This window comes from Planotetraspora sp. A-T 1434, from assembly GCF_025420585.1.
Taxonomy (GTDB): Bacteria; Actinomycetota; Actinomycetes; order Streptosporangiales; family Streptosporangiaceae; genus JAOEGB01.
Map to the genome: position 1 here is coordinate 115,343 of NZ_JAOEGB010000016.1, position 57,671 is coordinate 173,013.

Genomic DNA, 57,671 nt, shown 5'->3' on the forward strand with positions numbered 1-57,671 from the left:
CGAGGTGCGCGCCATGCTCCGCAACGGCGAACAGCTGCTGCTCACGATGATCATCCCGATCCTGCTGCTGGTCGGGTTCTCCCAGGCGCCGCTGATCGACGTCGGCGGGTCCCGGATCGGCTTCGTCACCCCCGGCATCCTGTCGCTCGCCGTCATGTCGACCGCGTTCACCGGGCAGGCCATCGCCACCGGCTTCGAGCGGCGGTACGGCGTGCTCAAACGGCTGGGCGCCACTCCCCTGTCGCGGGCGGGGCTGCTGCTGGCCAAGACGGCCGCCGTCATCGCGGTCGAGCTGGTGCAGGTCGTGGTGATCGGTGCGGTGGCCCTGGTGCTCGGCTGGTCGCCCCACGGCAATCCCGTCTGGGTCGTGCTGCTGATCCTGCTCGGCACGGCGGCCTTCAGCGGGATCGGGCTGCTCATGGCGGGGACGCTCCGGGCGGAGGCCACCCTCGCGGGGGCCAACCTCGTCTACCTGGTGCTGCTCGGGCTGGGCGGCGTGGTCTTCCCGCTGACCAAGTTCCCCGCGGCCGTGCAGCCGGTCCTCGGGCTGCTGCCGATCACGGCACTCACCGACGGCATGCGATCGGTGCTCGCGGCGGGGGCCGGGTTCCCGGGCGGCCCGCTGCTCGTGCTGGCCTGCTGGGCGGCCGTCTCCCTGGGCGTCGCCTCCCGCACCTTCCGCTGGGAATGACTCCCCCCACCTAGCCGTGATCATGCACGCCTTCCCGTGCATGGGCACCGACCGGCCCCGACGCCCGCCGTGATCATGCACGGGTTCCGGCGCGCGGCAGATGACCTCGTCCGACGCCGATCGTGATCATGCAACGGCGTGCGTCGTGCCCGTACGGCTCTGGCATAGTGCTTTTGCCCGGTAATGGAATGATTGACCCCTTCGCAATTGGAGCCGTGCGCATGACCGCTGAAATCCTGTCCGGGGCCGCCGAGCCGTACAGGATCAGGCCGGGGAAGGCGCTGCGCGCGGCGTCGGACGCGGTGCCCCCGTCCGGGCTGGTGCTGCTGGCCATCCTGTCGGTGCAGGTCGGGGCCGGTCTGGCCAAGCACCTGTTCGCGCAGCTCCCGCCGAGCGCGGTGGTCTTCCTGCGGATCGCCACCGGGGCGGTCATCCTCGTGGCCGTCGCCCGGCCCAAGGTGCGCGGCCTGACCCGGCGGGACCTCGCCGTCGGCATCGGCTTCGGGCTCAGTCTGGGTCTGATGAACTGGTCGTTCTACGAGGCGCTCGCGCGGCTGCCCATCGGGATCGCGGTGGCCATCGAGTTCATCGGGCCGCTCACCGTGGCGGTGGCCGCCTCCCATCGCCGGCTCGACCTGGTCTGGGTCGTCCTGGCTGCGACGGGTGTGACCCTGCTCGCGCCCTGGGGACAGGGGGGCGCGGCCGTCTGGGCCGGCATCGGGTTCGCGGCGTTCGCCGGCGTCTGCTGGGCGGCCTACATCCTCCTGGCGTCCGCCACCGGGGCGCGCTTCCCCGGCGCCAGCGGGCTCTCCTTCGCGATGATCGTGGCCACGATCCTCATCACGCCCGTCGGGATCGTCTCCGGCGGAGCCGCCCTGCTCCAGCCCGAGATCCTGCTGCTGGGCGCGGGTGTGGGGCTGCTGTCGTCGGTCATTCCGTACTCGCTGGAGCTGGAGGCCCTGCGCCGGATGCCCAAGCGCGTCTTCGGCGTCCTCATGAGCCTGGAGCCGGGCGTCGCCGCGCTCGTCGGTTTCTTCGTCCTCGGCGAGGTGCTGCGGGTGCGCGAATGGGCGGCGATCGGCTGCGTCGTCATCGCCTCGATCGGGGCCACCCGCTCGGAAGGGTGAGGCGGGAGGCCTAACCGGGGCCCTATCCGGGGCCGCTGGACCAGATGCCCCGCATGTGCTCGATGTGGTGTGTCATGATGCGTTCGGCGGCCTGGCGGTCGCCGCGGACCAGGGCGTCGAGGACCTCGACGTGCTCGCGGGCCGCGTCCGCCAGCAGCCCCCGGTCGGCGAGTCCCTTCAGGCCGTAGAGCCGGGCCCGGCCGCGCAGGTTCCGGATCACCTCGACGAGGTGCGCGTTGCCCGAGAGCGCCAGCAGCTCCAGGTGGAACCGCAGGTCGGCGTTGACGTAGCCCAGGAGGTCCGTGCGGCGGGCCGCGGCGACGATCTCCTGCGCCAGGGGCCGTAACTCCTGGAAGTCCGGCGCGCGGCCGCTGTCTGCCAGCCGGGCCACGGTCGGCACCTCGATCAGCCGCCGCAGCTCGGTGATCTCCTCCAGGTCGCGCTCGGACATCACGCTCACCCGGAAGCCCTTGTTGCGCACGGCCTCGACGAGGCCCTCCTTGGCGAGGTCGAGCATCGCCTCACGCACCGGCGTAGCCGAGACCCCGAACTGGGCGGCCAGCACGGGGGCCGAGTAGACCACCCCCGGCCGCATCTCCCCCGCCACGAGAGCGCTGCGCAGCGCCTGTGCCACCTGTTCCCGCAGACTCTGCCGCTCTCCGACGGCGGGCAGGCCGAGGCCCTCCGGTCCCGTCCCCATGGCTCTCCTCCCGATGCCCCCGCCCGGCGATCGTACCGTTCCGGCCCGGAAACGATCACGCCGTCCGCCGGGGACGCGGGCCGGAAACGGGAGCATGGCCCCCGCGGCCTACCATGAATGCCGTGAACCACCTCTCTGACCAGCCTCGCGCGAGCGTGATCGCCCTCTACCGGTCGTTCTGGTTCCCGACCGTCGAGACGATGCGGCGGTGGGCGCTGGCGGCGGTGGTGGTCAACGCGGGCATCACCGTAACCGGCGCGGCCGTCCGGGTCACCGGGTCGGGCCTCGGCTGCCCGACGTGGCCGAGATGCACCCCGGACAGCTTCGTCCCGGTCAGGCACGACGCGCACTCCGCTATCAACATGGCGATCGAGTTCGGCAACCGGCTGCTGACGTTCCTGGTGCTCGCCGTCGCGGCGGCCTGCGTGGTCGCCGCCGTACGGCTCGGCCGCCCCGATTACGGGCAGCGCCGTCCCGCCTTGGTGCGGCTGGCCGCGCTGCAGCCGCTCGGCGTCCTGGCGCAGGCCCTGTGGGGCGGCCTGGTGGTGCGCACGCTGCTCAACCCGGTCACGGTGAGCGTCCACTTCCTCCTGTCCATCGGGATGATCGCCGCGGCGTTCACGCTGTTCGCGCGGTCCGGGGAGGGCGACGCGCCGCCGCAGCGGCTGGTTCACCGTGACATCCGCACTCTCGGGTTCGTCCTCACCGCGGCGGTGTTCGTCCTCCTGATCGCGGGAGTGGTCGTCACCGGCACGGGCCCGCATTCGGGCGACAAGGCCGCGTCGCGGTTCGGCTTCGACATCCAGAGCGTGGCACAACTGCACACCGACATCGTGTGGATCGTGGTGGGGCTCACGTTCGCGCTGCTGTTCTCGCTGCACGTGACCGACTCCCCCGGACGCGCGAGGCGGGCCGCGCTCGTGCTGCTCGGGGTGGAGCTGGCCCAGGGTGTGGTCGGCTACGTGCAGTATTTCCTGGCCGTCCCGGCGTTCCTCGTCGGCGTGCACGTGCTGGGCTCGACCCTCGTGTGGATCGCCACGCTGCGCGTGGTGTTCCTCATGCGGTCACGCGGCCCGGTCGCCACTCCGGTATCCGGCCGCTCGAACCGCGACGAACTCGCAACGAACTACGCCATGCGAGCGTCTAATCCCGCGTGATCACTCTTCTGCCCTGGCGATGGTCGCGCGCCGCGCTGCGAAGGGCGTTCCAGTGCCTCGCCGTCCTCAGCGTCCTGCCGCTGGCCCCGATCACGTGGGTCTGGCTCACGAGCGCGCCGCATCGGGTGGTCGCCGAGCCCGGGACGCCCTGGATGGAATCGGTGCCGGCGATGCCCGCGGCGCTCGTTCTCGGCGCGGGGATCTTCGGCGACCGGCCCAGCCCGATGCTGCGGACCCGGCTCGCCCTCGCGACCCGGCTCTACCAGGAGGGCAAGGTGCGCGCGCTGCTGCTGTCGGGTGACAACAGCCGCGCCGGATACGACGAGCCGACCGTGATGCGCGACTTCCTGATCGCCCATGGCGTGCCCGCCAAGAAGATCGTCCTCGACTACGCGGGCTTCGACACCTGGGACTCCTGTGTCCGGGCCAGGAGGATCTTCGGGGCCTCACGCCTGATCGTGGTGACCCAGGAGTTCCATCTTCCCCGGGCCGTCGCGCTGTGCCGTACGGCCGGCCTGGACGCGTTCGGGGTGGGCGACGACTCCACTCCCGACTGGCCGATGGAGACCGCGGGGTACGCCGCGCGGGAGGTCTTCGCCTCCGCCAAGGGCGTGCTGGACGGCGTGCTCCTCCATTCCGAGCCCCGGTTCCTCGGCCCCCATGAGATCGGGCTCGACCGAGCCCTGGCGTCCGCGCGCCGCGCCCGGCGCTGACGCCAAGGCCGGAATCCCGCGGTCAGGTCATCCCGGAGCCGCCCGGGGGGAAGCCGGGGCCGGCCGCGCCGTACCCGGGCCCCTGACCCGGCCGGCGGCCGGGGGGCGGGGCTCCGGGGGCGTACCCCGGCGGCGGCACTCCCCGGGCGGCGCGGGCCTGGTGGCGCTCCGGGAGCGGGAAGGACATCCGGGCGTAGGCCATGAGGTCGGCCAGCGACCGCTGGGTGGTCCTGAACGTGGCCTCGTCCACGCCTCCTCTGGCCGCACGGGCGTGGAGCAACCCGAGCTCCGTCGAGGCGAGCTGGTAGTCGCTCATGGCCCGCGCGCCCGCCTTGCCGCCGTGGGCCTTGGCCCAGGCCCGGGCGTGGCTGCGCCGCCGCAACGACGTGAGCATGAAGATGTCCGCCTGGTTGACCAGCCCGTTCGGCTCGTACGACGGCAGGTAGTGCTGGATGAGGCCGATGATGCGCTTCCTGTCCCTGAAGATCACGGTCAGCTCGACGACCAGCAGGACCATCAGGATGAGGTAGGCGATCGCGAGCCCCCCGAGCCCGCCGAACGACGCGAAGCCGTTCCATATGCCGTGCAGGAGCATCGCGCCGACCCAGCCCGCGATGATCATCACGACGCCGGACGGCCCCCTACGGTGGGCCGCGTAGGCCACCGAGATGCCGATCAGGGACGTGAAGAGCGGGTGGGCGAACGGCGAGAGCACCCCGCGCAGCACCAGCGTGGCGGCGAGCACCTGGGCCCCGTTCTCGTTCAGCGCCGCGATGTAGTAGCTGACGTTCTCCGACATCGCGAAGCCGAGGCCGACCATGCTGGCGTAGATGATGCCGTCGGTGGGCCCGTCCAGCTCCTGGCGGCGGTATCGGAACAGCCCCAGCAGCACGAGCCCCTTCAGCGTCTCCTCCACCGGCGGCGCGCCGAAGGTGGCGACCAGGCTGCGGGCGCTGTTCTCGTCGCCGAGCTGGTGGGCCACGTAGACGAGGTTGAGCGAGTTCAGGAGGCCCGCGACCAGGACGGCGATGCCCGCCCCCCACGCGAACGCGAAGATCAGGTTGGTGCGGGGCTCCGGCTCCAGGCGGTCGAGGGCGAGCACGCCCGCCAGCAGCAGCGGAACGGGGGCCACGGCGAGCCCCAGCGCGATGAAGAAGTGAACGGGGTCGCCGTTCAGTATGTCGAACGAGAAGGACACCAGAGCGCAGATCCCGGCGATCACGAGACCGATGATCAGACCGACTGACGGACGCTCCTTCAGCACCGCACGAGGATCAAGGCTGGCCATTCCGCGAATGTAACCGAACATCCACGTTCTGTCCCCTCCACCCCCACCGCTACGGCCTCGGCCGCTGTCCCCGGGACCGCGGCCGGGGTTGCGGCCGGGGTTGCGGAACCGGTGGTTCGCGATACCTTCACGATCGCGATATCCGTTCTGGACGAGTGGGGACGATGAGCGAGAAACCTCCGGGCGGCCTGGGCCGGCGGGGATTCCTGCGCGTGGCGGGGACCACCGCCGTAAGCGCGGTCGCCGCGGGGGCGGGGGTGGCGGGGGACGCCTCACCGGCCGCCCGGCAGGCCGCCCAGCCGGGCGCAGCCGGTCCGGCCCCCACAGGCGTGGGTGCGGCCAAGAACGCCACCGAGCCCGGCCCGGTGGCGTCGCAGGGGACGAGGGCCGCGGCCCTGCCCGAGCGGCTGCTCCCGGGCGACCCGTCCTGGCGGCTGCGCAGGTACGGCCCGGCCGACGCCATCGACGGCTACTGCGACCAGGTGAGCGTGTTCCCCGGCGAGCCGGTGGGCCTGCACGCCTCCACGACCGCGGACCGCTTCCGGGTCACCGCGTACCGCATGGGCTGGTACGGCGGGGCGCTGGCGCGCCGGGTGTGGCGGTCGGGCTGGATGAAGGGCCGGAGGCAGGCCCCGTCCGAGCTCGCCCAGGCCACCCGCACGGTGCACGCCGGGTGGGACCGGACGCTGTCGGTGCCCACGGACGGCTGGCCGGAAGGGGCCTACCTGCTTCGCCTCGACGCCGACCACGGGCCCCAGCGCTACGTGCCGCTGGTCGTGCGGTCCGCGACCGCCGCCGGGAAGACCGTGCTGGTCCACGCCGCGGCTACGTGGCAGGCCTACAACAGGTGGGGCGGATACAGCCTCTACTACGGCGAGGACGGCCGCTACGACAGCCGCTCGCTCGCCGTGACCTTCGACCGGCCGTACGACAAGGTGGGGGTGCGGAAGTTCCTGATCCACGAGCGGGCGGTGGTGGAGCTGGCCGAACGGCTCGGCATCCCGCTGGCGTACACGACCGGCGTGGATCTGGAGTCCGGCGGCCAGGTGCTGGACGGCGCCACGGCGGTCTTCTTCCTCGGCCACGATGAGTACTGGACGCCGGGGACGCGCCGCCGCGTCACCGAGGCCAGGGACGCGGGCGCCAACCTCGCCTTCCTCGGGGCCAACACCTGTTACCGCCGCATCCGCCTGGAGCGGGACGGCCGCCTGGTGGTCTGCTACAAGACCGCCGCCGCCGAGGACCCCGTGTACGGCAGGCACCCGTCGCTGGTGACGACGGACTTCCGGGCCGACCCGGCGCCGGACCCCGAGTCGTCGCTGACCGGGGTCTACTACGACGGCTTCCCGGCGGACGCCCCCTATGTGGTCACGGCTCCCCGCCACTGGGTCTTCTCCGGCACGGGCGTGCGGCAGGGAGACTCCTTCCCGCACCTGGTGGGCGTGGAGTACGACCGGGTGACCCCGAGCGTGCCGACGCCCCGGCCGCTGGAGATCCTCTCCCACTCGCCCCTGACGTGCGCGGGGCGGCCGAGCTTCGCCGACTCGGCCTACTACACGACGCCTGAGGGGGCCGCGGTCTTCGCGTCGGGGACGATGCGGTGGACCGAGGCGCTGATGGCCGGGACCCGCGACAGCCCGGAGGCGCACGGCATCGACGCCCGCACGAGGAGATTCGTCACAACGGTGACGACCAATCTGCTGACGGCGTTCGCCGAGGGCCCGGCGGGGACGCACCGGCCGCCCCCGGAGGACAACGTCCGCAAGATCTACGGCTGAGAGCCCGTGGGGTCGGGCGCGATCAACCGGGCCGGATCAACCGGGCGGGATCAGACGAGCAGGGAGTCGATCGCGACGGCGAGGAAGAGCAGCGCGAGGTAGATGTTCGACCAGTGGAAGAACCGCATGGGCCGCAGGTCAACGCCGGTCTTGCCCGCGTTGACCCGGCCGAGCAGGCGGTAGACCTCCCACAGGCACGCCGCGCCGAGGGCCAGGGCGACCGCGGGGTAGAGCAGTGAGGTGCCGGCGACCGGCCACAGCAGCAGCGAGCACAGGACGGTGGCCCAGGTGTAGGCGACCACCTGCAGGACGACGCGCCGCTCCGTGGCCACGACGGGCAGCATGGGCACGTGCGCGGCCGCGTAGTCCTCGCGGTAGCGCATGGCGAGCGTCCACGTGTGCGGGGGCGTCCAGAAGAAGACGACGCCGAAGAGCACGACGGGAGCCCACGACAGGCTTCCGGTGATCCCGGCCCAGCCGATCAGCACGGGCATGCAGCCGGCGATGCCGCCCCACACGATGTTCTGCGACGTCCGCCGCTTGAGGATCATCGAGTAGACGAAGACGTAGAACAGGATCGCGGCCAGCGACAGGCCGGCCGCCACCCAGTTGACCGCGAGGCCGAGGCCCAGCGTGGAGGCGACGCCGAGGACCACGCCGAAGACGAGCGCGCCGCGCGGCGAGACCTCCGCCTTCGCGAGCGGCCTGCGGCGCGTGCGCCGCATGGTCGCGTCGATGTCGCGGTCGATGTAGCAGTTCAGCACGTTCGCGCTGCCCGCCGACAGGGTGCCGAAGATCATCGTCGCCGCGGCCGTCCACAGCGGCGGAAGACCGCGCGCCGCCAGGAACATGACCGGCAGGGTCGTGATCAGGAGCAACTCGATGATCCGTGGCTTGGTGAGCGCCACGTACGCCTTCACGAGCGCCCCGAGGGAGCGGGGGGCCGTGGCCGTCGCGGCGGTTCCGAGCGGGGCCATCGTCTGCTTGTTCGTCAGCACCGTCAAGGCGCATCCAACACATGCGGGGTCAACGCGTAACCTCTGAATAGAGCGGATCTCCGGGCCTGGGACCGGCATTGCGAAATCACTGTAGTCGGCGTAACCGGTGGTCCAGGAACTGGGGCTGGAAGCGCCCGATCCCGCCACCCCGGAAGTCTCGCTGCTCACGGGCCCCTGCCCCCGGCAGGGGTGGGCTACCAAACGGTATGGCGGGGGACCCGTTAGGGTCCCCTGTGGGCGGGAAATGCCACAACGGCGCAGATAAATAGAGGGGATCGAGCAGTTGAGCAGCGCAAGCCTTGAGTGGAGTGACCTCGATCGGCAGGCTGTCGACGTGGTGCGCGCACTGGCGATGGACGCGGTCGAGAAGGCGGGTTCGGGCCACCCCGGCACCGCGATGAGCCTCGCACCCGCCGCCTACCTCCTTTTCCAGCGGTTCCTGCGGCACGACCCGTCGGACCCCACGTGGGTGGGGCGTGACAGGTTCGTCCTTTCCGCCGGTCACAGCAGCCTGACGCTCTACATTCAGCTCTACCTGTCGGGTTACGGCCTGACGCTGGACGATCTGAAGTCGCTCCGCCAGTGGGGCAGCCTGACTCCGGGCCACCCGGAGCACGGCCACACCGTGGGCGTGGAGACGACCACCGGTCCGCTGGGCCAGGGGCTCGGCAACGCCGTGGGCATGGCGATGGCGGCCCGCCGCGAGCGCGGCCTGTTCGACCCCGACGCGCCCGAGGGCGAGTCGCCGTTCGACCACATGATCTGGTGCATCGCGTCCGAGGGTGACATCGAGGAGGGCATCAGCCACGAGGTCAGCTCGATCGCCGGCCACCAGAAGCTCGGCAACCTCGCGGTCATCTTCGACTCCAACCACATCTCGATCGAGGATGACACCCAGATCGCGCTGTCCGAGGACATCGCCAAGCGCTACGAGGCGTACGGCTGGCACGTCCTGACGGTCGACTGGACGGCGGGTGAGCACTACCACGAGGACGTCCAGGCCCTTTCCGACGCCCTGGAGGCCGCCAAGGCGGAGACCGGGCGCCCCACCTTCATCAGGCTGCGCACGATCATCGGCTGGCCCGCGCCGAACAAGCAGAACACGGGCAAGGCCCACGGCTCGGCGCTGGGCGCCGACGAGGTCGCGGCCACCAAGCGCGTTCTGGGCATGGACCCGGAGAAGAGCTTCGACGTGCCGGCCGAGGTCCTCGACCACGCCCGCGAGGTCGTCAAGCGCAACCGGGAGCTCCGCGCCGAGTGGGACAAGAGCTTCGAGAGCTGGCGGGCCGCCAACCCCGAGCGGGCCGAGCTGTTCGAGCGGATGTCGGCGCGCAGGCTTCCCGACGGCTGGGACAAGGCCCTGCCGACCTTCGAGCCGGGCTCGTCCGTCGCGACCCGCAAGGCGTCGGGCGAGGTGCTGAGCGCGCTGGCCCCGGTCCTGCCGGAGCTGTGGGGCGGCTCCGCCGACCTCGCCGAGTCCAACCTCACGTCGATGAAGGGCGAGCCGTCCTTCATCCCGGACGAGTACCAGACCCGTGAGTTCCCCGGCAACCGGTACGGCAGGACCCTGCACTTCGGCATCCGCGAGCACGGCATGGGCGCGATCCTCAACGGCATCGCCCTGCACAACGGCACCCGCCCCTACGGCGGCACCTTCCTGGTCTTCAGCGACTACATGCGCCCGGCCGTACGGCTGGCCGCGCTGATGAAGCTGCCGGTGATCTACGTCTGGACGCACGACTCGATCGGCCTCGGCGAGGACGGCCCGACCCACCAGCCGGTCGAGCACCTGTGGGCGCTGCGCGCGATCCCGGGCCTCGACGTGGTCCGCCCGGCCGACGCCAACGAGACCTCGGCGGCCTGGAAGGTCGTGCTGGAGCACAACGACCGCCCCGCGGCGCTCGCCCTCACCCGGCAGAACGTGCCGGTCTACGACGGCACCGGCGACCCGGCCAAGGTCGCCCGCGGTGGTTACATTCTGGAGGACGCGTCGAACGGCCAGCCGGCCGTCGTGCTCATCGGCACGGGCAGCGAGGTCCAGCTCGCCGTCGAGGCGCGCGAGGCCCTGGAGGCCGAGGGCATCCCGGCCAGGGTCGTGTCGATGCCGTGCGTCGAGTGGTTCCGCGCACAGGAGCCGGCGTACCGGCAGACCGTGCTGCCGCCGGCGGTCCGCGCCCGGGTGGCCGTCGAGGCGGGAATCTCGCTCGGCTGGCGCGAGTTCGTGGGTGATGCGGGGGAAGTCCTGAGTCTGGAGCACTTCGGCGCCTCCGCGCCGTACAAGACGATCTTCGAGCAGTTCGGCCTGACCGCCGACCGAGTGGTGGCCGCCGCCAAGGCCAGCCTCGCCAAAACCGGGGCTGACAAGGGCGAGACGACCGGAAACTGAGGAACAACCAATGAGCGAGAATCTGAAGCGTCTCACCGCGGCAGGCGTGTCGATCTGGCTGGACGACATCAGCAGGGAGCGTCTGCGCACCGGCAACCTGGCCGCCCTCATCCGTGAGAAGTACGTGACCGGCGTCACCTCGAACCCGACGATCTTCGCCTCGGCGCTGAGCAAGGGCGACGCGTACGACGCCCAGCTGCGCGACCTCGCCACCCGGGGCGTCTCGGTGGACGAGGCGGTCCGCGCCATCACGACCTTCGACATCCGCTGGGCCGCCGACGTGCTGAAGCCGGTCTACGACGGCACCCACGGCGTGGACGGCCGCGTCTCCATCGAGGTCGACCCGAGGCTGGCCCGCAACACCGAGGCGACCATCGCCGAGGCGCGCGCCCTGTGGTGGCTCGTCGACCGGCCGAACGTCCACATCAAGATCCCGGCGACCGTCGAGGGTCTGCCCGCCATCACTCAGGCGATCTCCGAGGGCATCAGCGTCAACGTCACGCTGATCTTCTCGCTGGAGCGCTACCGCCAGGTCATGGACGCCTGGCTGACCGGCCTGGAGAAGGCCAGGGCGGCAGGCCTCAACCTCTCCGGCATCGAGTCGGTGGCGTCGTTCTTCGTCAGCCGCGTCGACACCGAGATCGACGCCCGCCTCGACAAGATCGGCACCCCGGAGGCGAAGGAGCTGAAGGGCAAGGCCGGCGTCGCCAACGCCCGGCTGGCGTTCGCCGCCTTCGAGGAGGTCGTGAACTCGCCCCGCTGGCAGGAGCTGCGCGCCGCGGGAGCCCACCCGCAGCGGCCGCTGTGGGCCTCGACCGGCGTCAAGAACCCGGACTACCCCGACACGCTCTACGTCGACCAGCTCGTCACCGCGGGAGTCGTCAACACGATGCCCGAGAAGACGCTCGACGCGGCGGCCGACCACGGCAAGATCTCGGGCGACACCATCCGCCCCTTCTACGAGCAGGCCTGGAACGTCATGGCCGCTCTGAAGGAGGCCGGCATCGACTACGACGACGTCGTGCGGGTGCTGGAGGAGGAGGGCGTCGAGAAGTTCGAGAAGTCGTGGACCGAGCTGCTCGAGACCGTCGAGACCGAGCTCAGGAAGGCCTGAGACACATGACCATTGAGGTAACCGCCGGCGACGCCGCGGAAGCCGTACAGGCGGTCAAGGAGAAGCTGGTCGCCGAGGGGGTGCCCGCGGCGCTCGCCGCGGGGGATTCGGCCCTGTGGGGCGCCGACGCCCAGGCCGAGGCGGCCATCCGGCTCGGCTGGCTCAGCCTGCCGCTGACGAGCAGGGAGCTGCTGCCCGAGATCGAGAACCTGGTGGAGAAGGCCCGCGCCGAGGGCCTCGACCACGTGGTGCTCGCCGGGATGGGCGGCTCCTCGCTCGCTCCCGAGGTCATCGCCGCCACCGAGGACGTGCCGCTGACCGTTCTCGACACCACCGACCCGCACCAGGTGCGGCGCGCCCTGGCGGACGGTCTGGAGCGGACGCTGCTGGTCGTCTCCAGCAAGAGCGGCGGCACGATCGAGACCGACAGCCACCGCAGGATCTACGAGAAGGCGTTCAGGGACGCCGGGCTCGATCCGGCCGAGCGGATCGTGGTCGTGACCGACCCGGGCTCCCCGCTGGAGCAGTCGGCCATCGAGGCCGGCTATCAGGTCGTCCTGGCCGACCCGAACGTCGGTGGCCGCTACAGCGCGCTGAGCGCCTTCGGCCTGGTGCCGAGCGCCCTGGCCGGAGCCGACGTGCGGAAGCTGCTCGACGACGCGGCGGCCGTGCGGCCGCTGCTCGCGCAGGACGAGGGCAACCCCGGCCTGGACCTCGGCGCCGTGCTCGGCGCGGAGGCCCTCCAGGGCCGTGACAAGCTGATCCTTCGCGACAGCCTGTCCGACATCAACGGGCTGCCGGACTGGATCGAGCAGCTCATCGCCGAGTCGACCGGCAAGTCGGGGAAGGGCATCCTCCCCGTCGTCGGCGCCGAGGCCGCGGAGGACGACGACCAGTACGTCGTCGCCATCGGCCGTGACGGCGGCACGGTGGTCGACGGCCCGCTGGGCGCGCAGTTCCTCACCTGGGAGTACGCCACGGCGATCGCGGGGCGGGTGCTGGGGATCGACCCCTTCGACCAGCCCAACGTGGCGGAGTCCAAGGAGAACACCACCAAGATCCTGCAGGAGGCCGGCGACGGCCCGCTGCCGACCGGCACGCCCGTCCTGACGGACGGCCCGGTCGAGGTCTACGGCGACGTGCCGGGCGACCCGAAGAACCTGGCCGACGTGCTGACCTGGCTGCTCCAGGCCATCCCCGACCGGGGCTACCTGGCGATCATGGCGTACCTGGACCGGGAGGCGGCGTTCGACGCCGCGACGGTCGGCGACGCCTCGTTCGAGGAGATGACCGAGACGTGGGCGAGCGCGGACGTGGCCACGCTGCGCGCGCTGCTCGACTACCGCACCGACCGCGCGGTCACGTTCGGCTGGGGACCGCGGTTCCTGCACTCGACCGGGCAGTATCACAAGGGCGGCCCGCCGGTCGGCGTGTTCCTGCAGATCACCGGGGCGGTCACGGACGACATCGAGGTGCCCGGCAAGCCGTACACGCTGGGCAGGCTGCAGTTGGCGCAGGCGCTGGGCGACCTGCGGGCGCTGGCCTCGCGCGGCCGGCCCGCCGTCCGCCTGCACCTGACCGACCGGGTCGCCGGCGTCAGGCACCTGCTCTCCGTGGCGGAGGAGCTCTGACCATGCGATGCGTTACTGGCCAAGAGACTGGCCAAGAGACCGGCCAAGAGACCGGCCAAAGGTCCGTCGGGACGGGGGCCGCATGACCAAGCCGACCAAACCGGCCCCGGGGACCGAAGCGGCCAAGGCGGCCGAGGCGGCGGAGGGCGCCGAGGCGCCGGAGAACGTGGTGCCGCCGATCCCCGCGACCAGCCCCGCCGCGCCCGTCGAGCAGTCGACCGCGGTGGCGGCGCAGGTGGCCGCGACCGCGACGACCGAGGAGACGGTCGCCGCGAACCCGCTGCGCGACCCTCGCGACAAGAGGCTTCCCCGTGTGGCCGGGCCGTGCGTGCTCGTGCTGTTCGGCGTGACCGGAGACCTGGCGAAGCGCAAGCTGCTGCCCGCGATCTACGACCTGGGGAACCGGGGCCTGCTGCCGCCCGGCTTCTCGCTGGTCGGCTTCGCCCGCCGCGACTGGGCCCACGAGGACTTCGCTCAGGTCACGTACGAAGCGGTGAAGGAGAACGCGCGGACGCCCTTCCGCGAGGAGGTCTGGAAGCAGATCCGCGAGGGCATCCACTTCTGCCCGGGCGAGTTCAACGACGACGGCGCGTTCGACGTGCTGTCGATGATGCTCAAGGAGATCGACGAGACCCGGGGCACGGGGGGCAACTACGCCTTCTACCTCTCGGTTCCGCCGAAGTTCTTCCCCACGGTGATCGAGCAGCTCAAGCGGACCGGCCTCGCCAAGGCGCCGGAGGGCTCCTGGCGGCGGGTGGTCATCGAGAAGCCGTTCGGCCACGACCTGAAGAGCGCCCGCGAGCTCAACGCGATCACCAACGCGGTCTTCCCCGAGGAGTCGGTCTTCCGGATCGACCACTACCTGGGCAAGGAGACCGTCCAGAACATTTTGGCGCTGCGGTTCGCCAACACGCTCTACGAGCCGATCTGGAACCGCGGCTACGTCGACCACATCCAGATCACCATGGCCGAGGACATCGGCATCGGTGGCCGGGCCGGCTACTACGACGGCATCGGCGCGGCCCGCGACGTGATCCAGAACCACCTGCTCCAACTCCTGGCGCTGGTGGCGATGGAGGACCCGATCTCCTTCGACGCCGACGCGCTGCGGCGGGAGAAGGAGAAGGTGCTCCGGGCGGTCCAGCTTCCCGCCGACCTCTCCACCGGCACCGCGCGCGGCCAGTACACGGCCGGGTGGCAGGGCGGCGAGCCCGTCAAGGGCTACCTGGAGGAGGACGGCATCCCGCCGGACTCGATCACCGAGACCTACGCCGCGATCAAGCTGGAGGTGGCCAACCGCCGCTGGGCGGGCGTGCCCTTCTACCTGCGGACGGGCAAGCGGCTCAGCCGCCGCATGACCGAGGTGGCCGTGGTCTTCCAGCGCGCGCCGCACCTGCCGTTCAGCAAGGACGACACCGAGATCCTCGGGCAGAACGCCCTGGTCATCCGGGTCCAGCCGGACGAGGGCATCACGGTGCGCTTCGGCTCCAAGGTGCCGGGCACCGCCATGGAGGTCAGGGACGTCAACATGGACTTCGCGTACGGCGAGTCGTTCATGGAGTCCTCACCGGAGGCGTACGAGCGGCTGCTCCTCGACGTGCTCATCGGCGACCCGCCGCTGTTCCCGCACCAGCGGGAGGTGGAGCTGTCGTGGATGATCCTCGACCCGATCGAGGAGTTCTGGGCCTCCCACGGCAAGCCCGAGGGCTACCCGGCCGGCACCTGGGGCCCCGCCTCGGCCGACGCCATGCTGGCCAGGGACGGACGCGCCTGGAGGCGGCTGTGACGAGTTTCAACCTGACCGGGACGACGGCGTCCAAGATCTCCTCGACGCTGACCAGGCTGCGGCACCAGATGGGCGCCCCGGCGATCGGCATGGTGCTGACGCTGGTGGCGGTCGTCGACGAGGCCGGCCAGTACGACGCGGTGCGGGCGGCCACCGAGGCGGCGCGGGAGCACCCGTCCCGGATCCTGGTCGTGATCAACCGCGACCCGGCCGAGCCGAACCGGCTCGACGCCGAGATCCGGGTGGGCGAGTCCGCCCCCGGCGAGGTCGTGCTGCTCCGCCTGTACGGCGATCTGACCGAGCACGCCGACTCGGTGATCAGCCCGCTGCTGCTCACCGACACGCCCGTGGTGGTCTGGTGGCCGGGAGAGTGCCCGAAGGTGCCCGCGAAGGACCCCATCGGCCAGCTCGCGGGCCGCCGGATCACCGACGCCCGCTCGGCCGGGGACCCGGTCGCGGCGATCACCGGACGGGCCGAGGGCTACGTGCCCGGGGACACCGACCTGGCCTGGACCCGGCTCACCCCGTGGCGCAGCCTGCTCGCCGCCGCGCTCGACCAGCCCATCGGGAAGGTCGCCGAGGGCGTCGTGGAGGCCGCCAGGGGCAACCCCAGCGGTCCGCTGCTCGCGGCGTGGCTGTCCGACCGGCTGAACGCGCCGATTCAGGTCAGCGAGTCTTCGGGTCCCGGTCTCACCGCCGTACGGCTGACGGTCGCGGGCGGCGAGGAGCTCAAGGTGAACCGGAGCGACGCCCGGCTGGCCACCCTGTCCAAGCCCGGTCAGCCGGACCGGCGGGTCGCCCTGGCCCGCAGGCCGACGTCCGAGCTGCTCGCGGAGGAGCTGCGCCGGTTGGACCCCGACGAGGTCTACGCCTCGACGATCCACCGGCTGGCGAAGAAGCCGCGGTCCTGATCGCGGCCTGATCCATCGCCGGGGGCCCGTGTCGCGGGCCCCCGGCGCACTGACTCGCAATGAAAGAGAACCGGTTGTGAGCGTTCCCACAGTCATCGTCCACCGCGACGCCGGCGTGCTCGCGGAGGCCGTGGCGGCCCGCCTGATCACGCGGCTGGCCGACACGCAGGCCGCCCGCGGTTCGGCCCATCTGGTGCTGACCGGCGGCACGATCGGCATCGCGACGCTCGCGGCGGTCGCCGCGACGGCCGCCCGCGACGCGATCGACTGGCGGACGCTCGACATCTGGTGGGGGGACGAGCGGTTCCTGCCGACCGGCCACCCCGAGCGCAACGAGACCGGGGCCCGCGAGGCCCTTCTCGACCACGTGGACGTCGACCCGTCCCGCGTCCACCCCATGCCCGGCCCCGACTCGGGGCTGACGGCGGAGGACGCGGCCGAGGCCTACTCCGTGGAGCTGGCGAAGGCGGCCAGGCCGGAGGACCACGGTCCCGTGCCGTCGTTCGACGTGCTGCTCCTCGGGATGGGGCCGGACGGCCACGTCGCCTCGCTCTTCCCCGGCCAGCCCGCCCTCTACGAGGAGGAGCGCTCCGTCGTGGCGGTGCACGGCTCGCCCAAGCCGCCGCCGACCCGGTTGTCGCTCACCTTCCCCGCCATCCGGGCCGCCCGCGAGACGTGGATCGTCGCCGCCGGCGAGGAGAAGGCACAGGCCGTCCACCTGGCGCTGTCCTCGGCGGGCCCCATGCAGGTGCCCGCGGCCGGAGCGCGCGGGCGTCAGGGCACGCTGTTCCTGCTCGACCGCGCCGCCGCCCACAAGATCCCGCCCAGCCTCGGCCGCATCGCCTCCCCCTGACCTTCCGTACGGCTGTGGGCGGCTGGCGCGCCGCCGGGGAAGCTCGCGGCCAACGTCGGACCCCGCCTCCTGTCCGGCACGGTGACGGCAGCCCTGCCGACACCGAGATCGAAGCGGTTGGCCGGAAGCCCTAGCCCCCGGACTCGGGCTCTGGCCCGGACGGGGACTCTGGCCCGGACTCTGGCTCTGGCTCTGGCGCTGGCTCGGAGTTGGACTCGGACTTGAGGGCGGCTTCGGCCCGGTCGGCGAGGAAGCGGGCGGATCGGGCCGCGCGGGCGGTGCGGGTCTCCTCGCGCTTGGCGATGTCGAGCCGATGCCCGGCACCGGCCAGCTTCTCCCGGGCCTTGGCCAGCTTCTCCGACAGCTCGGCCACCTTCGCGGCGCGGCGGTCATGTTCCCGTACGGCTTCCGCCAGCTCGGCCTCCCAGGAGGCGTGGGCCTCCTCGGCCTCCGTCGCCGCCCGGCCGGCCTCCGCGTGGGATCTTTCCAGCTCGCGGATGCGGCGTTCCCGTTCGGCCGCCCGGCGCTCGGCGGCTTGAGGTTGCGCGGCTCGCGCCGCCTCGGCGGTCCCCGCCGACCGTGGGCGGGCGGGCCGGATGATCGGCGCGGGGGCGAAGCCGCTGTAGCTGAGGCCCCGCACGAGCCTGCCCTGCCGCACCTGAGCGGCCGCCTCCTCGTCCACGACGGCCGCGTCGAGAGTCTGCTCGATCTCGGTTCCGGCCGAGCCTGACAACGGCTGGCCCGCCTCTTCGGCGTCCTCTCTGATCATGCGGGCGAGGCGGCCGGTGAGCGCCGACCGCTGCCGGGTGAGCTCGGCCAGAGCCTCGGCGTCCTGGTCGTGCCACGCCTCGCGCAGCCGTCGCCCCACGTCCAGGAGCTCGTCCAGCTCGTCCGGATGACGACGGGACGACTGGTTGACCGCCCAGCCGACGACGGTCGGTTTCCTCAAGCCGCCGATCTCCCGCGACAGCGGCACGTCGCCGGCGGCCTTGGCCTCCTTCGCCAGCCCGTCGCGGGCGGCGGTGAACTCACCGGGCGCCATGCCGTACAGCCGGTCGGCTGCCTCATCGAGATTCACAGGTCAACGTGTACCCCTTCGGTATGTCCGCAGTCCACTCCCCCATTCGCTCCGTGTACGACCTGACCGATCACGTGGCAACTTCCGACAACGATCGGTTAATGCCACTTTTTGGACAGTAATGATCCTTCTTGTACAAGCTCGTGGTGGTTCCTACCTTCGGGGCACCTGGCACGAATGCCGGACCGAGGTTCCAGGAGGGACCAATGACGCACCCCCCGATGTCCCGCACGCCGCTCCGCTGGGCCGCGCTGCTCGTCGCCGCCGTGGCGCCCGCGCTCGCGACGGTGCTCGCCACCGGCCCGGCCGCGCACGCCGACGACCCGCCCGCCCCCACTCCGGCGCAGGGAACCGTGCTGGCGGAGGCGTCCGACCCGGCCGACCTGATCCCCGGCAGCTACATCGTCGTCCTGAAGAACGGCGCCGACGTCGACGCGGCGGCCCGGACGCTCACCGGCCGCCACGGCGGCAGGTTCGGCCGCACCTACCACTTCGCGCTGCGCGGCTTCGCCGTACGGGCGAGCGCCGCCGAGGCGAAGAAGCTCGCCGCCGACCCGGCCGTGGCCTACGTCCAGCAGAACTCCGTGGTCCGGGCGTCCGACACCCAGCCCAGCCCGCCCTCGTGGGGCCTCGACCGGATCGACCAGCGGAACCTTCCGCTGAGCTCGTCCTACACGTACGGCCCGACCGGCGCGGGGGTCCACGCCTACATCGTCGACACCGGCATCCGGACCACCCATTCGGACTTCGGGGGCCGCGCCTCGATCGGTTTCGACGCGATCGGCGACGGCCAGAACGGGCAGGACTGCAACGGCCACGGCACCCACGTGGCCGGCACGACGGGCGGCGGCTCGTACGGCGTGGCCAAGGGCGTCCTGCTGGTGGCCGTCCGGGTGCTCGACTGCGACGGGTCCGGGACGACCGATCAGGTGATCGCGGGCATCGACTGGGTCACCGCGCACGCCGTCAAGCCAGCCGTCGCCAACATGAGCCTCGGCGGCAGCGCGAACACGGCCCTCGACGACGCGGTACGGCGTTCGGTCGCCTCAGGTGTCGGGTACGCGATCGCGGCCGGAAACGGCTTCCTCGGCCTGTTCGCGCAGAACGCGTGCAGCACCTCGCCGGCCCGTGTCCCCGAGGCCATCACGGTCTCGATCACCGACATCTCCGACAAGAAGCCGTCGTGGGGCAACATCGGAACCTGCGTGGACCTGTTCGCCCCCGGATACAACATCACCTCGGCGTGGAAGGACTCCGACACCTCGACGAACACGATCAGCGGCACCTCGATGTCCACGCCGCACGTGACCGGCGCGGCGGCCCTCTACCTTCAGGGCCACCCCACGGCGACACCGCAGCAGGTGCGGGACGCCATCGTGAACAACGCCACGACCGGCGTCGTGGTGAGCCCCGGCAGCGGCTCGCCCAACCGCCTGCTCTACACCGCGGGCCTGTGATCACCTGACGGCCGCCCAAGCCCCCGGCCGCGCGATCGGCCGGGGGCGTGACCGGGCGGCCGGCTTCGCGACGGCGGTGACCCTGCCCTCTGCCGCCGTTCCTGACGCATAGTGGAAGCACCCGCCAACGACGGAGGCCTCCCGTGTTCGAGCGATTCACCGACCGTGCCCGCCGTGTCGTGGTTCTCGCCCAGGAGGAGGCGAGGTCGCTCAACCACACCTATATCGGCACGGAGCACATCCTTCTCGGCCTGGTCCACGAAGGCGACGGGGTCGCCGCCACGGTGCTCCGTGACGAGGGGATCGACCACGGGACCGTGCGGCAGGACGTGGAGCAGATGATCGGCATCGGCGCGGAGAGCCCGGGCGGTCACATCCCGTTCACGCCGCGCGCCAAGAAGGTCCTGGAACTGTCCCTCCGCGAGGCCCTGCACCTCAACCACAACTACATCGGCACCGAGCACATCCTGCTCGGGCTGATCCGGGAGGGCGAGGGAGTCGGGGCCCAGGTGCTGGCCGGGCGTGGGGTCCACTTCGACCACATCCGCATGAAGGTCATCCAGGAGGCGCGGCTCGAATCCGAGGCGTCGGGCCCGTCGGCGGGCGTCTTCATCGGCGGACCGTCGATCATCGCCCGGCTGGATCGGCTGCAGGAGTCCCTCGACCGCATCGAGCGCCGCCTCGACGCGATGAACGCCCCGCCCGACCCCGGGCCCGCCGCCCCCACACCGGGGTGATCATGCACGGGTTCCCGGCCGTGGCCCCCGACCTGCCCCCTCTCCGGTCGCGATCATGCACTGAATCAGAAGCGGCGGCACTGACCTGGTCTCTTTTTGTTCGTGATCATGCAGGTACGACAACACACAGATCACTTTGGAGAGGCTGACGCCATTACCCCCACGGCGATCCGCGCCTCCACGACGCCGGGGTCCTCGGTGTGCGTGATCGTCGCGCCGAGCGAGGTCAGCAGCCTGCGCATCCGGACGTTGTCGAACAGCAGGGTCGCCCGCACCTCGGCGAAGCCCAGGTCCCGGGCCTCCTGCAGGAGCATGCGGGCCATGGCGGAGCCGAGCCCGCGGCCCTGCCAGCGGTCCTCGACGAGGAAGGCGATCTCGGCGATGCCGGGGTCGGGGGTGAACATGAGGGAGGCCACCGCCACCACCTGGCCGTCGTTCCCGGCGACGATCGAGTGGCCCCGGCTGCGGTCGCAGAGCCGGTCGAACACCCTGGGCGGGAGCGTCGGCATTGAGGTGAAGTATCGGAACCTGCGCGTCTCGGGTGAGCAGCGCTCGTGCAGGTCGCGCAGGGCCTCCCGATAGAGCGTCGTCAGCGGCCGGATGAGCACCTCGGCGCCGTCGGCCAGCCGTACGGGACCCTCGGGCATGGCGGCCTCGGCGGGCGGCTGCGCGAGCCGTACGAGCGCGGCGGCGCGGGCCGCCTCGGTCAGCGTGAACGGCAGGCCGGAGCGGCGCAGCCGGATGGCGCGACGGGGCGCGACGGGAACGACGAGCAGCGTGGGGTCGGGAAGCTCCGCGCCCTCAGGACCACCCCGGGGACGGGCGGGATCGGCGCCGTAGACCCAGCGGGCGTCGTCGGCCCGCAGCAGGTCGCCGAGGATCTCCGGGAGCCGCCACGGCATCGAGCTCAGCCGGGCGGCGAGCAGCAGCACGCGGGTGGGCTCGTCGGTCAACTCGTGCGCGGTGGCCGGCACGACCTGGACCCGGCGGCCTCCGGCCGCTTCCAGCGCCTCACGCACCGCGTCCGGGGAGGCCGGGATGTCGGTGACGAACTCGTCGACCGTGCCGTCCGTGTCCGGCTGCACCGAGAGGCCGAGGATGTTGCCGCCCTTCTCGGCGAGCGCCGCCGCGAGGGAGGCCAGCCGGCCGGGCCGCTCGTCCACCGTCGTCCGGATCCGCAAGAATGCCATCGCGTACCGCTCCCCTCTGTTGTGCTGGCCTCAGACTGCCTGAGGACTGTTACGCCGCTGCTACACGGGGGTGAGCCGCCCGTTTCACTTGGCCGTCAACGTTACGACTGCGGTATCAGCGTGATCATCGCGATTTCCCAACGACTTCCGTCGCCTGATGCGGATGGTGGAACGGATATAGCAGGATGTGGTCCATGAGTGCTCCGTTGTCCCCCGGCTTCGTCAACGGCGAGGTGTCCTTCTGGTACCGCTCCCTCGGGCTGCCCGTGCCCGGCGATCCGCTGGACGGGGACCGCGAGGCGGATGTGGCCATCGTGGGCGCCGGGTACACCGGACTGTGGACGGCCTACTACCTGAAGAAGGCTCAGCCGTCGCTCCGGGTCGTCGTGCTGGAGAAGGAGTTCGCCGGGTTCGGCGCGTCCGGCCGCAACGGCGGCTGGCTGACGGGGGCCCTGGCCGGCTCGCCGGAACGCTACGCGGAGACCCACGGGCCGGAGGCCGCCAGACGGCTCCAGCGGGCGATGTTCGCGACGATCGACGAGGTCATCCGGGTCGCCGACGAGGAGGGGATCGACGCCGACATCGTCAAGGGCGGCCTGTTCAACGTCGCCAGGGGCCCGGCCCAGGCCGCCCGGCTCCGGGAGGAGCTGGCGGGCCAGCGGGAATGGGGCTGGACCGAGGACGACGTCCGGCTGCTCTCCCCCGGTGAGATGGACTCCCGCCTGCGCGTGGCAGGCGCCGTCAGCGCCACCTGGAGCCCGCACTGCGCCAGGATCCAGCCCGCCAAGCTCGCCCGGGGCCTCGCGGAAGCCGTACGGAACCTCGGGGTCGAGATCTACGAGCGGACGGCGGTGACGGAGATCAGCCGGGGCAGGGCGGTCACGGAGCGCGGCACGGTGACGGCGCCCTACGTGCTGCGCTGCACCGAGGGGTTCACCGCGACCATCCCCGGTCACCACCGCGACTGGCTGCCGATGAACAGCTCGATGATCGTCACCGAACCGCTGCCGGAGAGCGTCTGGGCGTCCATCGGCTGGGAGAACCGCGAGTTGCTCGGCGACATGGCCCATTACTACATGTACGCCCAGCGGACGGCCGACGACCGGATCGCCTTCGGCGGGCGCGGCAAGCCGTACCTCTACGGGTCGAGGATCGACGACCGCGGCCATACGCACGGCTGGACCGTCGACGCGCTGTGGGAGCTGCTGACCTCGTTCTTCCCCGCTGCCGGCTCCTCGCGGGTGGCGCACGCCTGGTCCGGCGTGCTGGGCGTGCCCCGCGACTGGTGCTCGACCGTGCGCGTCGACCACGCGACCGGTCTCGGCTGGGCGGGCGGCTACACCGGCCACGGGGTGACCACGACCAACCTCGCCGGGCGGACCCTGTGCGACCTCGTCCTGGGGCGGGAGACCGAGCTCACCGGCCTGCCGTGGGTGGACCGGCGCGTCCGCGCCTGGGAGCCCGAGCCGCTGCGCTGGCTGGGGGTGCACTCGATGTACCGCCTCTACCGCCTGGCCGACGCCCGCGAGAGCAGGGGCATGGCCAGGACCTCCAGCCTGGCCAGGATCGCCGACCTCATCACCGGCCACTGAGGCGCCCCCTCACCCCGGGTCGTGATCATGCACACCTTCCCCGGCGGGGCATTGACCTGCCCACCTCCCGATCGTGATCATGCACGGATTCCCGGGCGACTAGGCTGAACTGGAGAAACGCAATTCGTGATCATGCAACCCGTCCCATCCAGAAGGGCAGAAGTCCTGTGAGCTCCCATATCCTCTTCCGCGGCGGCCGGGCCTTCACCCCGGACGGCTTCGCCGAGGCGGTCCTGGTCCGCGACGGGATCATCGCGGCCGTCGGCGCCGAGGCCGATCTCGTACGGCTCTCGCCCGGAGCCGAGCCGGTGGACCTCGGCGGCGGGCTGCTCACGCCCGGGTTCATCGACGCGCATGTCCACCCGGTGCAGGCCGGGCTGGAGAGGGCCAAGTGCGACCTGGCCGAGGTCTACGGCCTCGACGCCTACCTGTCCAAGGTCACCGACTATGCCAGGACAAATCCGGATAAGGAGTGGATCGACGGCGGCGGCTGGGACATGTCCGCCTTCCCCGGCGGCCTCCCCCACCGGTCCCAGCTCGACTTCCTCGACCGGCCCGCCTACCTGATCCAGCGCGACCACCACGCCGCCTGGGTCAACACCCGGGCGCTGGAGCTCGCCGGCATCACCCGCGACACCCCCGACCCGGCCGACGGCCGCATCGAGCGCGACCCGGACGGCACGCCGAGCGGCGTGCTGCACGAGGGCGCGATGGACCTCGTCGGCCTGCTCACCCCCCGGCCCACCCCCGCCGATCTCGACGCGGCCCTGCTCGACGCCCAGGCCTACCTCTTCTCTCTCGGCATCACCGGCTGGCAGGACGCGATCGTCGGCTCGTACGCCGGGTCCGACGACCAGTTGCCGGTCTACCTGTCGGCCGCCTCGTCCGGCCGCCTGAAGGCCCGCGTCGTCGGCGCCCTGTGGTGGGACCGCACGCGCGGCGCCGACCAGATCCCCGACCTGGCCGAGCGGCGCGCCAGGGCCGAGGGCCTCGACCGGTTCCGCGCGTCCGCCGTGAAGATCATGCAGGACGGCATCGCGGAGAACTTCACGGCCGCCGTGATCGAGCCGTACTGCCGCTGCGGCGGCACCGGACTGTCCTACGTGGACCCCGGGCTGCTCAAGGACTACGTCAAGGAGCTCGACTCGCTGGGGTTCCAGGTCCACTTCCACGCCATCGGGGAGCGGGCCGTACGGGAGACGCTGGACGCGCTGGCCGGAACCGACCCGGAGAACCGCCACCACATCGCCCATCTGCAGATCATCACCCCGCAGGACGTGCCGCGCTTCGCCGCGCTCGGCGTGACCGCGAACCTCCAGCCGCTGTGGGCCACCCACCACGCCCAGATGGACGAGCTGTGCATCCCGTTCCTGGGCGACGAGCGGTCGTCGTGGCAGTATCCCTTCGCCGATCTGGTACGGCACGGCACCCGGCTGGCGGGGGGCTCGGACTGGCCCGTCTCGTCGGCCGACCCCCTCCAGGGGATGCACGTGGCCGTCAACCGGACGGAGCCGGGCGGCTCGGTCCACGCGTCGTACCCGACCGCGCAGACGCCGTTCCTCCCTGGTCAGAGCATCGACCTGAGGACGGTCATGACGGCCTACACGGCAGGGTCCGCGTGGCTGAACCGCTCCCCCGCGGGCGTGATAGAGGAAGGCCGCCCGGCCGACCTCGTGGTGCTCGACCGCGACCCGTTCACGCTCGACCCCAAGGACATCTGGACGGCCCGCGCCACGATGACCTTCGTCGACGGCGAGTGCGTCCACGGCTGAGGCCCCGCCTCGTCAGAGGCCGCTTAGAGGTACGTGTAGGCGACACCGGGAGAGCTGGAGCCGCCCGCCGAGGCGGCCGTGACGCTGACCGAGCCCGAGCCGGGGGGCGCGGCGGCGACGATCTGGGTGTCGGAGACGATCGAGAAGGAGGCCGGGGCGGCACCGAAGAGCACGTCGGTCGTGTTCGTGAAGTTCGCGCCTTTGATGGTGACGAGGTTGCCGCCCGTGGACGGCCCCTGGGCGGGGGTAAGGGTCATGACGGTTGGCGCGGGGACGTAGGTGTAGGAGGTGTGCGAGCCCGTCGCGCTCGTTCCCCCTGGCGTGGTGACCGTGACCTGGACCTCCTGATGGACGACGACAGGGTCCCGTTCTACACGCACAAGTGATCTCGGCCGGAAGTGTGGCACGCCGGCTTACGTTCTCGTGGCCCGCGACTTGGCCCATCCATCGCTTCACGCCAACTGGATCATCCGGTGCCGAGACGAGGTTGACCTTGACGAGAGATCGGCCCGCGGACAAGCGAAAGTCCCCCGCGGCGGATCGCCGCGAGGGACCTCTGTGCTGCCGTGCCGTACGCCTCTGGCCGTGGCGGCCGGCGGTTGTCTACCGGCCCTCTACTGGGCCTACGCCGGGCTCAGTAGATCGGGCGGGAGGACGAGCGCAGGCGCTCCAGAGCCTCGGCGAGGATCTGCGCGCCGTCCTTGTCGCTCCGGCGCTCCTTCACATAGGCCAGATGCGTCTTGTACGGCTCGTTCCGCGGCGGAGCGGGCGGGTTGGACTCGTCCTGACCGGCCGGCAGTCCGCACCGAGGGCAGTCCCAGTGCTCGGGGACGGCCGCGTCGCTGGCGAAGCTCGGGCGCGTCTCGTGCATGTTGGCGCACCAGAACGAGACCCGTACACGGGGGGCGGCCTCGCCGCGCTCGGCCTCCCCCATGGGGCCCGCGCCGACTCTGCTGCCACGGATCGCGTTGCCACTACCCACGGATGAACTCCTTGCTCGATCGCCCCGCGGACAACGGGGGGAGATGAATCTCTGTCACGCGTAGCCGGGACGGAGCCGCTACGGCCTGAGCAGCAGACCCAGCGCGATGATGCAGACGAACCAGACGACGCCCGTGATGATGGTGAGCCGGTCCAGGTTACGCTCCACCACCGACGATCCGCCGAAGGACGACGAGAAACCACCGCCGAAGAGATCCGAAAGGCCACCGCCCTTGCCCTTGTGGAGCAGGACGAGCAGCACCATCAGAGCGCTCGACAGGATGAGGGCGATGGAGATTCCGATTGTCACCGTAGACCTGTTCCTATGTCCGGGCGTGTGCACGACGCCGACGGCGTGACGATTCAATCTTGCTCTATGAGGGTACGACTTATTGTCAAGTCGCACCCCCCGAACGGCTCAGCTAGCCAGACATCTCACCAAAGCGGCAAATCTTGACGAACTCGCCCTGGTCGAGGCTGGCCCCTCCAACGAGGGCGCCGTCGATGTCGGGCTGCGCCATGATGCCGGCGATGTTGTCCGACTTCACCGAGCCTCCGTAAAGGATACGGACCCCAGCGGCCACATCGTCCCCATAGAGCTCGGCGAGTCTGGTCCTGATGGCCCCGCAGACCTCCTGGGCGTCCTCCTGGGTGGCAACCTCACCGGTGCCGATCGCCCACACCGGCTCGTATGCCACCACGATGGACTTCACCTGCTCGGCCGGGATTCCGTCCAGTGCCCCGTCGAGCTGCGCCAGCGTGTGCTCGACGTGGCGGTCCTCCCTGCGGATCGGGAGCGGCTCCCCGACGCACAGGATCGGCGTGAGCGAGTGCCGGTACGCCGCCTTCACCTTGGCGTTGCACAGGCCGTCGTCCTCGTGGTGGTACTGCCGCCGCTCGGAGTGGCCCACGAGCGTGAACGTGCACCCCAGCTTGGCGAGCATCGCCCCGGAGATCTCCCCGGTGTAGGCCCCGGCGTCGTGCTGCGACAGGTCCTGCGCGCCGTACACGATCCTGAGCTTGTCGGCGTCGACCAGCGTCTGGACGCTGCGCAGGTCGGTGTACGGCGGCAGCACCGCGACCTCGACGGCGTCGAAGTCCTTGTCGGTGAGCGAGAACGCCAGCTTCTGCACCAGGTTGATGGCCTCGAGGTGGTTGAGGTTCATCTTCCAGTTGCCGGCGATGAGAGGCTTGCGGCTCATCTATTCCTCCAGGGCGGCGAGTCCGGGCAGCGTCTTGCCTTCGAGGTACTCGAGGCTGGCGCCGCCGCCGGTGGAGATGTGCGAGAAGCCGTCCTCGGGCAGGCCGAGCCGGCGCACGGCCGCCGCCGAGTCGCCGCCGCCCACCACGGTGAACGCGTCCGACCCGACCAGCGCCTCCGCGACGGCACGGGTGCCGCCGGAGAACGCGTCGAACTCGAACACGCCCATCGGGCCGTTCCAGAACACGGTCCTCGCGTCCGACAGCTTGGACGCGAACAGCTCGCGGGTCCGCGGGCCGATGTCCAGGCCCTCGCGGTCGGCCGGGATCGCGGTGGCGTCGACCACCTCGTGCGGCGCGTCGGCCGCGAAGTGGGTGGCGGCCAGGACGTCCACCGGGAGCACCAGGTCGACCCCGCGGGTGACGGCCTCGTTGAGGAAGCCGCGCACCTGGTCGAGCTGGTCCTCCTGCAGCAGCGACTTGCCGACCTCGTGGCCCTGGGCCTTGAGGAAGGTGTACGCCATGCCGCCACCGATGAGCAGCCGGTCGACCTTGGACAGCAGGTTCGCGATGACGCCGAGCTTGTCGGAGACCTTCGCGCCGCCCAGGACCACGACGTACGGCCGGGCCGGGTCCTCGGTGAGCTTCTTCAGCACCTCGACCTCGGTGAGGACGAGATCGCCCGCGGCGTGCGGAAGCCGCTTCGGCAGGTCGTAGACGCTGGCGTGCTTGCGGTGCACCGCGCCGAAGCCGTCCCCGACGTACAGCTCGGCCAGCGCGGCCAGCTTGTCGGCGAACTCGCCCCTGACCGCGTCGTCCTTGGACTCCTCGCCCGGCTCGAAGCGCAGGTTCTCCAGGAGGGCCACCTGGCCGTCCTGGAGGGCGTCGACCGTGCTCTTCGCCGATTCGCCGACCACGTCGGTCGCGAACGCGACGTCCTCGCCGAGCAGCTCGGACAGCCGCCGCGCCACCGGGGCCAGCGAGTACTTCGGCGTGGGCGAGCCCTTCGGGCGGCCGAGGTGAGCCCCGACGATCACCTTGGCGCCGCGTTCGAGCAGCTTCCTGATCGTCGGCACCGACGCCCGGATCCGCCCGTCGTCGGTGATCGTCTCCCCTTCCAGGGGGACGTTGAGGTCGGCGCGCACGAAGACGCGCCGGCCCTTCACATCGAGGTCGTCGATTCCGATCATCAGAGGGAGGCGCCCACGTACTCGATCAGGTCGGCGAGGCGGTTGGAGTAGCCCCACTCGTTGTCGTACCAGCCGACGACCTTCACCTGGTTGCCGATGACCTTGGTCAGGCCGGCGTCGAAGATGCAGGAGGACGGGTCGGTGACGATGTCGGTGGAGACGATCTCGTCCTCGGTGTAGCTGAGGTAGCCCTTCAGCGGGCCCTCGGCGGCAGCCTTCAGCGCGGCGTTGACCTCCTCGACGGTGACCTCGCGGGACACCTCGACGGTCAGGTCGGTGGCGGAGCCCGTGGGGATCGGCACGCGCAGCGCGAACCCGTCCAGCTTGCCCTTCAGCTCGGGCAGGACCAGGCCGATGGCCTTGGCGGCGCCGGTCGAGGTCGGGACGATGTTCAGCGCGGCGGCGCGGGCCCGGCGCAGGTCCTTGTGCGGGCCGTCCTGCAGGTTCTGGTCCTGCGTGTAGGCGTGGATGGTGGTCATCAGACCCTTCTCGATGCCGAAGGTGTCGTTGATGACCTTGGCCATCGGGGCCAGGCAGTTCGTCGTGCAGGACGCGTTGGAGATGATCGTGTGAGCGGCGGGGTCGTACTTCTCGTGGTTGACGCCCATGACGATCGTCACGTCTTCGTTCTTCGCCGGGGCGGAGATGATGACCTTCTTCGCGCCGTTGTCGGCGTGGACCTTTGCCTGGTTGCCGTCGGTGAAGAAGCCGGTCGACTCCACGACGACGTCGACGCCCAGGTCGCCCCAGGGCAGCTTCGCCGGGTCGCGCTCGGCGAAGGCCTTGATCGCCTTGCCGTCCACGGTGATCTCGTCCGCCGAGGACTTCACCTCGTACGGCAGGCGGCCCAGGATGCTGTCGTACTTCAGCAGGTGGGCGAGCGTGGCGTTGTCGGTCAGGTCGTTGACCGCGACGATCTCGATGTCCTTACCGCTGGCTGCCACAGCGCGCCAGAAATTGCGGCCGATACGGCCGAAGCCGTTGACGCCTACGCGGATGCTCACGGGATCCGATCTCCTCGTACGTCGTGCGCCGGCAGACCGGCGACATGGCTGGCGTGAAACCTCAATGACAGACCTTATCGGACCCAAATTGGTGTAGACCACCGGGCCGTCCTTTGGCGGCCGGACAGGTCAAGCGGGCCCCATGGCTTGCGCTTCGCCGTCAAGTCCCGGGCGCATTCCGGTCAAACTCGCGCGGCGTCAGGGGGCGAGCATGTCGACGGTGAGGTTTGCCTCTGTGTTGGCGATGCCGAGGTCCTGGGCCTTCTTGTCGGCCATGGCGAGCAGGCGCCGGATCCGCCCGGCGATCGCGTCCTTGGTCAGGGGCGGATCGGCAATCTGGCCGAGCTCCTCCAGCGACGCCTGCTTGTGCTCGACGCGGAGCCGCCCGGCGATCACGAGGTGCTCGGGGGCCTCTTCTCCGAGGATCTCCAGGGCCCGCTGCACCCTGGCGCCCGCCGCGACGGCGGCCCTGGCGGACCTGCGCAGGTTGGCGTCGTCGAAGTTGGCGAGGCGGTTGGCGGTCGCGCGGACCTCGCGGCGCATCCGCCGCTCCTCCCACGCGAGCACGCTGTCGTGGGCGCCGAGGCGGGTCAGCAGCGCGCTGATCGCGTCGCCGTCGCGGACCACGACCCGGTCGACGCCGCGAACCTCGCGCGCCTTGGCGTGGATCTTCAGCCGCCGGGCCGAGCCGACCAGCGCCAGCGCGGCCTCCGGGCCGGGGCAGGTCACCTCCAGCGACATGGACCGGCCGGGCTCGGTCAGCGACCCGTGCGCGAGGAACGCCCCCCGCCAGGCCGCCTCGGCGTCGCAGGTCGCCCCGGAGACGACCTGGCGCGGCAGCCCGCGCACGGGACGGCCGTGATTGTCGATGAGACCGGTCTGCCTGGCCAGCGCCTCGCCGTCCTTGTAGACGCGGACGACGTACCGCGAGCCCTTGCGCAGGCCCGCCGGGGCCAGCACGAGCACCTCGGCCTTGTGACCGAACACCTCGCCGATGTCCCTGATCAGCCGCCGTGCGGTGACGTTGGTGTCGAGCTCCGCCTCGATCACGATCCGCCCGCCGACCAGGTGCAGCCCGCTCGCGAACCGCAGCAGCGTCGACACCTCGGCCTTACGGCAGCAAGGCTTGACCACCGATAGGCGGCTCAGCTCGTCTTTCACCACACCCGTCATCGCCATCTGCGCGTGTCCTCCCCCAAACAGACTCTGGCAGTCAGTCTCTCGCACCTTGACAGGCGGGGATCACCGCTTCTCACGGAAAATCTCGTCCAGGACCGAGGCAAGACGTGGTCCGTCGTGGCGCGGAGATCCGTCAGAGGCTGCCACATCGGCCAATACCAGACGGCCGCCGAGCGACACGGCGGCCTTCTCCAGCTCCCGCAGATCCCCCACCACGCCCTCGTCGGCGAGCACCGCGTCGATGAGCAGCGAGGGGGCGTGCTCCCTGAGCACCTCCAGATGCTTCTCGGGGGAGAAGCCGTCCGTCTCCCCCGGCTGGGGCGCCAGGTTGAGGATGACGAGCCGCCGAGCGCTCGTCGAGTGCAGCGCGTCGGCCAGCTCCGGCACCTTGAGATGCGGGAGGACGCTGGTGAACCACGAGCCCGGCCCGAACACCACCCAGTCGGCCTCCTGGATCGCCTCGACGGCCTGGGGACAGGCGGGCGGATCGGGCGGGAGCAGCGAGATCGCCTGGACCCGGCCCGGGGTGACCGCGCACGCCACCTGACCCTGGACGGTCGTGACGACGCCGTCCAGCTCGACCTCGGCCTGGATGTCCAGGGGCACCGACGCCATCGGGAGCACCCGGCCGTGCGCGCCGAGCAGCCGGCCCACCCAGTCCAGGCCCTGGACAGGGTCGTCGAGCAGCTCCCACAGGGCCACGATGAGCAGGTTGCCGACCGCGTGGCCGTGCAGCTCGCCCTCGCTGCGGAAGCGGTGCTGGACGACCCGGCTCCAGGTCTTGCCCCACTCGTCGTCGCCGCACAGCGCGGCGAGGGCCATCCGAAGGTCACCGGGCGGCAGGACCCCCAGCTCGCGCCTCAGACGGCCGCTGGAGCCCCCGTCGTCGGCGACGGTTACCACTGCGGTCAGATCGGTCGTGACGGTCCTCAGGGCCGACAGGGACGCGTACAGGCCGTGACCACCGCCGAGGGCGACGACCTTGGGCCCACGCCGGGGATTCACGGCGCCCCGGGGCACGCTCTCGGGGGTGCTTCTGGGGACGTCTCCGCCGATGGGGACGCTCGGGGGGACTCGGCCGGGATCGATGTCCTGATCTTCCAGATCTTCCAGCTGGTCCAGGTCGTCCAGATCGCCATCCGGGTTGCCTTGGAGGTTGCCTTGGAGGTTGCCTTGGAGGTTGCCTTGGGGATCGTCTCGGGGGATGCCATGGGGGATGCCGGTCTCGCCGGTTCCATAGGCGAGTTCTCTCATACTCCTCCTCGCCTTGCGGCCCGCCCCGCCCTTTGAAGCGGCTGCCCGGAGATCCGGCCATACTCGCCGATCGGCGCCGTACGGGAGACCGCTGTGGGGACAGCCGCGGTGCTCATCCGCGGGCCGGGGTTGATCCGCGGGCCTGTGTTGTTTCCCGGGCCTGTGCTCTTTCGCGGGCCGGTGTTGACTTGTGGATCGGTTCTCACTTTGTGGGCCGATTCAGGAGCGGGTCAAGTTCGGCAGCGGGTCAGCCGGGGCGCTCACTCGCGGCCCACGTCCCGGTGACTGACCTGCACCTCCATGCCGCGGTCGCGCAGCCGGGCCGCGAGCTGCTCCGCCATGGCCACGCTGCGGTGCTTGCCTCCGGTGCAGCCGACGGCGAGCGTGGCGTAGCTCTTGCCCTCACGGGTGTAACCGGCTGCCACGACGCCGAAGACCTCCTCGTAGCCGTCGAGGAACTCCTTGGCGCCCGGCTGGCCGAGCACGTAGTCCCTGACGGGCGCGTCCAGGCCGTTCATCGGGCGCAGCTCCGGGACCCAGTGGGGGTTGGGCAGGAACCGGCAGTCGACCACCAGGTCGGCGTCCACCGGCAGGCCGTACTTGTAGCCGAACGAGACGACGTTGACCTTGAGGCCGGGCCGGTCCTCGCCGCCGAAGAACGAGACGATCTTCTTGCGGAGCTCGTGGACGTTGAGCAGGGAGGTGTCGATGACCAGGTCGGCGTTGGCCCTGACCTCGCGAAGGATGCCCCGCTCGCGGTCGATCCCGTCGACGAGCCGCCCGTCGCCCTGCAGAGGATGCGGGCGCCGGACGTTCTCGAAGCGGCGGACCAGCTCCTCGTCGCTGGCCTCCAGGAACACCACCCGTACGGCGACGCCCCGGCCGGTCAGCTCCTCGATGGCCACGTTCAGGTCGGTGGTGAAGGCGAGGCTGCGCACGTCGACGACGGCGGCCACCTTGTCGGCGGCCAAGTTGACCTTGCCGGCCTCCTCGGCCAGGGAGAACAACAGGCCCGGGGGCAGATTGTCGATGACGAACCAGCCCAGGTCCTCAAGCGCCTTCGCGGCGGTGCTCCGCCCCGCCCCCGACATGCCCGTGATCACCACGAACGCCGGCTCAGTCGTGCTCATCGCCCGCTCACCGCCCTGCCCCGAAATCGGCGACGCCCCGCGAACGGCCCCACCCCGCCGGGGCGCGGCGGCCCGCCGCCGGGACACGGCCCCCTATCGACGGAGCATGGCACCGCGGCGCGTCGCCGCGCCAGCGGCACGCCGGACGACCCGACATGTGAGATGCGTCCCAGTCGCTCGATCTTCACCCGCTCTCACCCTTCAACGCCGCCACGATCGCCTCCGCTGTCGATGGCCCGATGCCGGGGACCTCGCGGATCTCATCCGCGCTCGCCTCCCGCAGCCGCTTCACCGAGCCGAAGTGCCGGAGAAGCGCCTGCCTGCGCGCCGGCCCCAACCCGGGGACCTGGTCGAGCGCGCTCTCCTTCAGGCTCTTGGACCGTTTCGACCGATGGTAGGTGATGGCGAAGCGGTGTGCCTCGTCACGCACCCGCTGGAGCAGGTAGAGGCTCTCACTGGTGCGCGGGAGGATCACCGGCTGGTCGTCTCCGGGGAGCCACACCTCCTCCAGCCGCTTCGCCAGGCCGCAGACCGCGACGTCGTCGATCCCGAGCTCGTCCAGGGCGCGCTGGGCCGCCGCCGCCTGCGCGGGGCCGCCGTCCACGACGACCAGGTTCGGGGGGTAGGCGAACTTCCGCGGCCGGCCGGTCTCTGGGTCGATCGGCATCCCCGCTCCGGGATCGCCGCCGCGGCTGCCGTTGACGAACACGGCCGATTCGCCGTCGCCGTCCCCGTCGACCGGGACCGGAGGCTCCCCGTCAAGCTCGCCGGTGGCCACCCGCTCCTCCAGGTAGCGCTTGAACCTGCGGCAGATGACCTCGTAGATCGAGGCGACGTCGCCCTCCGCGCTTTTGATCGAGAACCGGCGGTACTCGCTCTTGCGGGCCAGGCCGTCCTCGAACACCACCATGGAGGCCACCACGTCCGAGCCCTGGATGTGCGACACGTCGTAGCACTCGATGCGCAGCGGCGCCTGGTCCAGGTCGAGGGCGTCGGCGATCTCCTGCAGCGCCCGGCTGCGCGTCGTGAGGTCGCTCGCGCGGCGGAGCTTGTGCTGCGTCAGCGACTCCTTGGCGTTGCGCTCGACGGTCTCCATCAGGCTCTTCTTGTCGCCCCGCTGAGGGACGCGCAGGTCGACCCGGGAGCCCCGCTGCTCGCCGAGCAATTCGACCACCGCTTCGTGGTCGGGCGGCAGCGCCGGGACGAGGATCTCCCGGGGGATCGCGGCCTCGCCGTACATCTGGAGGAGGAACTGCTCCACGAGGTCGCCGGGCGTGCTGTCCTCGACCTTGTCGACCACCCAGCCGCGCTGGCCGCGGATCCGGCCGCCGCGCACGTAGAAGACCTGGACCGCGGCCTCCAGAGCGTCCTCGGCGAGGGCGATCACATCGCAGTCGGTGCCGTCGCCCAGCACGACGGTCTGCTTCTCCAGCGCGCGGTGCAGGGCCTGGATGTCGTCGCGGAGCCGGGCGGCCTTCTCGTACTCCTCCACGGCGGCCGCGTCCCGCATCGCGCGTTCGAGCCGCTTGATGAACCGGCCGGTGTTGCCGGCCATGAAGTCGCAGAAGTCCTCCGCGAGGGCGCGGTGCTCCTCGGGCGTGACCCGGCCCACGCAGGGCGCGGAGCACTTGTCGATGTACCCCAGCAGGCAGGGCCGCCCGATCTGCCCGGCGCGCCGGAAGACGCCGGCCGAGCACGTCCGCACGGGGAAGACCCGCAGCAGCAGGTCGACGGTCTCGCGGATCGCCCAGGCGTGGGAGTAGGGGCCGAAATAGCGCGTGCCCCTCCGTTTGGCCCCTCGGAGCACCTGCACCCGGGGGAACTCCTCCCCCATGGTGACCGCGAGGAAGGGGTACGACTTGTCGTCGCGGTACTTCACGTTGAAGCGCGGGTCGAACTCCTTGATCCAGGAGTATTCGAGCTGGAGCGCCTCGACCTCGGTGTTCACCACCGTCCAGTCGACCGAGGCCGCGCTGGTGAGCATCGTCTGGGTCCGCGGGTGCAGCCCCGCGAAGTCCGCGAAGTACGAGTTCAGCCGCTGGCGCAGGCTCTTCGCCTTCCCGACGTAGATCACCCGGCCGCCGGGGTCGCGGAAGCGATAGACGCCTGGCGACTCGGGGATCGATCCGGGCGCCGGTCGGTAACTTGCCGGATCCGCCACACCGCAAGCCTACTGGGATCCACCGACAGTCCACGATTCACGGAGATCGCGACGACGATCCCCGAGCCGATCCACACGATGGTCCCTCCCGCCGCCGACCCCATGCATGATCACGGCCACGGACGGGTCAGCTTGGGCGGGCCGCCCGGGAGTTCATGCATGATCACGGCGGGGATTGGTGCTGGCCAGACCGGCGGCCGGGAATCCGTGCATGATCACGCGCAGGAGGGGGGCCGCCGGTCGGGGGGCGGGGACTACGCCAGCGTGATGCTGTCGCCGCTCACCGTGATCTTCTGCTCGGCGAGGGGGTCCTTGGCCGGGCCCTTGGCGACCGAACCGTCCTTGATGTTGAACTTGCTGCCGTGGCAGGGGCAGTTGATCGTGCCGTTCGAGACGCTCGCGACCGTGCAGCCCGCGTGGGTGCAGACCGCGCTGAACGCCTTGAACTCCCCCGCCGCCGGCTGCGTGATGACGATCTTCTTGTCTTCGAGGATCTTCCCGCCGCCCGTGGGGATGTCCGACGTCTGGGCGATCGCGTCGCCGCCGGCGCCCCCGCCCGACCCCGCGCCGCCGCCGGCCGCGTCCGTGGCCTTGGCGGTCGCCTGATCGTCCGCCGGCGCCGCCGCGTCGGAGCCGCCCGTGCTGTATCCCGTGCAGGCGGTCAGCGCGGCGGCCAGCCCGGCCCCTCCGGCGCCGAAGACCACGGCGCGGCGTGTCGTATCCGTCATGCTCGTCCTTCCTTGTACGGACGGGTCCGGGCATCGTTCACCCGGCGCCCGCTCCGTGACGCATCACCTTATGTCGTTAAGTACGGCTCTCGCCCCGAGCCTGGTTCAGCATGACGGACAGATCACTGACCAACCATGGACAATTACCCACTCGGGGCGCCGGATCGGTCAGACGCCGAGGATCTTCCGGAGGAAGACGCCGGTGTGGCTCTCCTCCATCTGGGCGACCCCCTCGGGCGTCCCGGTGGCGACGAGCCTGCCGCCCCGGGAGCCCCCTTCGGGTCCCATGTCGATGATCCAGTCGGCGGTCTTGATCACGTCGAGGTTGTGCTCGATGACGATGACCGTGTTGCCGTTGTCGACCAGGCGGTTGAGCACGCCGAGCAGCCTGCGGATGTCCTCGAAGTGCAGGCCGGTCGTCGGCTCGTCGAGCACGTAGACCGTGCGGCCGGTGGACCGCCGCTGCAGCTCGGAGGCGAGCTTGACGCGCTGCGCCTCGCCGCCGGAGAGCGTGGTGGCCGGCTGGCCGAGCCGTACGTAGCCGAGACCGACGTCGTTGAGCGTCTGCAGGTGGCGGCGGATCGCGGGGATGGCGTCGAAGAACTCCAGCGCCTCCTCGATCGGCATGTCGAGGACCTCGGAGATCGTCTTGCCCTTGTAGTGGACCTCCAGGGTCTCCCGGTTGTACCGGGCGCCGTGGCAGACCTCGCAGGGGACGTAGACGTCCGGCAGGAAGTTCATCTCGATCTTGATGGTGCCGTCGCCCGCGCAGGCCTCGCACCGGCCGCCCTTGACGTTGAAGCTGAACCGGCCGGGCAGATATCCGCGGATCTTCGCCTCGGTGGTCGCGGCGAAGAGCTTGCGGACGTGGTCGAAGACGCCGGTGTAGGTGGCCGGGTTGGACCGGGGGGTGCGGCCGATCGGCGACTGGTCGACGTGCACGACCTTGTCCACCAGGTCGGTCCCGGTGACCCGGGAGTGCCGCCCCGGGACCGTGCGGGCCCCGTTGAGCTCCTTCGCCAGCGCGCTGTAGAGGATGTCGTTGACCAGGGTCGACTTGCCCGAGCCCGAGACCCCGGTCACGGCCGTGAAGACGCCGAGAGGGAACTCCACGTCCACGCCGGTCAGGTTGTGCTCTCGGGCGCCCTTGACGACCAGCTGCCGCTTCCTGTCCCGCTTGCGCCGCGTGGCCGGCACGGCTATCGCCTTGCGGCCGGACAGGTACGCGCCGGTGAGGGACTGCTCGCTCGCGAGCAGCTCCTGGACCGTGCCGGAGACGACGACCTGGCCGCCGTGCTCGCCCGCGCCGGGGCCGATGTCGACCACCCAGTCGGCGGCGGCGATGGTGTCCTCGTCGTGCTCGACGACGATCAGCGTGTTGCCCATGTCGCGGAGCCGGATGAGGGTTTCCAGCAGCCGCTGGTTGTCGCGCTGGTGCAGGCCGATCGACGGCTCGTCCAGCACGTACAGCACGCCCACGAGACCCGAACCGATCTGGGTGGCCAGGCGGATCCGCTGGGCCTCACCGCCCGCGAGCGTCCCGGCGGCGCGGTCGAGGGTGAGGTAGTCGAGGCCGACGTCGAGCAGGAAGCCGAGCCTGGCGTTGATCTCCTTGACCACCCGCTCGGCGATGTGCATATCACGCTCGGACAGCTTGAACCCGGCCAGGAACTTGGCGCACTCGCCGATCGACATGGCCGAGACCTCGGCGATCGAGGCGTCGCCCACCGTGACGGCGAGCGACACCGGCTTGAGGCGGCGGCCCTGGCAGGCCGGGCACGGGACCTCGCGCATGAAGCCCTCGAACCGCTCCCGCGTCGCGTCGCTCTCCGACTCGGCGTGCCGGCGCTGCACCCAGGGGATGACGCCCTCGAAGGTCGTGTAGTAGGACCGCTCCCTGCCGTACCGGTTGCTGTAGCGGATGTGGACCTGCTCGTCGTGGCCGTGCAGGATCGCCTTCTGCGCCTTCCTGGACAGCCGCTCCCACGGGGTGTCGAGGTCGAAGCCCAGCGCGTGGCCCAGCGCCTCGATCATCCGGATGAAGTAGTCGCTGGTGTGCCCGTTCGACCAGGGGCTGATCGCGCCGTCGCCGAGGGTCCGCTCCGGGTCGGGCACCACCAGGTCGGGGTCGACCTCCATGCGGGTGCCGAGGCCGGTGCACTCGGGGCACGCGCCGAACGGCGAGTTGAACGAGAACGACCGGGGCTCCAGCTCCTCGAACGACAGGTCGTCGTAGGGGCAGTAGAGGTGCTCGGAGTAGAACCGCTCCCGGTTGGGATCGCCCTCGGGCAGGTCGACGAAGTCGAGCGTGATCGTGCCGCCGGACAGCTGCAGCGCGGTCTCCACCGAGTCGGTGAGCCTGCGGCGGGCGCCGTCCTTGACCGCGAGCCGGTCGACGATCACCTCGATGTCGTGCTTCTCGTACTTCTTGAGCGTCGGCGGCTCCTCCAGCCTGATGATCGTGCCGTCGACCCTGGCACGGGCGAAGCCCTTGCTCTGCAACTCGCGGAACAGCTCGGCGTACTCCCCCTTGCGGCCGCGGACGACCGGCGCGAGGACCTGGAACCGGGTGCCGTCCTCCAGCTCGAGGACGCGGTCGACGATCTGCTGCGGGGTCTGCCGGGCGATCGGCCGGCCGCACGTGGGGCAGTGCGGCTTGCCGATGCGCGCCCACAGGAGGCGGAGGTAGTCGTAGACCTCGGTGATCGTGCCGACGGTGGATCGGGGATTGCGGCTGGTGGACTTCTGGTCGATGGAGACCGCCGGGGACAGGCCCTCGATGAAGTCGACGTCGGGCTTGTCCATCTGGCCGAGGAACTGGCGGGCGTACGCGGACAGCGACTCGACGTAACGCCGCTGACCCTCAGCGAAGATCGTGTCGAAGGCCAGGCTGGACTTGCCGGAGCCCGAGAGTCCGGTGAAGACGATGAGAGCGTCTCGCGGCAGGTCGAGCGAGACGTCCTTAAGGTTGTGCTCACGTGCGCCACGCACGATCAGGCGGTCAGCCACGGTGGTCCCGATAGGTCGATGGAGTCAACAGGAGGTGCACGGGCAAGCTATCCGGAGCCACCGACATTTTCGGGGGCGGCTCCCGACGGCCGGGGCGGGCGGCCTCACGAACCCCCTCCCGGGGGTCACGTCCCAGGGGCGACTCCTACGTAACCGCCCCCGTATGAACAGGGTATGAGTTCCGTCAAACCCGCGTCCGGCGCTTGGCCCGGAAAACTCCCACTGGTAGAACCGCTCCGGCACACCCGATCTTCCCGGACGGCTGCCGCGCGCCGTTACGCCCGTGGTCCATGATGTGTCTATGTCAGCTCTCGAGGAGTTCCAGGCCGCACTCGCCACATCCACGGGCCGGCTGCTCGCGACGGCCGCGCGGCTCACCGACGACGACGTCCGCGCGGCGTCCCTGCTTCCGGGATGGACCCGCGGGCACGTGCTCACCCATCTCGCGCGCAACGCCGACAGCCACGTCAACCTGCTGACGTGGGCGAGGACGGGCGTCCACACCCCGCAGTACCCCACGCCCGAGACCCGCGAGACCGAGATCGAGGCGGGAGCCGAACGGCCCGCCAAGGAGCAGCTCGCCGATCTCGAGGAGAGCGCCGACCGGTTCGACCGGGCGGTCCGCGAGCTGCCGCCCGAGGCATGGAGGGCGATCGTGGAAGGGACGCGGCCGCCGCGGCACCCCGCCTGGTACATCCTCATGCGCCGGCTCCGCGAGGTCGAGATCCACCACATCGACCTCGGCGCCGGGTACGGCTGGGCCGACCTGCTGGAGCCGTACGTGCGGTGGGAGCTGCACGACACGATGCTTTCGTGGCCGCACGGCCAGGGCCCGGTCAGCGAGATCGTGTCCCGCGAGGTGCGCGACGACGGCGAGCACATCCAGGTGTGGCGGGGCCTCGGGGACGGCCCGGCCGTCCACGGGACGCCGCGGAAGCTTCTCGCCTGGCTCACCGGCCGGGCGCCGGGCGAGGGCCTGAGCGTCAAGCCGTCGGACGACGGCGGCGAGCCGTCCGGCTCCCCCGTGGCCTCTCCCGTGACGCCACCCTCCCCGCCGCAGTGGATGAGCATGCCCGCCCCCCGGGACCTCCCGGTGGAGCCGCCCGCCACGTGGCCGCCCCGGCATGACTGACAGGGCATGACTAGCGTGAGCCGTACAGGACTCGAGGGAGAATCATGAGCTACACGGGAGATGTCGCCAAGGGCGGCCCCGCCGACGTGCGGGAGCTGCCCGCGCTGACCATTTCCAAGATCGAGGTCGGGGACTTCGGCAACAACGCCTATCTGCTGCGCTGCGACGAAACCGGCGACGGGCTGCTCATCGACGCGGCGGCCGAGCCGGACCGCCTGCTGGACCTGATCGGTGACCGGCCGATCAGCTCGATCGTCACCACCCACGGCCACCAGGACCACTGGATGGCGCTGGAGGAGGTCGCCAGGGCCACCGGCGCGCAGGTGGTCGCCCACCCGCTCGACGCGGGCGACCTGCCGGTCCCGGTCACCCGGGAGGTCGAGCACGGCGACCGGGTGACGGTGGGCGTCGTCACGCTGGAGGTCATCCACCTGCGCGGGCACACGCCCGGCTCGATCGCGCTGCTCTACCAGGACGGCCATCTGTTCACCGGCGACTCGCTGTTCCCCGGCGGCGTCGGCAACACGCAGAAGGATCCGGAGCGGTTCGACCGGCTCTTCACCGATGTGGTGGAGCGGATCTTCGACCGGCTTCCCGACGAGACGTGGGTCTATCCCGGTCACGGCGCCGACACCACGCTCGGCGCCGAGCGCCCGGCCCTGCCGGAGTGGAGAGCGCGCGGCTGGTGATAGAGGAAGCTTCTCCGAGCCACCCGTCGCCGTGATCATGCAGGGCTTCCCGGAAAGCTCCGGGACGTGGGGTTCCCCGGATTGTGATCATGCGTGGATTCCACCGTACGCGGCCTGATCGGGGCCGACACCGCCGGTGATCATGCAGTGTCTGTTCGCCGGGGCGCACCCTCGTCCTGCATGATCACTCTGCACAAAGCACCAGGCAGAACGGTACGCGCGGGAACATGCGCATGATCACGCGGGACGGAGCGGCTCGGCGACGGTGCCGACGCTCAGCCCGTTCGTCGTTTAGACGTCTCCCAGGCCCGGGTGAGGACGCGGCTCCCCGGTGGTGAAGACCTTGACGATGCGGTCCGCCGCGGCGGCCGGCTCGTCCGCGCTCTCCACGACGTCGCCCCAGGACCAGCGGTAGAACCAGCCGTCCGACATGGCGACGCAGTCCACCGTCTCGGAGAAGATCGCCGCGTCCGGGTCGCGGACCTTCAGGGACGGAGGGTCGGGACGCAGCGACGCCTCCAGCCCTCTGAGCTCCAGCTCCCGCGCGAGCTTGCCGAGGAAGTACGTCCGGGTGTGCTCACGAGGCATGGCGACCATGGCTCCAAAGGACTAGGCGATCGATCCATGTGAAAGCGAGGGCCGAAGGAAAGGGGCCCTGAGACCGGGGCCCCTGTTCGTTACCGACGTGGGCCGACGCTCTCCGAGCGTCGTTCCCTCCGCTGCTCGTGTTTGAACATCAGAACGCGCAGCGGGATCGCGGTCACCATCGCGATCTGCATGATGGCGCCCACCTTGATCAGCTGGTCGCCTCCGGCCAGGCGGGCCGCCCAGACGGACAGGCACGCCACGTTGATCATCATCCAGGCCAGGACGACCGCGGCCACGTTCCCCTTGGGCTTCGGATACTCGATGCGGCTCACCATCAGCCAGGCCACCGCGATGATCCCGGCGATCGTGAGGTAGCTCGGCTGGAAGAGCAGCACGATCGAGACCACGGTCATGGCGCCCATCGGGATGGGCAGGCCCATGAAGTCGCCGCTCTTGGTCTTGACGCACGCGAAGCGGGCCAGCCGTACGACTCCGGCGAGCAGGATCGACGCGGCCGCGAACAGCACGAGCCAGAGCGGGAGCCTCCCCGAGAAGCCGGCCCAGATCACGACCATGAAGGCGGGCGCGAAACCGAAGCTGATGACGTCGGCGAGGTTGTCGAGCTCGGCGCCCATCGCGGACGCGCGGAACTTCCGGGCGACCAGGCCGTCGAAGAGGTCGCAGGTCGCGCCGATGAGGAGCAGCACCACGGCGGTGCCGAAGAACCGGGGGTCGGGCTCGAACTTGCCGTTCGACTGGATGGCGTTGATCGCCGACCACGCCAGCACGCAGACGGCCAGGAAGCCACTGAGCGCGTTGCCGAGCGAGAGGGAGTCGGCTGCCGACAGGCGGAAGGCCTTGCCGACGGGGCCGCGGGGCTCGTCGGCGAGGCCCTCCGCCTGCCAGCCCGTGTCGGCGCCCAGATCGGACGCCCCGAAATCAGACGTGGTCAAGGCGAGTCACCCCCGCCACGGTCTTCTGCCCCACGGTGACCGCGGACGCGATGCCTTCGGGCAGGTAGACGTCCACACGGGAGCCCAGGCGGATGAGGCCGACCCGCTCGCCCTGAGCCACCTTGGCCCCGGCCGCGAGGTACGGCACGATGCGGCGCGCGACGGCACCGGCGATCTGCACCATCTCGATGTCTCCGAGGTCGCTGTCGAAGTGCCAGACCACTCGCTCGTTCTTGTCGCTGTCCTTGTTGAACGCGGGCACGAACCCTCCTGGCACGTGCTCGACCGCGGTGACCGTGCCGGCCACCGGGGCGCGGTTGACGTGCACGTTCAGGGGGCTCATGAAGATGGCCACCCTCGTGCGGCCGTCGGGCCACGGGTCGACGCTCTGCACGACGCCGTCCGCGGGTGAGATCACCCGCCCGTGGCCCGGCGCGCGCTCGGGGTCGCGGAAGAACCAGAGCATCCCGCCGGTCAGCGCGACCAGTGGGGCCGCGGCGAGCGCCCACTTCGGGGATCTGCGGGTGAGAAGGGTCGTGACGGCCGCCGCCGCCGCGGTCGGGGCCAGCCATGGGGAGACCCCGCGCGCGAGCCGGATCGAACCCCGGGGACTTCCCGCGGCCTCGGAGGTCGGCACGAGGTCGCGGGACAACTCAGAATCGTTGGACACAGGGAACCTTTGTACTCTTTAGCGACTAGGGACCGGTATGCGCCTGAAATAGCGATATTACCGATCCGGCAGTCATTACACGGCACAACGAGACAAGCAAACAGCCTCGTTGCCCGTTTTGCTAGCCCTGTGGGGCCTCCGCCGGAGCGGTCATCTCGTCGCTGCGGGCTTTGAGAAGGCTGGCGACGGTCGTCACGGCCATCGTGACTCCGATGACCATCAGCGACACCCAGATGGGAATCTGGGGAGCCCAGGAGATCTGGCTCTCGTGCAGCGCTTCGAGAACCAGCTTAACCCCGATGAATCCGAGGATGAACGCGAGGCCGTAGCTGATGTACACCAGCCGCTGGAGCAGACCGCCCAGCAGGAAGTAGAGCTGCCGCAGCCCCATCAGGGCGAACGCGTTGGCGGAGAAGACGATGAAAGCGTCCTTGGTGAGGCCGAAAATCGCCGGAATCGAGTCGAGCGCGAAGAGCAGGTCGGTCGTCCCGATCGCGATCATGACGATGAGCATCGGGGTGACCATCCGCCTGCCGTCCACCCGCACGGTGACGCGCGAGCCGACGTAGCTCGGGGTGGTGGGGAAGACGCGGCGCACCCAGCGCAGGATGATGTTCTCGGTGAACTCGTGCTCCTGCTTGCCGTGGTCGCGGACCAGCGTGTACGCCGTGTAGACGAGGAAGATCCCGAACACGTAGAACAGCCAGCTGAACCGGGCCAGCGCCGCCGCTCCGACCGCGATGAACAGGCCGCGCATGACGAGGGCGAGCAGGATGCCCACGAGCAGCACCTTGTGCTGATAGATCTTGGGCACCCCGAACCGGGTCATGATGATGTAGAAGACGAACAAATTGTCGACACTGAGGCTGTATTCGGTGAGATACCCGGCGAAGAACTGGCCGCCCGGCTCGGCTCCGCCCACGACCAGCAGCGTTATGCCGAACAGCACGGCGAGCGTGACGTAGAAGCCGACCCAGACGCCGGCCTGCCTCATCGAGAACTCGCGGGGCTCCCCACGGTCGACGATCCACAGGTCAACGGCCAGGACGACGAGCAGACCGGCGATGACGGCGGCCCATGCCCACACAGCGACGTTCAAGATCAAGAACCTCCGGCGCGCGCGTTGAACACACTGCCGGAGTCTCTCCCGTCCGCACGCTGGCGGACCGGCAGCCCCGGGCGCTGACGCCGTGATGACGGGACTGTCGCGAAGGGATACTCCCCCCAACCGCTTCAGTATATGGATCAGCCGCAAATTGACCTAATCCCCGTCCGGATGGCCGGCCCCGGAAAGGGGAAACCGCCGGTTTCGTGACCCATATATACCGTTTCGGCCACCTCATAGGACCGGTCCCCCCTGACTTCCGGTCACCGAACTCTCCCCCTGCGGCCATACCTGTCTTCCGTCATGGCGACGAGCGGCAGCCGTTTCGGCCCTCTCCGACGGCACCGACGTGTGACTCGCCCACCGCCCGGGTCAGCGACCAGGGGGCTCCAGACCGGAGTAGACCCCGATCACGGCGCGGACGGCCGCAGCCTCGTCCGGCAGGTCCGCGCCGCGCCGCGCCGACGCCCCGGCGAGACGTGCCGCCAGCGCCGGATCGCCGAGAAGACGGCCGATCTCCCGGCTCAACGCCACGGCGTCGCCCGGAGGGACCAGGAGAGCCGCGTCACCGACCATGTCCGGGATGCCACCGACCCGGGTCGCGATGACGGGCCTGCCCGCCTTCAGCGCCTCCTGGACGCTCAGCGGCTGCCCCTCCCACCTGCTCGGCACCAGTACGGCCGTCGCCACCTGGAGGAGATCCGGCGGGCTGGCCCAGCCGTACAGGAAGACGGGCAGCCTCTCCGCGTCGATCCGCGCCTGGAGCTCGGCCCGCAGAGGCCCGTCTCCGGCGATCACGAACAGCGGGTCGCTCTCGTACGGCCGGGCCGCCGCGTCGAGCAGTGTCTCCAGCCCCTTCTGCTGGGCCAGCCTGGCGACGGTCAGCAGCACCGGCCTCCCCTTCCGGCCGGGCAGCTCCCGCCGCACCTCGTCCGGGGTCCGCGCGGGATCCTCCAGGGGCGGCGCGGGGACCACGGCCGGGCCGACACGCCGCGCGCCCCGGGCGCGCATGCGCTCCCCGATGTCGGGCGACACCACCAGCACATGGTCGGCCCGCCGTGCGACGATCCGCTCCAGGACCCGGTAGATCGCCCCGATCGCGCCCCCGGCCGTGACGGCGTTGTGCAGCGTGACCACGAGGGCGGGGCGACGGCGCGCGCCGGCCAGGGCCAGCGCCGCGAGAGCGCCCGCCCGCAGCCCGTGGGCGTGTACGGTGCGGGCCCCCCGGGCGGCGGATCTCAGCCCCGCGACCGATCGGAGGTCGTTGACGGGATGCGGGCGATCCGAGATGGGAACCTCGGCGAAGCCCGCCCCGGCCTCCGTGAAGCCGAACGCCTCGTCCGTAGCCGCCGGGCCCGCCACGACGACCTGATGGCCCGCGCCCGCCAGCCCCGCGACCAGGGTGCGCACATGCCGGCCCACGCCCCCCGCGCTGGTCCCCAGCACGAGCACGATGTTCATGCCCCGCCCCTCTTCGCCTGCCGTACTCATGGCCCGGCGTGCCCGGCGCCGGTGGAGGCCGTCACGGTCTCCTCGGGCTGCCGGCCCCCGCGCGCGGTCCTGAGCCGGGACAGGACGGTTCGCAGGTCCCCCCGGTCGACGGCGGCCGCCGCGAGCACTCCCGCGCCGAGCGCGGCGACGCCCGACAGGGCCGCCACGCCCACGCTGCCCCAAGGACCCGCGCCGCCGAGAAGGGCCACCACACCGGCCCCCGCGAGGAAGCCGCAGCAACCGCCCGCGACGGCGGCGAGCGTGGCACGGGGCACCCCCTGCAGGGCCTCGGGCCCCCGCGCCCGGAGCACCGACACCAGCAGCACACCGCCTCCGGCGGTCATGCCCACGGCCTGGCCGAGGGCGAGCCCGCCCAGCTTCCAGCCCTGCGGAAAGGCCAGGACGAAGGCGGCCTGGGCCACGATGACGACCAGCCAGCCGAGAACCGTCCCCCGGGCCGCCGCCCTCCCGCGCCCGTCGGCATAGAGGACCCGGCTGAGGTTCGCCATCAGCCCGTAGCCGACCAGCCCGGGAGCGAACAGCGCGATCGCCGGGGCGAACTCCGTGGTCGAGATGGTGGTGTCGGCCTGCCCCCCGAGGAAGACCTGGGCGACGGGTCCGGCGACCGCGGCGAGTGCCCCGGCCGCCAGGCCGGAGATCAGCACGACCGCCCGGGTCGTCTGCGCCGACAACCCGGCGAATGCCGCCCGATCACCGCCTTCCGCCCTGGCCGCGAGCACGGGGAAGGCGCTCGTGGCGATCGGCACGGCCAGCACCGCATAGGGCACCTGATAGATGGCCCACGCGTAGCTGTACGCCGGGAGCGCTCCCCCGCCGATCCCGCTGTTGGCCAGCGGGATCACGATCGCCATCGCGGCCTGCTGGGCCACCAGCGCGCTCAGCCCGGCGAGGGCCAGCCTCCTGACCTGTACGGCCACGCCGTCCGGGAAGCGCAGCGCCGGCCGCCAGCCCGAGCCGAGCCGGGAGGCGGGGCCGACCACGGTCACGACCAAAGCCAGCACACCGAGCGTGGTTCCGGCCGAAAGCGCGATCTCGGCGGGACGCGGCACCGAGGCCGGATCGCTGTCCCCACCGCTGAGGGGCGCGAAGGCGAGGTAGGCGGCGATCACCACCACGCTGGACACGAGAGGGGCGAGCGCCGGTCCCGTGAACCGCCGATGGGCCTGCAGCACGCCGTAGAGCACGACGGCCAGGCCGTACAGCGGGATCTGCGGGGCGAACACCACCAGCATCCGGGTGGCCACGGCGATCACGTCGCCCGGCGCGCAGGGCTTTATGTCGCCGCCGACGAAGAGCAGTAGCCGCATCACCGGCCCGGCGGCCAGTGCCGTCAAGACGCCGAGCGGCACCAGGAGCACGAGCACCCACGTCAGGAGCGCCGAGGAGATCCGGCCCACCTCCGCCCGCGCCTCGGGCGTGGACCGGGCGGCGGCTCCGGCCAGCACCGGCACGACCATGCCCGCGAGAGCCCCGCCCGCCACGACCTCGAAGACGATGTTCGGCACCAGGTTGGCCGTGTAGTAGGCGGTGGCCAGGCAGTTCGTGCCCACGGCCCGGGCGAAGACGAGTTGCTTGGCGAAGCCGGTGACGCGCGCCAGAATCGTGATCGCGCCTATCAGTACGGCCGCCCCCGCGACTCCACGGCCGATCCTGCCGGAGATCACGGACGCCGGGCGTTCCCCGCCGAGGGCTGTGGCGCACGGCGGCCGAGCAGGTCGATGCGGTTCAGAACGGGATTACCCGCGATGACCTTGGTGAAGCTGATCTTCTCCGACGCGGCGGTGAGCGCGACGACCGTGCCGAGCAACGCCAACCGGCCGGGCCTGCCGAGCTTGACCGTCGCCGCCACGCCGAGGAGCGCGCCGAGCGCGTTCGCCCCCGCGTCGCCGAGCATGGCCCGCTCCCCCAGGTCCTCCGGCAGCAAGGCCACCGCCGCGCCCAGCGGGACGGCGGTCAGTACGGCGGCCTGCTGACCGCCTGCCCTGCCGCCGTTCCGAGCGGCCGCCTCAGGGCCGTTCCCGGACGCGAGCGAGGAGATCAGCAGCGGAACCCCGGCGAGCAGGCCCACCTTGATGGCGCGCCCCGGCCGCAGGTCGAAGAGGTTGGCCAGGTTGGCGCTCCCGGCGATCAGGGCGCCGTCGATCAGCGTGTCCAGCGCACCCCCGGCCATGCCACCCGTGTGACGCCCCGCCCCCGCTCGGGCGGCCACGGCCGCGGCGAGGCCGGTCGCGCCGATGCCGAGGATCTTCACGGCGCCGCTCGTGACCTCGCCACGGGAAAGGGCCGCCAGGTGCCCCTTGAATCCCTTGGAGGAGGCCGTCCCGAACACGTCGTCGTACGCGCCGAGGACGCCGCTGCCGACCCCCGCGAGCAGCGCGGCCGCCTTCACCCGCACCGGAAGGCCGGGGGCCAGCGCGACAGCCGTACCGGCGCCGGCGACGAAGGCCGGGCCCTCCAGCAGCGTGACCGGCTCGCCGCGGTGGTTGACGCGCGTCCAGTACTCGTCGGCCGTCTTCTCGTCACCGAGCGGCGGACGTCGCTTGAAGGCGGAGTAGGCCACACGTGCGGCGGTCGCGCCAAGGGCGGCGCCCAGCGCCGCACCGGCCAGAGGGCCGAGCGAGAAGCGTTTCGCCACAGCTGCCTCCCCTTCTCAGATGCGGTATGCGTGCCAGCGGCGATCGGCACGCGGTCATGGCGGTGACCGGCACGCGGGGTCAGCCGCGTGTCGACGCCGGGCTGGGGCTCGGGCTCGGGCTCGGGACCGCCGGTTCGAACGCCGTGGATCCACTGCCCACGCCGTACGCTCCGGAACGGCCGGTCAACTGCTCCCGCAGAGCGTAGACCACGACGATCCGGCCCGCGGCGAAATCGACGGTGTCGACGGTGGAGACGTTCGAGGCGGCCTCTCCGGTGTCGTGGAGGACCGAGATGGCGCCCCCCGCCGCCGAAGCGGTCGTCGTCCCGGCCAGGACGGTGCCAAGGTCCACGGAGTCGAGCCCGGCGGCCACCGACACGACGGCCGCCGTCTGCTTCTCGGCGTCCTCGCCCTCGTACGGCTGGGCGGGCGCGAGCACGATCGCCATCGTCGCGCGCTGCGCCGGGGTGCCGCTCACGGTCAGGAAGTCGCCGGCCTGAAAGGCGTCCAGCACTCCGGCGGCGACCGGGTTGGGCCGGCCGGCCTGGGTCCGGTCGCCGGTCACGATCGCGCTGGCGAGCATCGCCGCGGCCTTGTCGTACGGCGAGGCCCCGTCGGGGAACTTCGTCCCGATGGGCGCGAGCGTGCTGGCGAGCTGGTCGACCACAGCCGCCTGGTCGGCCGCCGTGAACTTCTCGGTAAGGCTCACCCGGCCCACGTAGGAGGCGCCGGCGCCGGTGACGAGCCTCTCGATCGGGTCGCGCAGGCTCGCCGACGCGCCGGGAGCCTCGACGAGCACGACCCGCTCCCCGGAGAGCTGCCCCCGGACAAGCTCCGGGGCGTGGGAGAAGACGAACGAGTTGTTGCCCTCCTCACGCGTCTGAAGCTCGGTGATTTTGCTGCGGTAGTCCTGGTTGGTCTGCCGAAGCGAGGCGGTCATCTCCTCCGCCGACTTGAAGAGCGGGCCCTCCAGCACGGTGCTGCCCAGCACGATGCCGACGGTGAGAGCGAGGAAGATCGCCACGATGGAGACGAGGTGATAGCGGAAATCGATCACGAGAAGAGTCCGACCAGCCAGAAGATGAAGCCGTTCCAGGCGTCGCGGAGGCCGTTGAGCCAGACCTTGCCGACCGGGGAGACGGAGAGGACCACGCCGATCGTGATCAGCGTGGTGGCGACGAGAAGCAGCAGGGAGCCCGTGGAGATGCGGCTGCGGTAGAGCCTGCTGACGCCCTTGGCGTCCACGAGTTTGCTCCCCACGCGGAGCCGGGTGAGGAAGGTGCTGGCCGCGCCCGACCGGCCCTTGTCGAGGAACTCGTCGAGCGTCCAGTGCGTGCCGACCGCGACGATCAGCGACGCGCCCTTGTCGTCGGCCAGCAGCATCGCGATGTCCTCGCTCGTGCCGGTCGCGGGGAAGACCACGGCCTCCTGGCCGAGCTGGTGGACGCGCTCGAGGCCGGGCGCGCGGCCGTCCCGGTAGGCGTGCACGACGAGCTCCGCGCCGCAGCGCAGCGCCTTCTCCGACACCGAGTCGAAGTCACCGACGATGAGGTCGGGCATGTAACCGGCCTCGATCAGGGCGTCCGCGCCGCCGTCGACACCGATGAGCACCGGGCGGTACTCCCGGATGTACGGCCTCAGCGTCGCGATGTCCTCCTTGTAGTGGTACCCCCGGACCACGATGAGGACGTGCCTGCCCTCCAGGCACGTCTTGATGTCGGGGACGCCGACGCCGTCGATGAGGAGATCACGCTCGCGCCGGACGTACTCCATCGTGTTGGCGACGAACGCCTCCATCTGGACGGCGAGCCCGGCCCTCGCCTCGGTCATCGCCGCGCCGATCGACTCGGCGGTCTGCGGCTCGCCCTTGCCTACCAGGTCCTCACCGAGGTAGACCATGCCCTCGTGGATCCGGACCACGTCGCCGTCCGAGACCCGCTCGAACAGCTCTGTCGTGGCGTTGTCGATCAGCGGGACGCCGGCGTCGAATAGAATCTGCGGCCCCAGGTTGGGATAGCGGCCGCTGATGCTGGCGGCCACGTTGACCACCGCCGCGGCACCGCACGCGACCAGTGCCTCCCCGCTGACCCGGTCGACGTCGACGTGGTCGATAATCGCGATTTCCCCGGCGTTGAGGCGCTTGGTGAGCCTCTTCGTCCGCCTGTCGATTCTCGCCACAGCCGTCACCCCGGGAAGGTCGTCCACCTTCCTGCGGCGGAGGCCCGCAACATTCAAGCTCGGGACCTTCATCGTCAACCATCCTGCCAGAGGCGGCGACCCCAATGGTCGCAGACCCCGAGGCGTGTCAGCTTTGTCACACATCGTCATGGGCGCCGACGTGCGCGATCCGGCCTCTGCTCCTCGCCTCGTCGCCCTACGTCGGCTCCCGGGAGCGCTCTGCCCCAATTGTCAGCGCGGTCACTCGTCAGCCGGTCATTCCGCGGCTTTGTCGGCGGCGGCGATGGACAGCAGCTCGGCCGCGTGGGCCCTGCCGAGCTCGGAGTCCTCCAGGCCGGCGAGCATCCGGGACAGCTCGCGCGCCCGGCCCTCCTGGTCGAGCGCGACCACGCCGCTGCGGACCACACTGCCATCGCTCGCCTTCTCGACGACCAGATGCTGGTCGGCGAAGGCCGCCACCTGCGGCAGGTGGGTGACGACGATGACCTGGGCCGTCCTGGCGAGCTTCGCCAGCCGCCTGCCGATCTCCACGGCCGCCTTGCCGCCCACGCCCGCGTCGACCTCGTCGAAGACGAACGTCGGGACGGGGTCGGCCCCCGCGAAGACCACCTCGATGGCCAGCATGACGCGGCTCAGCTCGCCTCCGGAGGCGCCCTTGGTGAGCGGTAGCGCGGGAGCCCCCGGGTGGGAGGACATCCGCAGCTCCACCTCGTCGAGGCCGTGCGGGCCGAAGTCGCCGCTTTGGGTGAGTGCCACACTGACCCGTGCATGCGGCATGGCGAGGGCGGTCAGCTCCCCGGTCACCGCATGGCCGAAGCGCTCCGCCGCCGCCGTCCGGATGGCCGTCAGCTCGGTGGCCAGCTCCTTCAGCCGCTCGGTGAGCTCGGCGTGCTCGCGCGTCAGCTCCTCGATCCGCTCGTCGTCGCCTTCGAGCTCGGTGAGCCGCTCCGCCGCCCGCTGCGCCCAGGCGAGCACGCCCGACACGTCCTCGCCGTACTTGCGCGCCAGGCCCGTGAGGAGCGACCTGCGTTCCTGGACGGCCGCCAGCCGGGCCGGGTCGGCCTCGACGGACTCGGCGTACGCGGCCAGCTCGGTCGCCACATCGGAGATCAGGTAACCGGCCTCCGCGAGCCGCTCGGCCAGGCCGGCGAGCGCGGGGTCGAACTCCCGCACCGCCTCGACCGCCGACTTGGCCTGCCCGACCAGGGACACCGCGTCGTGTACGGCCTCCACGCTCGACATGGGGTCGCCGAGAAGGGCCGTGTGGGCGGTCGTGGCGGCGGTCCGCAGCGCGTCGGCGTGGGAGAGGCGCTCGGCCTCCTCCTTGAGCTCGGCGTCCTCACCGGCCTTCGGCTCGGCCTTCTCGATCTCCTCCAGGCCGAACCGGAGGACGTCGGCCTCCTGTGCCCGCTCCCTCGCCTTGACCGTCAGCTCGTGGAGCAGGTCTCCGACCTGCTTGTGCCGCTTGTACGCCTGCTCGTAGGCCCTGAGGGGTTTGATGAGGTCGTCCCCGGCGTAGCGGTCGAGCGCGGCGCGCTGGCGGCCCGGCTGGAGCAGCCGCTGCTGGTCCATCTGCCCGTGCACCGCGACAAGGTCGTCGGCGATGTAGGTGAGCGTCCCGACCGGCACGGTGCGCCCGCCGAGCCAGGCGCGTGAGCGTCCTTCCGACGAAACCGTCCGCGAGATGATGAGCTCGCCGTCCTCGGCCTCGCCGCCGACGTCCGCGACCTGCTGGGCCACCCTTCCGCCGGGCTCGATGACGAGCGTCCCCTCAACGGTGGCCTTGTCGGCCCCCGGCCGGACCCTCGCCGGATCGGCCCGGCCGCCGAACAGCAGGCCAAGGCCCGTGACGACCATCGTCTTGCCCGCACCGGTCTCACCCGTGACGACGGTGAACCCCGGTGACAGCTCCAGAACGGCTTCGTCGATCACGCCGAGCCCCTGGATGCGGACCTCCTCGACCCTTGGCCGCACTGGTCCCTCCGTTTCGCCGACCTGTCTTCGCCAACCGATCCCGCGAGAGATCCTACGCGCAACTCGTCAAGATTTTCGAGGAGCACGACTTCGCATCGGCAGGGGCATGGGGACGGACATCGAGGCGGACAAGAGCGTCAGGCCTGCTGGAATACGGACGTAACCCTCATCAGACCACCGGTCCGCCCTGCCTTCAGCCGGAGCTACTGGGACCGGACACGGCCGCGCCACCCCTCCACCGGCAGGCCGAACTTGGCGACCAGCCGGTCGGTGAACGGCGCGCCCGTCGTTTCCACGCCGAGCAGGCGTGCCAGCCGTACCGGGACGCCGGCCCTCCGGACCTCGACCCGCGCCCCCGGCGGCAGGTCGAAGCGGCGGCGGCCGTCGCACCACAGCAGCCCGGCGCCGGTGCCGGGGAGGATCTCGACCGCGAGCGTCGAGCGGGGAGAGACGACCATCGGCCTGGCGAACAGGGCGTGGGCGCTGTTCGGCACGAGCAGCAGCGCCTCGACCTCCGGCCATACGACCGGTCCCCCGGCCGAGAACGCGTACGCCGTGGAACCGGTCGGCGTCGCGCAGATCACGCCGTCGCAGCCCCACCGGGACAGCGGGCGGCCGTCGATCTCGGCGACCACCTCCAGCATGCGGTCGACCTTCTCGACCGACGCCTCGTTGAGCGCCCAGGTGCACGCCAGGGTGGCGCCGTTCAGCCGGACGAGGACCTCGATCGTCATCCGCTCCTCGACGTCGTAGCGGCCCTCGACCACCTTGTCCACGACCGAGCCGAGGTCCTCGACCTCCGCCTCGGCGAGGAAGCCGACATGGCCGAGGTTGACGCCGAGCAGCGGCACACCGGCCGGGCGGGCCAGCTCGGCGGCGCGGAGCAGCGTCCCGTCCCCGCCGAGGACGATGATCAGCTCCGCCTCGTCGATGGCCTCAGGGCTCTCCGGGACCACCTCGGCGCCCGGGCAGCCCATCTCCTCCGCCTCGGTGTCGAGCACGCGCACGTTGAGACCGGCGGCGATCAGGCGGTTCATCACCAGACGGGCGCTCTCAACGGCCGCCTCCCGGCCGGTGTGCGCCGTGACCACGACCGTCCGCTTCGCACTCGCCCGGTCGTTCACACGGTCGTTCCGGGGGTCACTCGCCGGGTCACTTAGGGGGTCACTTAGGGGGTCACTTAGGGGGTCACTCGCGGGGTCATTCGCATGCCCGTTCACGGGGTCGTTCACCGTCTCCTCGCCGTCCACGCCGCCACCACCCTCATCCACGCCATGTGTCATTGGGGCCCCTCCGTCACCGCCCGCTCGATGGCCGCCTCCACGTCGGGAACCGGGTCGTGTCCTGGCCCTTTCCCCAGCCACAGGACGTATTCCACGTTGCCGGACGGTCCCGGCAACGGGCTCGCCGTAACGCCCTTCACCGTGAGTCCGAGGGCTTGAGCCGCCGCCGCGACATCCCGTACGGCTTCCGCCCGCAGAGCGGGATCCCGCACGACGCCCCCCGAGCCGACGCGGTCCTTGCCCACCTCGAACTGCGGCTTGACCAGCATGGCGAAGTCCGCGATCTCCGCCGCGCAGCCGGTCAGCGCGGGAAGGACCAGGCGGAGCGAGATGAAGGACAGGTCGCCGACGATCAGCGTCGGCGGCTCGCCGACCATGTCCGGGGTCAGGTCGCGGACGTTCACCCGCTCCATCACCGTGACCCGCTCGTCGGTGCGCAGAGACCAGGCGAGCTGGCCGTACCCGACGTCGACGGCGAGAACGTGCGCCGCGCCGCGTCTGAGGAGGACATCGGTGAAGCCGCCGGTCGAGGCGCCCGCGTCCAGGCACCGGCGGCCCTCGACCGTGAGGCCCTTGAAGGCGTCCAGCGCGCCCAGGAGCTTGTGCGCCCCGCGGGAGACGTAATCCGGGCCGTCGGCCGCTTCGGCGACGACTATGGCGGCCGCCGTGTCGACCTGGGTCGCGGCCTTGCCCGCCACCTGGCCCCCGACGGACACGCGGCCCGCCTCGATGAGCTGGGCCGCCTGCTCCCGGGAGCGCGCGAGCCCCCGGCGGACGAGTTCGCTGTCCAGACGCACTCGCTTCACCGGCCCCACCACCCGCCCGCAGACGCTCGATCTCTCCATCCGTCCCCGCCCCGGCCCGGCCGGGCTCGGTTCCCGGAGGCTGACGTGGCGGTGCGTACGGTCACTGCCGGGGGTCCGTGACGGGCTCGTCCACCGATGCGAGGACCGCCTCCAGGCCGGTGAGGACGCCCTCGAACACACCGACGTGCTCGGCGACGGGCGTCTCGTTCAACCTCCCAAGAAGTGAGAGTGCGGCTTCCACACCGGCTCCGTCGCTCCGGCCATCGCTTGGGATGCCCTCGTCTTGAACGGCATGGCCGCCCGTGGGCCCGGCATCGCCTGCCGCACGGCCGCCCGGCGCGGCGGGCTCCGCGACGGCATGCCCCTCGGACGCCCCGGCCTCCGCGACGGCACGGCCGGCTGGGGCTCCGGGGTCGTCGGCGGCGCGCTCAGCCAGGAGCGCGAGCCACGCCGGCGGTTTGCTACCGGTCTCCGTCATCGTTCCCCCTCCGTTGAACCCCGTCTCGGTGGGCCCCCGTCTGTCGGTGGGCCCCTGTCTCTCGGTGGGCCCCTGTCTCGTGAGCCCACGTCATGGATTCCGGCCGTGCCCATCGTCCTGCCCTATCGTGCCAGCCGCACCGACCGCGGAGCGCCAGGAACGCCTCGTGGCCGTGCGGTCTCTGCCGCATTGCGAACCCCAGTGCGCTACCCGCGCCACACGGTGCGCCGACGCTCACCACTCACGCTGACCATCTGTGTAAGCTGGTCGCGGTTCGTCCTGCCGACGGCGGAGAGTCCGGCTGTCCAACGCCGTCCGGCCGGGGAACCGAGCGATGCCGCTCCCACCGGCTCGTGAGCTCGGTCCAGGCCGGTCGCGATCCACACAGCCCCGTAGTCATCGAACACCGCGCGGCCCTGCTTCGCCACGCACACGCGCTGGATCGTGCGCGGCGGCCCATGCGGAACGTTACCGTCCCTAGGTAGAGGGCATCTGAGTGGTCCACGGAAGAGAGGGAGACGCATGGCGACCGTCGACGAGTGCCGGGTGGCGCTGGAGAAGCTCGTCGAGCAGTTCGGCGAGATCAGCGCGGAGGATCGTGCCAGGCACGTGGTCGAGCGCAGGCTGGCCTGCCACATCTCCGATCTCGGCGTGACCTTCTACGGCCGCATCCACCGCGACGGGCTCGACCCCTTCAAGGAGGTCCCCCCGGAGGACGGCCGCCCCGCGGAGGTCAAGATCACGATCGCCGGTGAGGACCTGATCTCGATGGTCAACGGCGAGCTCGACATGGGCCGCGCCCTTTTCGGAGGCCGCGTCAAGATCGACGCCAGCCTCGGCGACCTCCTCCGGTTGCGCAAGCTCCTCTGACCCGCCGGTGGCGCGTGCTCCTCTGGATCCGCGTCTCCGCCTGGCGACCTCAGATTCCGAGGCTCGCGAGCGCGGGTTTGACGGCGTCCTCATCGGCGTGGCCGTCTCCCACCGCCTCCCAGGTGGCGGCGCATGCGGCCCGCAGCCCGTCCACGGGGTCGCCGTCACCCACCAGGCCGAGATGCCCGTTCTCCCAGGTGGCCGTCCAGCCCCGGCAGGTCCACCCCGTGGCGTTCCGCCGTACATCGGCCACCGGCGCGTGCAGGCCCGACAGGTCGGCGGCGATGTGCGTGGGCCGGTGGCGCGGGGCGGCCGTCAGCAGGTCGAGAGGGCCGGTCACTCCGGTGAGGACCAGCAGGCTGTCCACTCCGGCGCTGGTGGCGCCCTCGATGTCGGTGTCCAGACGGTCGCCGACGATGAGCGGCCGCTCGGCCTCGGTGCGGATCATCGACTCGCGATGCAGGGGCGGCTGAGGCTTTCCGGCCACCACGGGCTCGACTCCGGTCGCTGTGGCGATGACCCGGCTCATGGACCCGTTTCCCGGTAGCTCACCGCGTTTCGTGGGCATCGTGGTGTCGGCGTTCGCGGCCACGAACCACGCGCCCTGCCGTACGGCGAGCGCCCCCTCGCTGAGCAGTTCGTAGGACATCCTGTCCCAGATGCCCTGGACGACCGCCGCCGGAGCGTCGAGAGAACTCGTGACAGGGCGGAGGCCGTGGGTCCGCAGGGCGGCGCGCAGGCCCATGCCTCCCACGACCAGTACGGCGGAGCCCGGTGGGACGTGCTCGGCCACGAGGCGGGCGGCCGCCTGCGCGGATGTCACGACATCGTCGGCAGCGGCGGATACACCCAGATGGGTCAGGTGCTCCGCGATGGCCCCTGGCGTGCGGGACGCGTTGTTGGTGACGAACGCCAGCCGTACGCCCAGGTCGCGAGCCCGCTGCAGCGCCTCGGGGGCATTCGTGACCGCGTGATCGCCGAGGTAGACGACACCGTCGAGGTCGAGGAGGAGAGTGTCGTAGGACTCGATCACAGCGGGCGCCCCCGATGCGGCGCCTCCGACCCGGGTCATGCCCGCCTCGCCCGCAGCGTCGCCCGGACCTGCGTGAGGGCCGACACGTAGTGGCGCAGGTCGGGCCGCATGGCGACGGCCATGGCGAGCGGCTCCTGGGCGGCCTCGATGTCGCCGGTCCGCCACAGGGCCATGCCGAGGCCGAAATAGGCGTAGTCCTCGGCCGGGTTGGCCTCCACGATCAATTTGAAGCTTCCGGCGGCCTCGGAGTATCGCCGGGAGTTGAACTGGGCGCGGGCCAGGGCCTCACGGATGCTGCGCGACTCGGGCTCCGCCTCCGCGGCCCGCTCCAGGAGGGCCGCCGCGGCCGCCGGACTGCCCTCCTGCAGAAGCTTCACGCCACGCTGGAACCACTCGTACACGTCCCCGGCCGGACCGCCGGACGGATACTCCGCTGAATCGAACGCTCCGTTCCGCTCCTGAATCATGGGGAAAGGCCTTCCTGCACTCCGATTTCATGACGAACCGGGCACCGCAGCGTCGGGGAGTCCGGGCCTTATGGCAACATGCCCGGTATGGAGAGTTCTGAACGGACGGGACTGATGCTACGTCCGTTCCACGGCGTGCGATTCGCGATCGACGATCTCGCCGCGGTCACCTCGCCGCCCTACGACCTCGTCTCCCCCGATGAACTGCGCGATCTGCTCGGTCGTCATGCGAACAACGTGGCGCGCCTGATCCTTCCCGGCGTGAGCCATTACGCCGACGCCCGTGAGCTGCTGGTCCGATGGCTCGGGTCCGGCGTGCTGACCGTGGACAGCCCACCAGGACTGTACGTCTACGAGCAGAGCGGGGCCGGATTCCTGCAAAGAGGCCTCATCGGCGCCGTCGGGGTCGGGACCGCCTCGATCCTGCCCCACGAGGACGTCATGCCCGGCCCCGTCGCCGACCGGCTCGCCCTCATGCGGGCGACCGAGGCCAACCTGGAGCC

At 71.1% G+C, this 57,671-nt stretch carries 50 protein-coding genes and 1 pseudogene (2 of these 51 running past the window's edge); 19 read left to right on the top strand and 32 right to left on the bottom strand.

From position 1 onward, the window contains the following. Positions 1 to 691: the 3' portion of an ABC transporter permease gene (locus tag N5079_RS21520; protein ID WP_261585753.1), read on the top strand. 110 nt of this gene lie to the left of the window's left edge; only the last 691 of its 801 coding nucleotides appear in the window; its start codon lies beyond the left edge, outside the window; its stop codon occupies positions 689 to 691. Positions 692 to 912: 221 nt separating this feature from the next. Further along, a complete protein-coding gene (locus N5079_RS21525) occupies positions 913 to 1,818 on the top strand; it encodes an EamA family transporter (protein WP_261585754.1) in 906 nt (301 codons plus the stop codon). A gap of 22 nt (positions 1,819 to 1,840) precedes the next feature. On the opposite strand, the gene N5079_RS21530 is transcribed toward N5079_RS21525, so the two are convergent. Further along, positions 1,841 to 2,518: a GntR family transcriptional regulator gene (locus N5079_RS21530; RefSeq protein ID WP_261585755.1), complete on the bottom strand. Its 678-nt coding sequence runs from the start codon at positions 2,516 to 2,518 to the stop codon at positions 1,841 to 1,843. Between the two features lie 113 nt (positions 2,519 to 2,631). Here N5079_RS21530 and N5079_RS21535 point away from each other — a divergent pair, with 113 nt between their 5' ends. Then, complete coding sequence (locus N5079_RS21535) at positions 2,632 to 3,675, top strand: COX15/CtaA family protein (protein ID WP_261585756.1); 1,044 nt, start codon at positions 2,632 to 2,634, stop codon at positions 3,673 to 3,675. Continuing rightward, positions 3,672 to 4,388 carry a vancomycin high temperature exclusion protein gene (locus tag N5079_RS21540; RefSeq protein WP_261585757.1) on the top strand — a complete coding sequence of 239 codons (717 nt, stop codon included), beginning with the start codon at positions 3,672 to 3,674 and terminating at the stop codon, positions 4,386 to 4,388. The genes N5079_RS21535 and N5079_RS21540 overlap by 4 nt, the downstream gene beginning before the upstream one ends. Positions 4,389 to 4,410: 22 nt before the next feature. On the opposite strand, the gene N5079_RS21545 is transcribed toward N5079_RS21540, so the two are convergent. Continuing rightward, positions 4,411 to 5,652, bottom strand: coding sequence for a PrsW family intramembrane metalloprotease (locus N5079_RS21545; protein ID WP_261585758.1), 1,242 nt, complete (start codon positions 5,650 to 5,652; stop codon positions 4,411 to 4,413). Positions 5,653 to 5,840: 188 nt separating this feature from the next. On the opposite strand from N5079_RS21545, the gene N5079_RS21550 reads away from it, so the two are divergent. After that, the gene (locus N5079_RS21550) at positions 5,841 to 7,454 is read left to right on the top strand and encodes a N,N-dimethylformamidase beta subunit family domain-containing protein (RefSeq protein WP_261585759.1); all 1,614 of its coding nucleotides are present in this window, start codon (positions 5,841 to 5,843) and stop codon (positions 7,452 to 7,454) included. Between the two features lie 50 nt (positions 7,455 to 7,504). On the opposite strand, the gene N5079_RS21555 is transcribed toward N5079_RS21550, so the two are convergent. Continuing rightward, on the bottom strand, positions 7,505 to 8,431 hold the full coding sequence (locus tag N5079_RS21555; protein ID WP_261585809.1) for a heme o synthase: 927 nt from the start codon (positions 8,429 to 8,431) through the stop codon (positions 7,505 to 7,507). Between the two features lie 373 nt (positions 8,432 to 8,804). Here N5079_RS21555 and tkt point away from each other — a divergent pair, with 373 nt between their 5' ends. The 6 genes from tkt to pgl all read left to right on the top strand — a co-directional run bounded on the left by tkt (position 8,805) and on the right by pgl (position 17,133). Next, on the top strand, positions 8,805 to 10,838 hold the full coding sequence (tkt, locus tag N5079_RS21560; protein ID WP_410007818.1) for a transketolase: 2,034 nt from the start codon (positions 8,805 to 8,807) through the stop codon (positions 10,836 to 10,838). A 10-nt stretch (positions 10,839 to 10,848) separates the two neighbouring features. Then, a complete protein-coding gene (tal, locus tag N5079_RS21565) occupies positions 10,849 to 11,952 on the top strand; it encodes a transaldolase (protein WP_261585760.1) in 1,104 nt (367 codons plus the stop codon). Positions 11,953 to 11,957: 5 nt separating this feature from the next. Further along, the gene (locus N5079_RS21570) at positions 11,958 to 13,583 is read left to right on the top strand and encodes a glucose-6-phosphate isomerase (RefSeq protein ID WP_261585761.1); all 1,626 of its coding nucleotides are present in this window, start codon (positions 11,958 to 11,960) and stop codon (positions 13,581 to 13,583) included. 82 nt (positions 13,584 to 13,665) lie between these two features. After that, positions 13,666 to 15,369, top strand: coding sequence for a glucose-6-phosphate dehydrogenase (gene zwf, locus N5079_RS21575; protein WP_261585762.1), 1,704 nt, complete (start codon positions 13,666 to 13,668; stop codon positions 15,367 to 15,369). After that, positions 15,366 to 16,280 carry a glucose-6-phosphate dehydrogenase assembly protein OpcA gene (locus N5079_RS21580; RefSeq protein WP_261585763.1) on the top strand — a complete coding sequence of 305 codons (915 nt, stop codon included), beginning with the start codon at positions 15,366 to 15,368 and terminating at the stop codon, positions 16,278 to 16,280. The genes zwf and N5079_RS21580 overlap by 4 nt, the downstream gene beginning before the upstream one ends. 76 nt (positions 16,281 to 16,356) lie before the next feature. Beyond that, positions 16,357 to 17,133 carry a 6-phosphogluconolactonase gene (gene pgl, locus N5079_RS21585; RefSeq protein WP_261585764.1) on the top strand — a complete coding sequence of 259 codons (777 nt, stop codon included), beginning with the start codon at positions 16,357 to 16,359 and terminating at the stop codon, positions 17,131 to 17,133. A 130-nt stretch (positions 17,134 to 17,263) separates the two neighbouring features. Here the strand turns inward: pgl and N5079_RS21590 are convergent, their stop codons facing one another. Next, positions 17,264 to 18,211: a hypothetical protein gene (locus tag N5079_RS21590; protein WP_261585765.1), complete on the bottom strand. Its 948-nt coding sequence runs from the start codon at positions 18,209 to 18,211 to the stop codon at positions 17,264 to 17,266. Positions 18,212 to 18,417: 206 nt separating this feature from the next. Between N5079_RS21590 and N5079_RS21595 the strand changes: the two genes are divergently transcribed. Both N5079_RS21595 and N5079_RS21600 read left to right on the top strand, forming a co-directional pair. Continuing rightward, the gene (locus N5079_RS21595) at positions 18,418 to 19,668 is read left to right on the top strand and encodes a S8 family peptidase (RefSeq protein ID WP_261585766.1); all 1,251 of its coding nucleotides are present in this window, start codon (positions 18,418 to 18,420) and stop codon (positions 19,666 to 19,668) included. Positions 19,669 to 19,811: 143 nt separating this feature from the next. Continuing rightward, positions 19,812 to 20,345 (top strand): annotated as a pseudogene (locus N5079_RS21600) (Clp protease N-terminal domain-containing protein); the annotation flags it as partial. Positions 20,346 to 20,536: 191 nt separating this feature from the next. Here the strand turns inward: N5079_RS21600 and N5079_RS21605 are convergent. Next, complete coding sequence (locus N5079_RS21605; RefSeq protein WP_261585768.1) at positions 20,537 to 21,595, bottom strand: GNAT family N-acetyltransferase; 1,059 nt, start codon at positions 21,593 to 21,595, stop codon at positions 20,537 to 20,539. A gap of 194 nt (positions 21,596 to 21,789) precedes the next feature. On the opposite strand from N5079_RS21605, the gene N5079_RS21610 reads away from it, so the two are divergent. Together N5079_RS21610 and N5079_RS21615 are read left to right on the top strand one after the other, a co-directional pair. After that, positions 21,790 to 23,187: an NAD(P)/FAD-dependent oxidoreductase gene (locus N5079_RS21610; RefSeq protein WP_261585769.1), complete on the top strand. Its 1,398-nt coding sequence runs from the start codon at positions 21,790 to 21,792 to the stop codon at positions 23,185 to 23,187. A 167-nt stretch (positions 23,188 to 23,354) separates the two neighbouring features. After that, positions 23,355 to 24,959, top strand: coding sequence for an amidohydrolase (locus N5079_RS21615; protein ID WP_261585770.1), 1,605 nt, complete (start codon positions 23,355 to 23,357; stop codon positions 24,957 to 24,959). A 23-nt stretch (positions 24,960 to 24,982) separates the two neighbouring features. Here the strand turns inward: N5079_RS21615 and N5079_RS21620 are convergent, their stop codons facing one another. From N5079_RS21620 to uvrA, 12 genes are all read right to left on the bottom strand, one after another. Then, on the bottom strand, positions 24,983 to 25,339 hold the full coding sequence (locus N5079_RS21620; protein ID WP_261585771.1) for an IPT/TIG domain-containing protein: 357 nt from the start codon (positions 25,337 to 25,339) through the stop codon (positions 24,983 to 24,985). Between the two features lie 254 nt (positions 25,340 to 25,593). Then, positions 25,594 to 25,941 (bottom strand): RNA polymerase-binding protein RbpA, encoded by a 348-nt coding sequence (locus N5079_RS21625; RefSeq protein ID WP_261585772.1) that lies wholly within the window; start codon positions 25,939 to 25,941, stop codon positions 25,594 to 25,596. 78 nt (positions 25,942 to 26,019) lie between these two features. Further along, positions 26,020 to 26,250, bottom strand: a complete 231-nt coding sequence (secG, locus tag N5079_RS21630; RefSeq protein WP_261585773.1) for a preprotein translocase subunit SecG — start codon at positions 26,248 to 26,250, stop codon at positions 26,020 to 26,022. Between the two features lie 112 nt (positions 26,251 to 26,362). Continuing rightward, positions 26,363 to 27,142 (bottom strand): triose-phosphate isomerase, encoded by a 780-nt coding sequence (tpiA, locus tag N5079_RS21635; RefSeq protein ID WP_261585774.1) that lies wholly within the window; start codon positions 27,140 to 27,142, stop codon positions 26,363 to 26,365. Then, complete coding sequence (locus N5079_RS21640) at positions 27,143 to 28,330, bottom strand: phosphoglycerate kinase (protein ID WP_261585775.1); 1,188 nt, start codon at positions 28,328 to 28,330, stop codon at positions 27,143 to 27,145. Continuing rightward, positions 28,330 to 29,334 carry a type I glyceraldehyde-3-phosphate dehydrogenase gene (gene gap / locus N5079_RS21645; RefSeq protein WP_261585776.1) on the bottom strand — a complete coding sequence of 335 codons (1,005 nt, stop codon included), beginning with the start codon at positions 29,332 to 29,334 and terminating at the stop codon, positions 28,330 to 28,332. Before gap ends, N5079_RS21640 begins: the two co-directional genes overlap by 1 nt. Before the next feature lie 198 nt (positions 29,335 to 29,532). Further along, positions 29,533 to 30,513: a DNA-binding protein WhiA gene (whiA, locus tag N5079_RS21650; RefSeq protein WP_261585777.1), complete on the bottom strand. Its 981-nt coding sequence runs from the start codon at positions 30,511 to 30,513 to the stop codon at positions 29,533 to 29,535. Between the two features lie 63 nt (positions 30,514 to 30,576). Beyond that, positions 30,577 to 31,518, bottom strand: coding sequence for a uridine diphosphate-N-acetylglucosamine-binding protein YvcK (gene yvcK, locus N5079_RS21655; protein WP_261585811.1), 942 nt, complete (start codon positions 31,516 to 31,518; stop codon positions 30,577 to 30,579). Between the two features lie 509 nt (positions 31,519 to 32,027). After that, positions 32,028 to 32,897: an RNase adapter RapZ gene (gene rapZ / locus N5079_RS21660; protein ID WP_261585778.1), complete on the bottom strand. Its 870-nt coding sequence runs from the start codon at positions 32,895 to 32,897 to the stop codon at positions 32,028 to 32,030. 184 nt (positions 32,898 to 33,081) lie between these two features. Further along, the gene (gene uvrC, locus N5079_RS21665; RefSeq protein ID WP_261585779.1) at positions 33,082 to 35,058 is read right to left on the bottom strand and encodes an excinuclease ABC subunit UvrC; all 1,977 of its coding nucleotides are present in this window, start codon (positions 35,056 to 35,058) and stop codon (positions 33,082 to 33,084) included. Positions 35,059 to 35,312: 254 nt separating this feature from the next. Next, the gene (locus N5079_RS21670) at positions 35,313 to 35,786 is read right to left on the bottom strand and encodes a Rieske (2Fe-2S) protein (protein WP_261585780.1); all 474 of its coding nucleotides are present in this window, start codon (positions 35,784 to 35,786) and stop codon (positions 35,313 to 35,315) included. Between the two features lie 168 nt (positions 35,787 to 35,954). Next, a complete protein-coding gene (gene uvrA / locus N5079_RS21675; protein WP_261585781.1) occupies positions 35,955 to 38,795 on the bottom strand; it encodes an excinuclease ABC subunit UvrA in 2,841 nt (946 codons plus the stop codon). Positions 38,796 to 39,096: 301 nt separating this feature from the next. Here uvrA and N5079_RS21680 point away from each other — a divergent pair, with 301 nt between their 5' ends. Further along, on the top strand, positions 39,097 to 39,927 hold the full coding sequence (locus N5079_RS21680; protein ID WP_261585782.1) for a maleylpyruvate isomerase family mycothiol-dependent enzyme: 831 nt from the start codon (positions 39,097 to 39,099) through the stop codon (positions 39,925 to 39,927). A gap of 44 nt (positions 39,928 to 39,971) precedes the next feature. Beyond that, complete coding sequence (locus N5079_RS21685; RefSeq protein WP_261585783.1) at positions 39,972 to 40,616, top strand: MBL fold metallo-hydrolase; 645 nt, start codon at positions 39,972 to 39,974, stop codon at positions 40,614 to 40,616. Between the two features lie 291 nt (positions 40,617 to 40,907). Here the strand turns inward: N5079_RS21685 and N5079_RS21690 are convergent, their stop codons facing one another. The 13 genes from N5079_RS21690 to N5079_RS21750 form a co-directional block, all read right to left on the bottom strand. Further along, entirely contained in the window at positions 40,908 to 41,213 is a 306-nt protein-coding gene (locus tag N5079_RS21690) for a hypothetical protein (RefSeq protein ID WP_261585784.1), read from the bottom strand. Between the two features lie 80 nt (positions 41,214 to 41,293). Further along, positions 41,294 to 42,157: a CDP-diacylglycerol--serine O-phosphatidyltransferase gene (gene pssA, locus N5079_RS21695; protein WP_261585785.1), complete on the bottom strand. Its 864-nt coding sequence runs from the start codon at positions 42,155 to 42,157 to the stop codon at positions 41,294 to 41,296. Beyond that, positions 42,144 to 42,794 carry a phosphatidylserine decarboxylase gene (locus N5079_RS21700; protein WP_261585812.1) on the bottom strand — a complete coding sequence of 217 codons (651 nt, stop codon included), beginning with the start codon at positions 42,792 to 42,794 and terminating at the stop codon, positions 42,144 to 42,146. Before N5079_RS21700 ends, pssA begins: the two co-directional genes overlap by 14 nt. A 154-nt stretch (positions 42,795 to 42,948) precedes the next feature. Further along, positions 42,949 to 43,926: a TerC family protein gene (locus N5079_RS21705; protein WP_261585786.1), complete on the bottom strand. Its 978-nt coding sequence runs from the start codon at positions 43,924 to 43,926 to the stop codon at positions 42,949 to 42,951. Between the two features lie 378 nt (positions 43,927 to 44,304). After that, positions 44,305 to 45,393, bottom strand: a complete 1,089-nt coding sequence (locus N5079_RS21710) for a glycosyltransferase family 4 protein (protein WP_261585787.1) — start codon at positions 45,391 to 45,393, stop codon at positions 44,305 to 44,307. Between the two features lie 26 nt (positions 45,394 to 45,419). Then, the gene (gene murJ, locus N5079_RS21715; protein ID WP_315967875.1) at positions 45,420 to 47,108 is read right to left on the bottom strand and encodes a murein biosynthesis integral membrane protein MurJ; all 1,689 of its coding nucleotides are present in this window, start codon (positions 47,106 to 47,108) and stop codon (positions 45,420 to 45,422) included. Then, a complete protein-coding gene (locus N5079_RS21720) occupies positions 47,105 to 48,079 on the bottom strand; it encodes a hypothetical protein (RefSeq protein WP_261585788.1) in 975 nt (324 codons plus the stop codon). Before N5079_RS21720 ends, murJ begins: the two co-directional genes overlap by 4 nt. Before the next feature lie 79 nt (positions 48,080 to 48,158). Further along, positions 48,159 to 49,136 (bottom strand): copper transporter, encoded by a 978-nt coding sequence (locus N5079_RS21725; RefSeq protein ID WP_261585789.1) that lies wholly within the window; start codon positions 49,134 to 49,136, stop codon positions 48,159 to 48,161. Continuing rightward, complete coding sequence (gene steA, locus N5079_RS21730; protein ID WP_261585790.1) at positions 49,133 to 50,329, bottom strand: putative cytokinetic ring protein SteA; 1,197 nt, start codon at positions 50,327 to 50,329, stop codon at positions 49,133 to 49,135. Before steA ends, N5079_RS21725 begins: the two co-directional genes overlap by 4 nt. A gap of 183 nt (positions 50,330 to 50,512) precedes the next feature. Beyond that, complete coding sequence (recN, locus tag N5079_RS21735) at positions 50,513 to 52,231, bottom strand: DNA repair protein RecN (RefSeq protein WP_261585791.1); 1,719 nt, start codon at positions 52,229 to 52,231, stop codon at positions 50,513 to 50,515. Positions 52,232 to 52,434: 203 nt separating this feature from the next. Beyond that, a complete protein-coding gene (locus N5079_RS21740) occupies positions 52,435 to 53,355 on the bottom strand; it encodes an NAD kinase (RefSeq protein ID WP_261585792.1) in 921 nt (306 codons plus the stop codon). 155 nt (positions 53,356 to 53,510) lie between these two features. Then, complete coding sequence (locus tag N5079_RS21745; RefSeq protein ID WP_315967876.1) at positions 53,511 to 54,320, bottom strand: TlyA family RNA methyltransferase; 810 nt, start codon at positions 54,318 to 54,320, stop codon at positions 53,511 to 53,513. 100 nt (positions 54,321 to 54,420) lie between these two features. Beyond that, positions 54,421 to 54,798, bottom strand: a complete 378-nt coding sequence (locus tag N5079_RS21750; protein WP_261585793.1) for a hypothetical protein — start codon at positions 54,796 to 54,798, stop codon at positions 54,421 to 54,423. A 522-nt stretch (positions 54,799 to 55,320) separates the two neighbouring features. Here N5079_RS21750 and N5079_RS21755 point away from each other — a divergent pair. Further along, positions 55,321 to 55,668, top strand: coding sequence for an SCP2 sterol-binding domain-containing protein (locus N5079_RS21755; RefSeq protein WP_261585794.1), 348 nt, complete (start codon positions 55,321 to 55,323; stop codon positions 55,666 to 55,668). Positions 55,669 to 55,717: 49 nt separating this feature from the next. Here N5079_RS21755 and N5079_RS21760 read toward each other — a convergent pair whose 3' ends face one another. Beyond that, complete coding sequence (locus N5079_RS21760) at positions 55,718 to 56,740, bottom strand: HAD-IIA family hydrolase (protein ID WP_261585795.1); 1,023 nt, start codon at positions 56,738 to 56,740, stop codon at positions 55,718 to 55,720. Next, entirely contained in the window at positions 56,737 to 57,168 is a 432-nt protein-coding gene (locus N5079_RS21765) for a tetratricopeptide repeat protein (RefSeq protein ID WP_261585796.1), read from the bottom strand. The genes N5079_RS21760 and N5079_RS21765 overlap by 4 nt, the downstream gene beginning before the upstream one ends. An 87-nt stretch (positions 57,169 to 57,255) precedes the next feature. Here N5079_RS21765 and N5079_RS21770 point away from each other — a divergent pair, with 87 nt between their 5' ends. Next, positions 57,256 to 57,671, top strand: partial view of a DUF1015 domain-containing protein gene (locus N5079_RS21770; RefSeq protein ID WP_261585797.1) — the 5' portion only. Its footprint extends 811 nt past the window's final position; 416 of the gene's 1,227 nt are visible here — the first part of the coding sequence; it begins with the start codon at positions 57,256 to 57,258; its stop codon lies beyond the right edge, outside the window.

Coding starts and splice junctions, on each gene's coding strand:
- N5079_RS21525 (WP_261585754.1), top strand. CDS start 913: ATGACCGCTGAAATCCTGTCCGGGGCCGCCGAGCCGTACAGGATCAGG.
- N5079_RS21530 (WP_261585755.1), bottom strand. CDS start 2,518: ATGGGGACGGGACCGGAGGGCCTCGGCCTGCCCGCCGTCGGAGAGCGG.
- N5079_RS21535 (WP_261585756.1), top strand. CDS start 2,632: ATGAATGCCGTGAACCACCTCTCTGACCAGCCTCGCGCGAGCGTGATC.
- N5079_RS21550 (WP_261585759.1), top strand. CDS start 5,841: ATGAGCGAGAAACCTCCGGGCGGCCTGGGCCGGCGGGGATTCCTGCGC.
- N5079_RS21555 (WP_261585809.1), bottom strand. CDS start 8,431: ATGGCCCCGCTCGGAACCGCCGCGACGGCCACGGCCCCCCGCTCCCTC.
- tkt (WP_410007818.1), top strand. CDS start 8,805: ATGGACGCGGTCGAGAAGGCGGGTTCGGGCCACCCCGGCACCGCGATG.
- tal (WP_261585760.1), top strand. CDS start 10,849: ATGAGCGAGAATCTGAAGCGTCTCACCGCGGCAGGCGTGTCGATCTGG.
- N5079_RS21570 (WP_261585761.1), top strand. CDS start 11,958: ATGACCATTGAGGTAACCGCCGGCGACGCCGCGGAAGCCGTACAGGCG.
- zwf (WP_261585762.1), top strand. CDS start 13,666: ATGACCAAGCCGACCAAACCGGCCCCGGGGACCGAAGCGGCCAAGGCG.
- N5079_RS21595 (WP_261585766.1), top strand. CDS start 18,418: ATGACGCACCCCCCGATGTCCCGCACGCCGCTCCGCTGGGCCGCGCTG.
- N5079_RS21605 (WP_261585768.1), bottom strand. CDS start 21,595: ATGGCATTCTTGCGGATCCGGACGACGGTGGACGAGCGGCCCGGCCGG.
- N5079_RS21610 (WP_261585769.1), top strand. CDS start 21,790: ATGAGTGCTCCGTTGTCCCCCGGCTTCGTCAACGGCGAGGTGTCCTTC.
- tpiA (WP_261585774.1), bottom strand. CDS start 27,142: ATGAGCCGCAAGCCTCTCATCGCCGGCAACTGGAAGATGAACCTCAAC.
- N5079_RS21640 (WP_261585775.1), bottom strand. CDS start 28,330: ATGATCGGAATCGACGACCTCGATGTGAAGGGCCGGCGCGTCTTCGTG.
- whiA (WP_261585777.1), bottom strand. CDS start 30,513: ATGGCGATGACGGGTGTGGTGAAAGACGAGCTGAGCCGCCTATCGGTG.
- rapZ (WP_261585778.1), bottom strand. CDS start 32,897: ATGAGCACGACTGAGCCGGCGTTCGTGGTGATCACGGGCATGTCGGGG.
- N5079_RS21670 (WP_261585780.1), bottom strand. CDS start 35,786: ATGACGGATACGACACGCCGCGCCGTGGTCTTCGGCGCCGGAGGGGCC.
- N5079_RS21680 (WP_261585782.1), top strand. CDS start 39,097: ATGTCAGCTCTCGAGGAGTTCCAGGCCGCACTCGCCACATCCACGGGC.
- N5079_RS21685 (WP_261585783.1), top strand. CDS start 39,972: ATGAGCTACACGGGAGATGTCGCCAAGGGCGGCCCCGCCGACGTGCGG.
- N5079_RS21690 (WP_261585784.1), bottom strand. CDS start 41,213: ATGGTCGCCATGCCTCGTGAGCACACCCGGACGTACTTCCTCGGCAAG.
- N5079_RS21710 (WP_261585787.1), bottom strand. CDS start 45,393: ATGAACATCGTGCTCGTGCTGGGGACCAGCGCGGGGGGCGTGGGCCGG.
- steA (WP_261585790.1), bottom strand. CDS start 50,329: ATGAAGGTCCCGAGCTTGAATGTTGCGGGCCTCCGCCGCAGGAAGGTG.
- N5079_RS21750 (WP_261585793.1), bottom strand. CDS start 54,798: ATGACGGAGACCGGTAGCAAACCGCCGGCGTGGCTCGCGCTCCTGGCT.
- N5079_RS21755 (WP_261585794.1), top strand. CDS start 55,321: ATGGCGACCGTCGACGAGTGCCGGGTGGCGCTGGAGAAGCTCGTCGAG.
- N5079_RS21760 (WP_261585795.1), bottom strand. CDS start 56,740: ATGACCCGGGTCGGAGGCGCCGCATCGGGGGCGCCCGCTGTGATCGAG.
- N5079_RS21765 (WP_261585796.1), bottom strand. CDS start 57,168: ATGATTCAGGAGCGGAACGGAGCGTTCGATTCAGCGGAGTATCCGTCC.